The sequence below is a fragment of the Mesorhizobium sp. M0663 genome (assembly GCF_040320585.1).
GTDB lineage: Bacteria > Pseudomonadota > Alphaproteobacteria > Rhizobiales > Rhizobiaceae > Mesorhizobium.
Map to the genome: position 1 here is coordinate 389,562 of NZ_JAMYPX010000004.1, position 56,978 is coordinate 446,539.

52 protein-coding genes (1 of these 52 only partly in view) are annotated in these 56,978 nt (G+C 62.9%); 28 read left to right on the plus strand and 24 right to left on the minus strand.

Annotated features, from left to right (window positions below; translation table 11 throughout):
- Positions 1-2: 2 nt before the first annotated feature.
- The 9 genes from NKI54_RS11290 to puuE all read right to left on the minus strand — a co-directional run bounded on the left by NKI54_RS11290 (position 3) and on the right by puuE (position 10,749).
- Positions 3-1,688, minus strand: a complete 1,686-nt coding sequence (locus NKI54_RS11290; protein ID WP_023676216.1) for an ABC transporter ATP-binding protein — start codon at positions 1,686-1,688, stop codon at positions 3-5.
- Entirely contained in the window at positions 1,688-2,512 is an 825-nt protein-coding gene (locus tag NKI54_RS11295; protein WP_352590907.1) for an ABC transporter permease, read from the minus strand. Before NKI54_RS11295 ends, NKI54_RS11290 begins: the two co-directional genes overlap by 1 nt.
- A 10-nt stretch (positions 2,513-2,522) precedes the next feature.
- Positions 2,523-3,482: an ABC transporter permease gene (locus NKI54_RS11300; RefSeq protein WP_352590910.1), complete on the minus strand. Its 960-nt coding sequence runs from the start codon at positions 3,480-3,482 to the stop codon at positions 2,523-2,525.
- Positions 3,483-3,498: 16 nt separating this feature from the next.
- A complete protein-coding gene (locus tag NKI54_RS11305; protein ID WP_352590913.1) occupies positions 3,499-5,088 on the minus strand; it encodes an ABC transporter substrate-binding protein in 1,590 nt (529 codons plus the stop codon).
- Between the two features lie 154 nt (positions 5,089-5,242).
- Positions 5,243-7,225 carry a CocE/NonD family hydrolase gene (locus NKI54_RS11310; protein ID WP_352634914.1) on the minus strand — a complete coding sequence of 661 codons (1,983 nt, stop codon included), beginning with the start codon at positions 7,223-7,225 and terminating at the stop codon, positions 5,243-5,245.
- A gap of 85 nt (positions 7,226-7,310) precedes the next feature.
- A complete protein-coding gene (locus NKI54_RS11315; protein WP_352634916.1) occupies positions 7,311-7,904 on the minus strand; it encodes a nucleoside deaminase in 594 nt (197 codons plus the stop codon).
- Complete coding sequence (locus NKI54_RS11320; protein ID WP_352634918.1) at positions 7,904-8,407, minus strand: ureidoglycolate lyase; 504 nt, start codon at positions 8,405-8,407, stop codon at positions 7,904-7,906. Before NKI54_RS11320 ends, NKI54_RS11315 begins: the two co-directional genes overlap by 1 nt.
- Entirely contained in the window at positions 8,404-9,252 is an 849-nt protein-coding gene (locus NKI54_RS11325; protein ID WP_023676221.1) for a bifunctional allantoicase/(S)-ureidoglycine aminohydrolase, read from the minus strand. Before NKI54_RS11325 ends, NKI54_RS11320 begins: the two co-directional genes overlap by 4 nt.
- Positions 9,253-9,315: 63 nt before the next feature.
- On the minus strand, positions 9,316-10,749 hold the full coding sequence (puuE, locus tag NKI54_RS11330) for an allantoinase PuuE (protein WP_352634920.1): 1,434 nt from the start codon (positions 10,747-10,749) through the stop codon (positions 9,316-9,318).
- Between the two features lie 172 nt (positions 10,750-10,921).
- Between puuE and uraH the strand changes: the two genes are divergently transcribed.
- From uraH to NKI54_RS11355, 5 genes are all read left to right on the plus strand, one after another.
- Positions 10,922-11,296, plus strand: a complete 375-nt coding sequence (gene uraH / locus NKI54_RS11335; protein ID WP_352620696.1) for a hydroxyisourate hydrolase — start codon at positions 10,922-10,924, stop codon at positions 11,294-11,296.
- A 1-nt stretch (position 11,297) separates the two neighbouring features.
- Positions 11,298-12,779, plus strand: coding sequence for a xanthine dehydrogenase small subunit (xdhA, locus tag NKI54_RS11340; RefSeq protein ID WP_352634922.1), 1,482 nt, complete (start codon positions 11,298-11,300; stop codon positions 12,777-12,779).
- Positions 12,779-15,130 (plus strand): xanthine dehydrogenase molybdopterin binding subunit, encoded by a 2,352-nt coding sequence (gene xdhB, locus NKI54_RS11345; RefSeq protein ID WP_352691496.1) that lies wholly within the window; start codon positions 12,779-12,781, stop codon positions 15,128-15,130. The genes xdhA and xdhB overlap by 1 nt, the downstream gene beginning before the upstream one ends.
- A gap of 62 nt (positions 15,131-15,192) precedes the next feature.
- Positions 15,193-16,197, plus strand: a complete 1,005-nt coding sequence (xdhC, locus tag NKI54_RS11350; RefSeq protein WP_352635052.1) for a xanthine dehydrogenase accessory protein XdhC — start codon at positions 15,193-15,195, stop codon at positions 16,195-16,197.
- 66 nt (positions 16,198-16,263) lie between these two features.
- Positions 16,264-16,761: a hypothetical protein gene (locus tag NKI54_RS11355; protein ID WP_352634926.1), complete on the plus strand. Its 498-nt coding sequence runs from the start codon at positions 16,264-16,266 to the stop codon at positions 16,759-16,761.
- Between the two features lie 43 nt (positions 16,762-16,804).
- On the opposite strand, the gene dps is transcribed toward NKI54_RS11355, so the two are convergent.
- The 4 genes from dps to NKI54_RS11375 form a co-directional block, all read right to left on the minus strand.
- Positions 16,805-17,293 carry a DNA starvation/stationary phase protection protein Dps gene (dps, locus tag NKI54_RS11360; RefSeq protein ID WP_023676226.1) on the minus strand — a complete coding sequence of 163 codons (489 nt, stop codon included), beginning with the start codon at positions 17,291-17,293 and terminating at the stop codon, positions 16,805-16,807.
- Positions 17,294-17,439: 146 nt separating this feature from the next.
- A complete protein-coding gene (locus NKI54_RS11365; RefSeq protein WP_352590945.1) occupies positions 17,440-18,693 on the minus strand; it encodes an LLM class flavin-dependent oxidoreductase in 1,254 nt (417 codons plus the stop codon).
- On the minus strand, positions 18,690-19,703 hold the full coding sequence (locus NKI54_RS11370; RefSeq protein WP_352691497.1) for an LLM class flavin-dependent oxidoreductase: 1,014 nt from the start codon (positions 19,701-19,703) through the stop codon (positions 18,690-18,692). The genes NKI54_RS11365 and NKI54_RS11370 overlap by 4 nt, the downstream gene beginning before the upstream one ends.
- 75 nt (positions 19,704-19,778) lie before the next feature.
- Positions 19,779-20,699, minus strand: a complete 921-nt coding sequence (locus NKI54_RS11375) for a LysR family transcriptional regulator (protein WP_352590951.1) — start codon at positions 20,697-20,699, stop codon at positions 19,779-19,781.
- 141 nt (positions 20,700-20,840) lie between these two features.
- On the opposite strand from NKI54_RS11375, the gene NKI54_RS11380 reads away from it, so the two are divergent.
- From NKI54_RS11380 to NKI54_RS11395, 4 genes are all read left to right on the plus strand, one after another.
- Positions 20,841-22,058, plus strand: a complete 1,218-nt coding sequence (locus NKI54_RS11380; RefSeq protein ID WP_352590954.1) for a urate hydroxylase PuuD — start codon at positions 20,841-20,843, stop codon at positions 22,056-22,058.
- Positions 22,055-23,368: a guanine deaminase gene (gene guaD / locus NKI54_RS11385; protein WP_352590957.1), complete on the plus strand. Its 1,314-nt coding sequence runs from the start codon at positions 22,055-22,057 to the stop codon at positions 23,366-23,368. Before NKI54_RS11380 ends, guaD begins: the two co-directional genes overlap by 4 nt.
- A gap of 74 nt (positions 23,369-23,442) precedes the next feature.
- Positions 23,443-23,949, plus strand: a complete 507-nt coding sequence (locus NKI54_RS11390; RefSeq protein WP_352590960.1) for a heme-degrading domain-containing protein — start codon at positions 23,443-23,445, stop codon at positions 23,947-23,949.
- 175 nt (positions 23,950-24,124) lie between these two features.
- Positions 24,125-25,390, plus strand: coding sequence for a glycerate kinase type-2 family protein (locus tag NKI54_RS11395; RefSeq protein WP_352590963.1), 1,266 nt, complete (start codon positions 24,125-24,127; stop codon positions 25,388-25,390).
- A gap of 1 nt (position 25,391) precedes the next feature.
- Here NKI54_RS11395 and NKI54_RS11400 read toward each other — a convergent pair whose 3' ends face one another.
- The 3 genes from NKI54_RS11400 to NKI54_RS11410 all read right to left on the minus strand — a co-directional run bounded on the left by NKI54_RS11400 (position 25,392) and on the right by NKI54_RS11410 (position 29,019).
- On the minus strand, positions 25,392-26,114 hold the full coding sequence (locus NKI54_RS11400) for a UdgX family uracil-DNA binding protein (protein ID WP_352635054.1): 723 nt from the start codon (positions 26,112-26,114) through the stop codon (positions 25,392-25,394).
- Positions 26,115-26,200: 86 nt separating this feature from the next.
- Positions 26,201-27,622 carry a glutamine synthetase family protein gene (locus NKI54_RS11405; RefSeq protein WP_352691499.1) on the minus strand — a complete coding sequence of 474 codons (1,422 nt, stop codon included), beginning with the start codon at positions 27,620-27,622 and terminating at the stop codon, positions 26,201-26,203.
- Positions 27,623-27,636: 14 nt separating this feature from the next.
- Positions 27,637-29,019 carry an aspartate aminotransferase family protein gene (locus NKI54_RS11410; RefSeq protein ID WP_352568393.1) on the minus strand — a complete coding sequence of 461 codons (1,383 nt, stop codon included), beginning with the start codon at positions 29,017-29,019 and terminating at the stop codon, positions 27,637-27,639.
- A gap of 157 nt (positions 29,020-29,176) precedes the next feature.
- Between NKI54_RS11410 and NKI54_RS11415 the strand changes: the two genes are divergently transcribed.
- Positions 29,177-29,632 (plus strand): hypothetical protein, encoded by a 456-nt coding sequence (locus NKI54_RS11415; protein ID WP_352634934.1) that lies wholly within the window; start codon positions 29,177-29,179, stop codon positions 29,630-29,632.
- An 8-nt stretch (positions 29,633-29,640) separates the two neighbouring features.
- On the opposite strand, the gene NKI54_RS11420 is transcribed toward NKI54_RS11415, so the two are convergent.
- Complete coding sequence (locus NKI54_RS11420) at positions 29,641-30,615, minus strand: WD40 repeat domain-containing protein (RefSeq protein ID WP_352634937.1); 975 nt, start codon at positions 30,613-30,615, stop codon at positions 29,641-29,643.
- A 254-nt stretch (positions 30,616-30,869) separates the two neighbouring features.
- The gene (locus tag NKI54_RS11425; RefSeq protein WP_352590975.1) at positions 30,870-31,937 is read right to left on the minus strand and encodes a CobW family GTP-binding protein; all 1,068 of its coding nucleotides are present in this window, start codon (positions 31,935-31,937) and stop codon (positions 30,870-30,872) included.
- Positions 31,938-32,134: 197 nt separating this feature from the next.
- Here NKI54_RS11425 and NKI54_RS11430 point away from each other — a divergent pair, with 197 nt between their 5' ends.
- Positions 32,135-32,857 carry an intradiol ring-cleavage dioxygenase gene (locus tag NKI54_RS11430; protein ID WP_352620710.1) on the plus strand — a complete coding sequence of 241 codons (723 nt, stop codon included), beginning with the start codon at positions 32,135-32,137 and terminating at the stop codon, positions 32,855-32,857.
- 203 nt (positions 32,858-33,060) lie between these two features.
- Complete coding sequence (locus NKI54_RS11435) at positions 33,061-33,543, plus strand: MarR family winged helix-turn-helix transcriptional regulator (RefSeq protein ID WP_254816029.1); 483 nt, start codon at positions 33,061-33,063, stop codon at positions 33,541-33,543.
- A gap of 1 nt (position 33,544) precedes the next feature.
- Here NKI54_RS11435 and NKI54_RS11440 read toward each other — a convergent pair whose 3' ends face one another.
- Positions 33,545-34,417 carry an AraC family transcriptional regulator gene (locus tag NKI54_RS11440; protein ID WP_352691501.1) on the minus strand — a complete coding sequence of 291 codons (873 nt, stop codon included), beginning with the start codon at positions 34,415-34,417 and terminating at the stop codon, positions 33,545-33,547.
- Positions 34,418-34,469: 52 nt separating this feature from the next.
- On the opposite strand from NKI54_RS11440, the gene NKI54_RS11445 reads away from it, so the two are divergent.
- The 5 genes from NKI54_RS11445 to NKI54_RS11465 all read left to right on the plus strand — a co-directional run bounded on the left by NKI54_RS11445 (position 34,470) and on the right by NKI54_RS11465 (position 38,577).
- On the plus strand, positions 34,470-34,877 hold the full coding sequence (locus NKI54_RS11445) for a DUF2000 family protein (protein ID WP_352568386.1): 408 nt from the start codon (positions 34,470-34,472) through the stop codon (positions 34,875-34,877).
- A gap of 197 nt (positions 34,878-35,074) precedes the next feature.
- Positions 35,075-35,959, plus strand: a complete 885-nt coding sequence (locus NKI54_RS11450) for a DMT family transporter (protein ID WP_036238364.1) — start codon at positions 35,075-35,077, stop codon at positions 35,957-35,959.
- A gap of 68 nt (positions 35,960-36,027) precedes the next feature.
- Positions 36,028-37,050: a LacI family DNA-binding transcriptional regulator gene (locus NKI54_RS11455; RefSeq protein ID WP_023676245.1), complete on the plus strand. Its 1,023-nt coding sequence runs from the start codon at positions 36,028-36,030 to the stop codon at positions 37,048-37,050.
- Positions 37,047-38,027 carry a 2-hydroxyacid dehydrogenase gene (locus NKI54_RS11460; RefSeq protein WP_023676246.1) on the plus strand — a complete coding sequence of 327 codons (981 nt, stop codon included), beginning with the start codon at positions 37,047-37,049 and terminating at the stop codon, positions 38,025-38,027. Before NKI54_RS11455 ends, NKI54_RS11460 begins: the two co-directional genes overlap by 4 nt.
- A 154-nt stretch (positions 38,028-38,181) precedes the next feature.
- A complete protein-coding gene (locus tag NKI54_RS11465; protein WP_031211664.1) occupies positions 38,182-38,577 on the plus strand; it encodes a hypothetical protein in 396 nt (131 codons plus the stop codon).
- Positions 38,578-38,591: 14 nt separating this feature from the next.
- On the opposite strand, the gene NKI54_RS11470 is transcribed toward NKI54_RS11465, so the two are convergent.
- On the minus strand, positions 38,592-39,365 hold the full coding sequence (locus NKI54_RS11470; RefSeq protein WP_023676247.1) for a gamma-glutamyl-gamma-aminobutyrate hydrolase family protein: 774 nt from the start codon (positions 39,363-39,365) through the stop codon (positions 38,592-38,594).
- Positions 39,366-39,649: 284 nt separating this feature from the next.
- Here NKI54_RS11470 and NKI54_RS11475 point away from each other — a divergent pair, with 284 nt between their 5' ends.
- On the plus strand, positions 39,650-40,759 hold the full coding sequence (locus NKI54_RS11475) for a TRAP transporter substrate-binding protein (RefSeq protein ID WP_023676249.1): 1,110 nt from the start codon (positions 39,650-39,652) through the stop codon (positions 40,757-40,759).
- A 387-nt stretch (positions 40,760-41,146) separates the two neighbouring features.
- Here the strand turns inward: NKI54_RS11475 and NKI54_RS11480 are convergent, their stop codons facing one another.
- The 4 genes from NKI54_RS11480 to NKI54_RS11495 form a co-directional block, all read right to left on the minus strand.
- Positions 41,147-42,172, minus strand: coding sequence for a zinc-dependent alcohol dehydrogenase family protein (locus NKI54_RS11480; protein WP_352691502.1), 1,026 nt, complete (start codon positions 42,170-42,172; stop codon positions 41,147-41,149).
- 16 nt (positions 42,173-42,188) lie between these two features.
- On the minus strand, positions 42,189-43,967 hold the full coding sequence (locus tag NKI54_RS11485) for a TRAP transporter large permease (RefSeq protein ID WP_352635057.1): 1,779 nt from the start codon (positions 43,965-43,967) through the stop codon (positions 42,189-42,191).
- Entirely contained in the window at positions 43,967-44,551 is a 585-nt protein-coding gene (locus NKI54_RS11490) for a TRAP transporter small permease subunit (protein ID WP_352691503.1), read from the minus strand. The genes NKI54_RS11485 and NKI54_RS11490 overlap by 1 nt, the downstream gene beginning before the upstream one ends.
- Positions 44,552-44,755: 204 nt before the next feature.
- Complete coding sequence (locus NKI54_RS11495; protein WP_023676253.1) at positions 44,756-45,661, minus strand: branched-chain amino acid ABC transporter permease; 906 nt, start codon at positions 45,659-45,661, stop codon at positions 44,756-44,758.
- A gap of 140 nt (positions 45,662-45,801) precedes the next feature.
- Between NKI54_RS11495 and NKI54_RS11500 the strand changes: the two genes are divergently transcribed.
- The 10 genes from NKI54_RS11500 to NKI54_RS11545 all read left to right on the plus strand — a co-directional run.
- Entirely contained in the window at positions 45,802-46,410 is a 609-nt protein-coding gene (locus NKI54_RS11500; RefSeq protein ID WP_352454730.1) for a CGNR zinc finger domain-containing protein, read from the plus strand.
- Entirely contained in the window at positions 46,403-46,933 is a 531-nt protein-coding gene (locus tag NKI54_RS11505; RefSeq protein WP_352452209.1) for a hypothetical protein, read from the plus strand. Before NKI54_RS11500 ends, NKI54_RS11505 begins: the two co-directional genes overlap by 8 nt.
- A 225-nt stretch (positions 46,934-47,158) precedes the next feature.
- A complete protein-coding gene (locus NKI54_RS11510; RefSeq protein ID WP_352634943.1) occupies positions 47,159-50,638 on the plus strand; it encodes an indolepyruvate ferredoxin oxidoreductase family protein in 3,480 nt (1,159 codons plus the stop codon).
- Positions 50,639-50,790: 152 nt separating this feature from the next.
- Positions 50,791-53,112 (plus strand): putative bifunctional diguanylate cyclase/phosphodiesterase, encoded by a 2,322-nt coding sequence (locus tag NKI54_RS11515; protein ID WP_352452207.1) that lies wholly within the window; start codon positions 50,791-50,793, stop codon positions 53,110-53,112.
- 150 nt (positions 53,113-53,262) lie between these two features.
- The gene (locus tag NKI54_RS11520; protein ID WP_023676258.1) at positions 53,263-54,045 is read left to right on the plus strand and encodes an N-acyl amino acid synthase FeeM domain-containing protein; all 783 of its coding nucleotides are present in this window, start codon (positions 53,263-53,265) and stop codon (positions 54,043-54,045) included.
- A gap of 119 nt (positions 54,046-54,164) precedes the next feature.
- Positions 54,165-54,314 carry a DUF3096 domain-containing protein gene (locus NKI54_RS11525; protein ID WP_013528205.1) on the plus strand — a complete coding sequence of 50 codons (150 nt, stop codon included), beginning with the start codon at positions 54,165-54,167 and terminating at the stop codon, positions 54,312-54,314.
- 173 nt (positions 54,315-54,487) lie between these two features.
- Complete coding sequence (locus tag NKI54_RS11530; protein WP_352522521.1) at positions 54,488-54,712, plus strand: aa3-type cytochrome c oxidase subunit IV; 225 nt, start codon at positions 54,488-54,490, stop codon at positions 54,710-54,712.
- 81 nt (positions 54,713-54,793) lie between these two features.
- A complete protein-coding gene (locus NKI54_RS11535; protein WP_352578573.1) occupies positions 54,794-56,068 on the plus strand; it encodes a Re/Si-specific NAD(P)(+) transhydrogenase subunit alpha in 1,275 nt (424 codons plus the stop codon).
- Positions 56,068-56,490, plus strand: a complete 423-nt coding sequence (locus NKI54_RS11540; protein WP_502898217.1) for an NAD(P) transhydrogenase subunit alpha part 2 — start codon at positions 56,068-56,070, stop codon at positions 56,488-56,490. Before NKI54_RS11535 ends, NKI54_RS11540 begins: the two co-directional genes overlap by 1 nt.
- 6 nt (positions 56,491-56,496) lie before the next feature.
- Positions 56,497-56,978 carry the 5' end (the start) of an NAD(P)(+) transhydrogenase (Re/Si-specific) subunit beta gene (locus NKI54_RS11545; RefSeq protein ID WP_352454727.1) on the plus strand. 916 nt of this gene lie beyond the right edge of the window, so the window shows 482 of its 1,398 coding nt (coding positions 1-482); it begins with the start codon at positions 56,497-56,499; its stop codon lies beyond the right edge, outside the window.

Consider the following 56,978-nt stretch of genomic DNA (forward strand, 5'->3'; position numbering starts at 1 on the left):
CGCTAGTTCCCCGCGCTGGCCATGCGCCGTCCCTTGATCGCTTTCTCTAGCCAGCCGATCTCCATTTCTGGCACCGACGATAGCAAAAGATCGGTGTAGGCATCGAAGGGTGGCGTCAGCACGGTGCTCTTGGCGCCGTAGCGCACCACTTCGCCGCGATACATCACGGCGATTGAATCGGCGATCGACTTGACCGTGGCCAGGTCGTGGGTGATGAACAGATAGGCGACGTTTTCCTCTTTCTGCAGCCCGAGGAGCAGCTCCAGTATGCCGTGGGCGACCAGCGGATCGAGCGCCGAGGTCACCTCGTCGCAGATGATCAGCTTCGGCTTTGCGGCGAGCGAGCGGGCGATGCAGACGCGCTGCTTCTGGCCGCCCGAAAGCTCGGCCGGATAGCGGTCGACATAGCCTTTGCCCATTTCGATCTTGTCGAGCAGTTCCGCGACACGGGCGTCACGTTGCCTTCCGCGCAGACCGAAATAGAATTCCAGCGGCCGGCCGATGATGGTGCCGACCGTCTGGCGCGGGTTCATCGCCACGTCGGCCATCTGGTAGATCATCTGCAGTTGGCGAAGATCCTCTTTCGGCCGGTCGGCAAGCCGGTTGGCGAGCGGCCGTCCGTCGAAGGTGACGGTGCCTTGTTCGGGCGGCAAGAGGCCGGTGATGGCGCGCGCCAGTGTCGATTTGCCGGAGCCGGACTCGCCGACCACCGCCAGCGTCTGGCCGGGGAAAATATCGATCGAGACGTTCTTCAGCACCTTGATGTGACTGCGGCCATAGGCGGCGGTGATGTTCTTGACCGACAGGAACGGGCTCGTGCCAGGCTTCTGCTCCTGGTGTTCGATCTCATGCACCGAAACCAGCGCGTTGGTGTATTCCTGGCGCGGCTCCTTGATGATCTGGCGGGTGCCGCCCCATTCGACCAGCCGGCCGTGGCGCAGCACCATGATCTCGTCCGAGACCTGGGCGACGACGGCAAGGTCGTGAGTGATGTAGAGCGCCGCGACATGCGTGTCGCGGATGGCATCCTTGATCGCCGCCAAGACGTCGATCTGCGTCGTCACGTCGAGCGCCGTGGTCGGCTCGTCGAAGACGATCAGGTCGGGTTCCGAGCACAGCGCCATTGCCGTCATCACGCGCTGCAGCTGACCGCCCGAGACCTGGTGGGGGAAGCGCTCGCCGATGCTTTCGGGGTTCGGCAGGCTGAGCTTCTTGAACAGCGCCACGGCGCGCTTTTCGGCTTCGGCCCGCGTCGCCGTGCCGTGCAGGAGTGCTGCCTCGACCACCTGGTCCATCAGCCTGTGCGCCGGATTGAAAGCGGCTGCCGCCGATTGCGCGACATAGCAGACCTCGCGGCCGCGCAATTTGCGAAACCCTTCGTTGCCGCCCTTCAGGATGTCGCGGCCATTGAGGATGACCTCGCCGCCGGTGATGCGCACGCCGCCGCGGCCGTAGCCCATCGACGACAGGCCGATGGTCGATTTGCCGGCGCCGGACTCGCCGATCAGGCCAAGCACCTTGCCCTTCTCCAGCGTCAGCGAGACATCGTGCACCAGCACGATGTTCTTCGGCGCCTCACCCGGCGGATATACCGTGGCCTCGATGCGCAGATTGCGAATGTCGAGCAGCACGCCGGACTTCGGTTGCCCGGGCTTCGGTTGCCCGGGCTTCGGTTGCTTGTCAGCCATTACCCGCGTCCTCCCTTCAGGCTTGTCGTGCGGTTGAGCACCCAGTCGGCGACCAGATTGACGGAAATCGCCAGTGCGGCGATCGCCGCCGCCGGAATGAGGGCGGCGGCTATGCCGAAGACGATGCCGTCCTTGTTTTCCTTGACCATGCCGCCCCAATCGGCGCTAGGCGGCTGCACGCCAAGGCCGAGGAAGGAGAGCGTCGACAGGAACAGTACGGCATAGATGAAACGCAGGCCGAGTTCAGAAACCAGCGGCGACAGCGCATTGGGCAGGATCTCGCGGAAGATGATCCAACCGCTGCCTTCGCCGCGCAGCTTGGCCGCCTCGACATAATCCATGACGTTGATGTCGACGGCGACCGCCCTCGACAGGCGGTAGACGCGGGTCGAATCCAGAACGCCCATGACCAAGATCAGCGTCACCAAATTGGATGGCAGCACCGACAGCACGACAAGCGCCATAATCAATGTCGGGATCGACATCAGGAGATCGACGAGACGCGACAGAAGCGTGTCGAACCAGCCGCCGAACACCGCGGCCGAGAAGCCGAGGATGGCACCGAGCGAGAACGACAGCGCCGTCGCCAGCACCGCGATGAACAGGGTGATGCGGGCGCCGTAAATCATGCGCGACAACAGATCACGGCCGAGATTGTCGGTGCCCAGCCAATGCGTCGCCGACATTGGTTCCCAGACATCGCCGATGATCTCGCCATTTCCATGCGGCGCGATCCATGGCGCGAAGATCGCCGCCAGCACGAACAATGCCGTCAGCACTAGCCCGATCAGCGCCGGGATGGGGATGCGTTTTATGACGAGCATACCCGCCCCCTCATTTCGGATGTCTGAGGCGCGGGTTGGCGACGATCGCCGCTATGTCCGCGATGATGTTCAGGCTGATGTAAACGGCGGCAAAGATCAGCCCCACCGCCTGCACCACCGGCACGTCGCGCTTGGTGACGTGGTCGACGAGATACTGCCCCATGCCTGGATAGACGAAGATCACTTCGACGACGACAACGCCGACGATCAGGTAGGCGAGGTTGAGCATGACGACGTTGATGATAGGTGCAATCGCATTGGGAAAGGCATGCCTGCGAATGACGGCGAAGGCCGACAGCCCCTTGAGCTCCGCCGTCTCGACATAGGCAGACTGCATGACGTTGAGGATCGCGGCGCGCGTCATGCGCATCATATGGGCGAGCACCACCAGGGTCAGCGCCGCCGCCGGCAGCGTGATCGCCAGAATGCGTTCGCCGAAAGGCATTCCGTCATAGACGGTCGAGATGCCCGGGAAGATCTGGTACTTCACGGCGAAGAAATAGACGAGCACATAACCGATGAAGAATTCGGGAAAGGACGTCGAGGCGAGCGCCAATCCGGAAATCAGTTTGTCGACCCAGCCATTGCGGTAGCGCACTGCGATCAGGCCGAGGATGATCGCCAGTGGCACCGCCACGATCGCCGCCCAGAAGGCGAGGAACAACGTATTCCACAGCCGCCCCTTGATCGAGGTCGCAATATCTTGCCCGCTCGACATCGCCGTGCCGAGATTGCCGGTGAGCACGCCGCCGAGCCAGCGGAAATAGCGGATATAGGCCGGATCGTTGAGACCGAGCTGCTCGCGCAGATTGGCGAGCGACTGCGGGGTCGCCGACTGTCCGAGGATAGCTTGCGCGACGTCGCCGGGCAGGATTTGGGTGCCGGCGAAGATCAGGACCGAAACGGCCAACAGCAGCAGAATGCCCAGCGCGATGCGCTGGGCCACAAGTTTCACGATGGGTGAGGACATATCCGCAAGGCCGGGCTCAGGCTTCGAGCCAGCACTTTGCCAGAGCGTATCCGTTCATCAGCTCCTGATGCGGATCGTCGACCCAGCCGGCAACCTTGGCGCCCGTCGCGTCGATGAACTGGTTGAACATCGGCAGGATGAGGCCGCCCTCGTCGCGAACGAGCATCGCCATGTCGCGATACATCGCCTTGCGCTTGGTGTTGTCGAGCTCGGCGCGTGCCGCCAGCACCATCTTGTCGAAATCCGGACGCAGGAAACGCGTATCGTTCCAGTCGGCCGTCGACAGGTAGGCAGTCGAATACATCTGGTCCTGCGTCGAGCGTCCGCCCCAGTAGGACGCGCAGAAGGGCTGCTTGTTCCAGACTTCGTTCCAGTAGCCGTCGCCCGGCTCGCGCTTGATCTCCAGCGTGATGCCGGCCTTGGCCGCGCTCTGCTGATAGAGCTGCGCGGCGTCGACAGCGCCCGGGAAGGCGACGTCCGATGTTCTGAGCAAGATTGAGCCGTCATGGCCCGACTTCTTGAAGTGGAACTTTGCCTTGTCGGGATCGTATTTGCGCTGCTCGATATCATCGGAAAACAGCGGGTATGCCGCATTGATCGGGAAGTCGTTGCCGAGCGAGCCGTAGCCTCTGAGGATCTTGTCGAGCATCTCCTCGCGGTCGATCGCCAGCTTCAGCGCCATACGCAGATCGTTATTGTCGAATGGCGCGGTGTTGCAGTGCATGATGAAGACGTAGTGGCCAGGGCCGGCATGGTTGCGGATGGTGACGCCGGGTAGACGCTTGATCAGGTCGACGATCTTCGGCTCGACGCGGTTGATCATGTTGACCTGTCCGCCCTGCAGGGCGGCCGTCCGCGCCGTGGCATCGTTAATGACGATGACCTCGACCTGGTCGGCATGGCCCATCTTGTCGCTCTGCCAGTAGTTGGCGAAACGCTCGCCGCCATGACGCACGCCAGGCTCGTTGGTAGTGACCTTGTAAGGCCCGGCCGAGATGCCGGCGTCGGCCTTGTCCTTGCCGCCGTTCGGCTGGATGATCAGGTGGTAGTCGCTGAGCAGATAAGGAAGGTCGGCATTGGCCTCCTTCAGCGTCAGAACGACTTCCTTGCCGCTGACCTTGATGCTCTCGATGCCCTTCATGTAACCGAGTGCGCCGGACTTCGACTTTTCGTCCGAATGACGTTCGAGCGTGGCGGCCACGTCCTCGGCGGTCACCGTCTTGCCATTGTGGAATTCGACGCCGTCACGGATTTTCAGCGTCCAGGTCTTGGCGTCGTCCGACGAGCCGATCTCCTCGGCGATGCGGTTCTCGAGAGTGCCTTCCGGGGAAAGCTCGACGATCAGTTCGCCCCACATCTTGCCGAAGGCGAACGGCACCTGGGTCAGGAACAGGGCCGGATCGAGGCTGTCGGCCGAAGAGCCGCCGACCAGGCCGGCCTTCAGCGTGCCGCCCTTGACCGGGCCTGCGGCACGCGCCGCGTTTGAAAGCAGCGAGTTGGCGAAGGTTGCGGTGACACCGAGCGCTGCCGCCCGGCCGAGAAAATCGCGACGGCTCAGCTTGCCGGACGCAACGCGCCGGCTCAGATATTCCAGTTCGTTCGACATGTTGAGTTCCTCACTCTGTTGGTCCGACCTTATGGTCGTTTTTCTCATTTCTATCGGGAGAATAATGACCGTAAGGGAAAGCCGTAAGCAAGACCGAATGCGACATGCCGTGGCGTAAATCGTGCGTCGCAATTGGACCAATCGCTATAAGCGCTCAAAGCAATGCGCGCGGGATTTTCTCCTCGAAGTTGCGCTCGAAGACCAGTTTTTCGCCTTCGTAGGCTTCGATTCTGGCGCTAACCATGAAGCTTTGCGCGTCGGAGCGCATTTCGGCGAAGGTTTCGGTGCGCACCGACCATTCATTTCGCGACAGCGTCTGGGTCCAATGCGTCTTGCCCGACGCTGACAGCGGATTGTCGGGATGGATCGCCCATGTCTCTCTGGCGACGCTGCCATTGGCGAGGCCATGCCCCAGGTCGCGCACCTCGCCAAAATCGTCGACGATGGAAAGCGTGGTCATTCCGGTCTTTTCGTGGCGATCGACATGACGCTCGGAATTGGCGGCGCGGACCGTTTCGGTTGCCCAGGGCGTGGCGCTTTCGGGGGCGGGGAAGGTGACCTCATCGCCTGTCGCCGGCGGGCGCAGCGGCAGCATCAATGTCGCGGCCGACAATTCCAGCCGGACCGGCTCCGGCGACGGCCAGATCATCGGCCAATAGCTGTTGGAGATGGCAACGCGCAAGCGGTGGCCGGCCGGCGCGCGATAGGCGCATTGGTCGAGCACCACCCGGGCGCTGACGGTTTCGCCGGGCACCAGCGCTTCGGGAAATTCGTGCGAGTTGCGATGCGTCAGGTTGAGCACGCCGTACGAGATCAGCTCCGATGCCCCGTCCGGATGGACGTCGCACAGCCGAACCGCGATGTTCGCCTGGCGCCGGTCCGACGAGACCCTGACCACAACTTCGGGAGCACCGACAATGTCGACCGTTTCGGTCAGCACCGGCTGGTCGAAACACACCGACAGCGCATCGTCGGGGCGCTGGTCACCCGGCAGTTCCGGTCCAAAGGTGAAGGGGAAATATTCGCCGCCGGCGAGGCCGCAGCTTTGCGGCGAAACGACGATAGCGTGGTTGCCTTCAGCGATAAGCTCAACCTCTTGCGTCTTGATGTTGGGTGACGGCCATTCCGATTCAGCGACCCAGCGGCCCGGCCGCTCGGGATGCCAGCGCGCCGGACGCACGCTGTCCATGACATAGGCGCGGTAGGCGGGGTCGGCCTCGACGCCGGTGTCGATGTCCTTCAGCCAGCGGTCCCACCAGCGCAAGGCCTCCTGCAGGAAGCCGATGCGCGGTTCGGGCGCGGCGTAATGCGGGTATTTGTGGATCCACGGGCCGACGATGCCCTTGACCGGCGCCTGGATGTTGGCGGCGAGATGGGAAATCGTATTGCGATAGCCGTCATGCCAGCCGCCGATCGACAGCACCGCGGCATGGATGGCGGAATAGTCCTCGCAGATCGAGCCGCGCTTCCAATAGGCATCGCGATGCTGGTGCTTCAGCCACAGCGGTGCCAGGAAGGGCTGGTTCTCCAGCCTGGTCAGCCACAGGTCGCGCCATCTGTTGTCGCCGGCCAGCAACGGATCCGGCGGCCTTGACGAATAGGACAGCATGGTCGAGGCCCAGCCGAAATTCTCGATCAGCAGGCAGCCGCCCTTGTAGTGGATGTCGTCGGCATAGCGGTCGACCGTCGAACAGAGACTGATGACCGCCTTCAGCGCCGGCGGCTGCTTAGACGCCACCTGCAGGCAGTTGAAGCCGCCCCACGAAATGCCCATCATGCCGACATTGCCGTTGCACCAGGGCTGGTCCGCCGCCCAGGCGATGACGTCCCAAGCGTCCTGCAATTCCTGCTCGGAATATTCGTCGTCCATCAGCCCTTCGGAATCGCCATTGCCGCGCATGTCGACGCGGATCGAGGCGTAGCCGTGGCCGGCAAAATAGGGATGCGTCAGCTGATCACGATAGATCGTGCCGTCGCGCTTGCGATAGGGCAGGTGTTCGAGGATTGCCGGCACTGGGTCGTCGGCAGCATCGGCCGGCATCCACACCCGCGCCGACAGCCGGCAGCCGTCCGGCATGATGATCCCCATATCCGGAAATTCGACGATCTTTCGGGGGAATTCAGTGACGATTTTCATGCGGGCGAACTCCAGGAGCGCCAGATGATGGAGCCCGTGGGAGCGCGTCATGGGCCAGTCAACGAATTCGGCTGGTCAATCCGCGTCAATTCAGCGGAATGTCGTTTTCGTCCTTGCCGGCCTGATAGGCGCCGGACAATTCGTCATAGCGCGTTGATATTGTGTGGATGCGCGCTTCCAGCCGACCGCGCTCGGGGTCCGGCAGCGAGCGCACCAATTTGCGGATCGAAAAGCTCTTCCAATAGGCATTCTCGGCATTGTAGCCGCCGGGATCGAGGGTGAAGACCTCTTTCAGGATCTTCAAATCGTGCGGGATGTCGAAGCTGTCGCGCGAGTCCTCGTGGCTGAACAGATAGAAGAAATTGTCGAAGCCGGTCCAGGTGATCGCCGACAGACAGAGCGAGCAGGGCTCGTGGGTGGCGAGGAAGATAGCCTCCCTGGTGTCGACGCGCTCGGCTTTCGGCAGTTCGTAGAAGCGCTTCAGGCAGTGCACCTCGCCGTGCCAGAGCGGGTTTTCGGTCTCGTTATTGGTTTCGGCAAGCACCAGCGAGCGGTCGTCCTTGCGCAGGATCGCCGCGCCGAACAGCTTGTTGCCATGCGCGACGCCTTCGGCGGTCTTCGGCACGATGTCGTGCTCTATGACATCGAGCAGGCGGTCGATCAGCGAAATGTCAGCCATCACCGGCTCCCATCGGGAAGATGAATCTCGTAGGCGTGCGAGAAGTGGCACTCTTCGAGGTTGGAGCCGTCACCGCCACGGTCGACGACCGCAAAATCCTGGACATCGCCGATCGGCGTCAGCACACCGTGCCACAAATTGCGCGGATAGTTGACGCCTTGTCCGGGCGCGGTGATGAAGGCATGCGGCTCGCCCGGGCCTTCCTCGCCGTCATGGCAGACGACGACCAGGAACGGCCGTGGTGACAGCGGGATGAAGGCCTGGCTGCCAAACGGATGGCGCTCCACCATGGTCAGCTTCAACGGCAGCTCATAGGGCGTGCCACGCACCATCGAGATCAGCACGCGCGCATTCGGCCCTCGTGCTTCCGCGGTGGCGAGGTCATGGTAGCGCTCGGCCTTGCCGCCATTGATCGAATAATGGTTGTCGCCGCCCATATCGATGACGTCGCCGAATTCGGCGAAATTCTCGCGGGTCAGCGGCCGCGCGACGATGCGGGTCATGGTGTAGGTCTCGCGACGCCGGCGCTGCCAAGCTTGGCGTGGCGGTTGACGTCCTTGTAGAGGAGGTAGCGGAACTTGCCTGGCCCGCCGGCATAGCAAGCCTGCGGGCAGAAGGCTCGCAGCCACATATAGTCGCCGGCCTCGACCTCGACCCAGTCCTGGTTGAGGCGGTAGACCGCCTTGCCCTCCAGCACATAGAGCCCGTGCTCCATGACATGCGTCTCGGCGAAAGGAATGACCGCGCCCGGCTCGAGCGTCACGATGGTGACATGCATATCATGGCGCATATCGGCCGGATCGACGAAGCGCGTTGTTGCCCATCGGCCTTCGGTACCCGGCATCGGCGTCGGCGCGATGTCCTGTTCGTTGACGAAGAACGCTTGCGGCGGCTCGATGCCGTCGACTGCATCATAAGTCTTGCGGATCCAGTGGAAGCGGACGGCGGCGCCGCTTTCATTGTGCACCGTCCACCCACTCGCCGGCGGCAGGAAGGCAAAGCCGCCCGGCCTTAAGCTATGTTTCTTGCCGGCAAGCGAAACGCTTAGCTCGCCTTCGACCACGAACAGCGCACCTTCGGCGGCGGCGTCAAGCTCAGGGTGGTCGCTGCCGCCGCCAGGCGCGAGCTCGACGATATATTGCGAAAACGTCTCGGCAAAACCCGACAGCGGCCGCGACAGCACCCAGACGCGTGTCCCATCCCAGAACGGCAAGGCGCTGGTGACGATGTCCTGCATCACGCCCTTGGGGATGACGGCATAGGCCTGTGTGAACACAGCGCGGCCGGTCAGCAATTCGCTCTGGCCGGGATGTCCGCCCTGCGGCGCATAATAGGTTCGCTCGGCCATTTTCATCATATCCATAAATTCAAGCCTGTTGCGGAAGCCAGGGCCTATCGCGGCAGCCAAAGCCTATTGCGGAAGCATGTCCTTGAGACGAAGCAGCGCGATGCGCTCGACCTGTCTGCAGGCGGTTTCGAATTCGACATCGTGGCTGTTGCCAATACGCGCCTCGAACTCGGCCAGGATCTCCCCCTTGGTCTTGCCTTTCACCGCAATAATGAAGGGGAAACCGAAACTGGTGACGTAGGCGGCATTGAGTTTTGCGAACAGCTCGCGCTCCTTGTCGGTCAGCGCGTCGAGGCCGGCCGAAGCCTGTTCCCTCGACGATTCCGCCGTCAGCCGCTTGGCCTGCGCCAGTTTTCCGGCAAGGTCGGGGTGCGCATTGAGCACGGAAAGCCGCTCGGCCTCGCTTGCCGCGCGAAAGACGCGGCAGAGCGCATTGTGCAGGCCGCCGGCACTGTCATGCGCCGGGCCGAGCTCCAGCTCATAAGCGCGCTCGGCAATCCACGGCGAATGCTCGAACACGCCGCCAAATGTATGGACGAAGGCCTCGAATTCCATTTTCGACGGGCGCAGCGCCGGCAACCGGAACGGATGCGTCTCCTGCCAATGTTTTGCGATGTCGATGCGCCGTGCCAGCCAGACCTTGTCGTGTGATTTGACGTAGTCGATGAAGCGCTTCAGTGCCGCGACCCGGCCCGGCCGGCCGACGAGGCGGCAGTGCAGGCCGATGTTCATCATGCGCGGCCGTCCTGCCTTGCCCTCGGCATAGAGCGTATCGAAACTATCCCTGAGATAGGCAAAGAACTGGTCGCCCGAGTTGAAGCCTTGCGGCGTGGCAAAGCGCATGTCGTTGGCGTCGAGCGTATAGGGGATGACCAGCTGCGGCTTCGCCGACCCGTCCGGTGACACATGCTCGAACCAGTAGGGCAGTTCGTCGTCATAGGTGTCCGACACATAGTCGAACCCGCCCTCTTCCGCCGCCAGCCGCACCGTGTTGATCGAGGTGCGCCCGGTGTACCAGCCGGTCGGCCGCGTGCCTGTGACCTCATAATGCAGCCGGATCGCCGCTTCCATGTCGCGGCGCTCGTCTTCTGGCGTATGGTCGCGGTAGTCGATCCATTTCAGCCCGTGCGAGGCGATCTCCCAGCCGGCCTCCTGCATCGCCGCAACCTGATCGGGCGAACGCGCCAGGGCCGTGGCGACGCCGTAGCAGGTGACCGGCACCTGTGCCTCGCTGAACAGGCGCAGCAATCGCCAGAAGCCGGCTCGGGCGCCGTATTCGTAGATCGATTCCATGTTCCAGTGGCGCTGGCCGGGCCAGGGCGCGGCGCCGACGATCTCCGACAGGAAAGCCTCCGAAGCCTTGTCGCCGTGGAGGACGCAATTCTCGCCGCCCTCTTCGTAATTGACGACGAACTGCACCGCGACATGCGCCCCGCCGGGCCATTTCGGATCCGGCGGATTGGCTCCATAGCCCCGCATGTCTCGTTCGTAACGCATTCTCGCTCCTGCCGGAATTGTGATCAGGATAGTCGAAAGGAGTGCCTGCGCATTCCCCCGAAATTTTTGAAAGTGTTTTTGTCGCGCTCCGCTCGACCGGGACTTATGCATCGCCTTTAATTGGCGCACAATTCATGAATAGTGTTCGACTGTGCAGGGAATGGAGCAGCCAGTGGCGGAAACGTCGAAAGCCGAAGGCGGGCGCCTGACGACCCACGTCCTCGACACTGCGGCCGGCAAACCGGCGGCCGGTCTGTCGATCGAGCTCTATCATCTTGACGGTCAGGCCCGGACGCATCTGAAAACGGTCGTCACCAATGATGACGGCCGTTGCGATGCTCCGCTGCTTGCCGGCGCGGAATTCCGTACCGGCGAATACGAGCTGGTCTTTGCGGCTGGCGATTATCTGCGCCGGCAAGGGACAAAACTGCCGGAACCGGCCTTCCTCGACCATGTGCCGATCCGCTTCGGTATGGCCGAGCCGGTGCACTATCATGTGCCGCTGCTCATGTCGCCTTACGGCTATTCGACTTACCGGGGAAGCTGAGATGGCCGGGATCAAGACACGCAACGAAATCCGGTTCATCCTCAATGGCGAGGACGTCGCGCTCGGCACGGTCGCGCCCGACCAGACACTGCTCGACTGGCTGCGGCTCGACCGCTCGCTGCGCGGCACCAAGGAAGGTTGCGCCGAGGGCGACTGTGGCGCCTGCACGGTGCTGGTCGGCAGGCTCTCCGGTGGAACACTGGTCTATGAAAGCGTCAATGCCTGCATCCGCTTCCTTGGCTCGCTAGACGGCACGCATGTCGTGACCGTCGAGCATCTGCGCGGCGACGCAGGAAAACTGCATCCCGTGCAGCAGGCGATGGTCGATTTCCACGGCTCGCAATGCGGCTTCTGCACACCGGGTTTCGTCATGTCGCTTTATGCTCTGTGGATGCGGGCGCCGGAGCCGTCGGACGCCGCCATCGAAAAGGCGCTGCAAGGCAATCTCTGCCGCTGCACCGGCTACGAGGCGATCATGCGCGCCGCACGTGCCATCTCCAGCTACGGCTCGGCGGCAAAGGATCCGTTGGCGGCGGAGCGCAAGGCAGTCACGACCAAGCTCGAAGCGATGAAGGACGGTTCGCGCATCGAGATCGGCTCCGGCAACAAGCGGCTGATCGTGCCGGCCAATGCCGACGATCTGGCCAGCGTGCTGGTCAAGGAGCCGGGCGCCACTATCGTCGCGGGTTCGACCGATGTCGGCCTTTGGGTGACCAAGCACATGCGCGATATCGCGCCGGCGATTTTCATCGGCAATCTCGATGGTCTGTGCGGGATTTCCGAGAACAAGGGCGTCATCTCGATCGGCGCCGGTGTCACCTATAGCGAAGCCTTCTCGACGCTGGCGAAACGCATCCCGGCGCTCGGCCCGCTGTTCGATCGCATCGGCGGCGATCAGGTGCGCAACATGGGCACCATCGGCGGCAATATCGCCAACGGTTCGCCGATCGGCGACACGCCGCCGCCGCTGATCGCACTCGGTGCCCGCCTGACGCTGCGCCGCGGCGACAAGCGGCGGACGATCCCGCTCGAGGAGTTTTTCATCGCCTATGGCCGACAGGACCGGCAGCCCGGCGAATTCGTCGAGGCCGTGCATGTCCCGGTGCCAGGTAGCGAGACGAAATTTGCCGTCTACAAGATCACCAAGCGCCGCGACGAAGACATCACAGCAGCGCTAGGGGCGTTTACCCTGAAGCTCGCCGCGGATGACACGGTGGCGGATGTGCGCATCGCCTACGGCGGCATGGCGGCAACGCCGAAGCGAGCCTTTGGCGTGGAAAAGGCATTGCTTGGCAAGCCGTGGACGGAAGCGACGGTCGAGGCGGCGATGGCCGCGTACGCCGGCGATTTCACGCCGCTGACCGACATGCGGGCAAGCGCCGAATACCGGGCGCTGGCGGCGCGCAACCTGCTGCTGCGCTTCTTTGCCGAAACCACCGGCACCCGGGCGCCGATCCAGGTATCACGGCACGAGGCGGCATGATGAACAAGCACGCCACCCCAAACCTGAAGGCGCAAAAAATCGCCGGCGGCGTCGCCACCGACCAGCGCCATGATTCCGCGCACAAGCATGTCAGTGGCACGGCCGTCTATATCGACGACATGCCGGAACCGGCCGGCACGCTGCACGGCTGCCTTGGGCTTTCGACGGCGACGCATGCCACCATCACCAGCATGGACCTGTCGGCGGTGCGCGCCGCACCCGGCGTCATCGACGTGCTGACGGCGAGCGACGTGCCAGGCGAGAACGACATTTCGCCGACCGGCCGTCACGACGAGCCGGTGCTGGCCGACGGCAAGGTACAATTCTTTGGCCAGCCGATCTTCTGCGTCATTGCCGAAACCCGCGAGCAGGCGCGCCGTGCAACGAGGCTGGCCAAGGTCGAATACAAGGAATTGCCGTTCGTCGCCGATGTCGGTGAGCTCGATCCACGGATGGATAAGCTGGTCACGCCGCCGCTGACGCTGAAGCGCGGTGATGCAGCGGCTGCGATCAAGGCGGCGCCGCGCCGGCTGAAGGGAAAAATGCGCATCGGCGGCCAGGAGCATTTCTATCTCGAAGGCCATATCGCCTTGGCCATTCCTGGCGAGGACCACGACGTCACCATCTATTCCTCGACCCAGCACCCGAGCGAAATCCAGCACATGGTCAGCCACGCGCTCGGTGTTCCGAGCCACGCGGTGACGGTGGAAATCCGCCGGATGGGCGGCGCTTTCGGCGGCAAGGAAACGCAAGGCAATCAGTTTGCGGCATTGGCCGCTATCGCCGCGAAGAAACATCATCGGGCCGTGAAAATCCGGCCCGACCGCGACGACGACATGATCGCCACCGGCAAACGCCACGATTTCCTCGTCGACTACGAGGTCGGCTTCGACGACGAGGGCAATATTCTGGGCGTAGATTTCATGTTCGCGGCGCGCTGCGGCTTCTCGGCCGACCTCTCCGGCCCGGTCACCGACCGCGCACTGTTCCATTGCGACAACACCTATTTCTGGCCGGCGGTGCACGCGCAATCGGCGCCGCTCTACACCAACACGGTATCGAACACCGCCTTTCGCGGCTTCGGCGGCCCGCAAGGCATGGTCGGCGCCGAGCGCGTCATCGACGAAGTCGCGTTTGCCGTCGGCAAGGACCCGCTCGAAATCCGCAAGAAGAATTTCTACGGCACCAGCGACCGCAACATCACGCCCTATCACCAGACGGTCGAGGACAACGTCATCCACCGCATCGTCGCCGAGCTGGAGGCGAGTTCCGACTATGCGAGGCGCCGCCGCACCATCGATGCTTTCAATGCCAACAGCCGCTTCATCAAGCGCGGACTGGCGCTGACGCCGGTCAAGTTCGGCATCTCGTTCACCGCCACCCATTACAACCAGGCCGGCGCGCTGGTGCATGTCTATACCGATGGTTCGGTGCATCTGAACCACGGCGGCACCGAGATGGGGCAGGGCCTCTATGTCAAGGTGGCGCAGGTTGTGGCGGAAGAGTTCCAGATCGACCTCGATCAGGTCAAGATCACCGCGACGACGACCGGCAAGGTGCCGAATACCTCGGCCACCGCCGCGTCTTCCGGCTCCGACCTCAACGGCATGGCGGCGCAGAATGCCGCCCGCCAGATCAAGGACCGGTTGATCAATTTTGCCGTCGAGAGATACCAGGTGCCGCGGGACCAGGTGCTGTTCTTGCCCAACCGCGTGCGCATCGGCAACCAGGAGATCGCCTTCGCCGATCTCGTCAGGCAGGCCTATATGGCGCGCATCCAGCTTTCGGCGGCGGGTTTCTACAAGACGCCGAAAATCCATTGGGACCGCGACAAGGGCGAGGGCCATCCCTTCTACTATTTCGCCTATGGCGCCGCGTGCTCGGAAGTCTCGGTCGATACGCTGACCGGCGAATATGTCGTCGAGCGCACCGACATCCTGCACGAAACCGGCCGCTCGCTGAACCGCGCCATCGACCTCGGCCAGATCGAGGGCGGCTTCATCCAAGGCATGGGGTGGCTGACAACGGAGGAACTGTGGTGGGACGACAAGGGGCGGCTGCGCACCCATGCGCCATCGACCTACAAGATCCCGCTCGCGTCGGACCGGCCGAAGATTTTTAATGTGACTTTGGCCGACTGGGCGCAAGCAGGCGAGCCGACGGTGCACCGCTCCAAGGCGGTCGGCGAGCCGCCCTTTCCGCTCGCAATGTCGGTGCTGCATGCGCTGTCGGACGCAGTGGCGAGCGTTGCCAGCCACAAGATCTGCCCGCGCCTCGACCCGCCGGCCACGCCGGAGCGTGTGCTGATGGCGATCGAACGGCTGAAGCGGGAAGCCAGGACCGGCACTTGAATCCCGGAAAACGTGCAATTCAGGCTGAAAAACTCTATATTTCCCGATAGGGAACGCGAATGATGAACGCGAAAGTGCAGAGCCTGAAAGCCTTTCTTGCCGGTGCCGGCCGGGTCGCCTTGGTTGAGGTGGCCGGGACAAAAGGTTCGACGCCGCGCGAGACGGGTGCCCTCATGCTCGTCTCGGGATCGGCCACTTTCGGCACGATCGGCGGCGGCCAGCTCGAATACATGGCGATCGACAAAGCGCGGCAGATGCTTTTCTCCCCCCTTGAGGGGGAGATGGCCGCGAAGCGGCCAGAGGGAGTCGTCTCAGAAGGCACCGCCAGCGCGTCGAGCACTGCCGCGGCGACCCCACCCGGCGGCTTCGCCGCCACCCTCCCCTCAAGGGGGAGGGATACCCTCGACATCGCGCTCGGCCCGGAGATCGGGCAGTGCTGCGGCGGCAGGGTCGAGCTGCTGATCCGGCTGGTCGACCCCGCGCTTGAAGCCAAGCTGGTTGCGGCGGCGGAAGCCGAGGAAGCGCAGCTACCGCATGTCTACATCTTCGGCGGCGGCCATGTCGGCCAAGCGCTGGCCTCCGCGATGGCCTTGCTGCCGGTGCATGTCGTCGTTGTCGAGACGCGAGCCGAGGCGCTGGAGGGCATGCCGGAAGCGGTAGAAACAAGCCTGACGCCGATGCCTGAGGCAATGGTGCGCGAAGCCCCGGCTGGATCCGCCTTCGTCGTCCTCACCCATGACCATGCGCTGGACTTCCTGATCGTCGCCGAGGCGCTGAAACGCCGGGATGCCGCCTATGTCGGCATGATCGGCTCCAGAACCAAGAAGGCGACCTTCCGGAACTGGTTCCTTAAGTCGGCGGACGGAAGCGAGGCGGAATTTGCCCGCCTCGTCTCGCCGATCGGCGGCGATACGGTGAAAGACAAGCGCCCGCAGGTGATCGCCGCACTCGCCGCAGCCGAAATCATGACGGCATTGGCGAGGTATTATTTACCCGTCGACGGGCCAAAATATTCCCAATCACCGGGCGGTGGTCGGTCGACCGCATCATCGTCGCAGACTTTTTGATGCTATGAACGAAAGACTGGAGCAGTTGGCGCGTAAGGCCGAGAAAAACACGAGCAGCACATATTGATGAAACAGCTTGTCATAGCTCTTCTGGCTGCTTTTGCAGTTTTCTTGGCGTCTACAATAGGATCGCGAACGCCCGCTGCGCGACACGCCGGCGGGCAAACACTCCGCGCCACCTGGTTTGTGCATGTGTTTGCGGTCCTGCTTGCGGGCTTTATCGCGGTCGTTGTGGTTGCCGGACACAGCGAAACACCGAGCGAGCAACTTCCCTGGATTTTTGGTCTACTGGTTGGCTTTGGTCTGAGCCTGATCGGGTGGATTTGGTTCTTTTATGTTCGCGTAGTCTTTTGGAATGTCGAGGGAATAGGAATCCGGCAGCCATTCATGCCGCCTCGATTTATTCGGTGGGAAGACATCGAATGGGCTGGTCGCAAATGGACAGGAGATTTCCAGCTTCGTTCCAAGAAAACCAGCATTGGCTACACCGCGTTCCAGGGCGGACACGATGAGCTAAATCGCCGGGTGAAGCTTGAGGTGCCGAAGTTCGAGAGGAATTTCTAATCGAACCCCGGCGCGCCGAGCAAATAGCGCCGTCCAAAAAGAGCTATTCCTTCTCCTGCGTGTGCGCCTCAAGGAACCACAGCAATTTGTCGAGCGAGCGCGAATAGGCGGTGAAGATGTCGGCGGTATCGGCGTCGCCCGCGCCAGCCGCTTCGTCGATCGCGGCGCGTGCCCGCTTGGCGGTCGCGGCATAGCGGTCGATCAGCGCCGCCAGATGGTCTCGGGTCTTGTGGATGTCGGTCGGATAGGCCTCCAGCATAGTCGCCTTCGACACCTCCTGCGAGGTGCCGAGCGCCGTGCCGCCGAGCTGTACGGCGCGCTCGGCAATGGTGTCGACATGGCCGTCGATCTCCTCGCGGAACGTGTCGAGCATCTCGTGGATGGCGATGAATTGCGGTCCCTTGACGTTCCAGTGCGCCTGCTTGGTGATCAAGGCCAGATCGATGGCGTCGGCGAGGCGGGCATTGAGAAGATCGATACACTCTTTCTTGGCATTGGATTGCAGGTCATTGCGGGTGGCGATGGCATCCATGATCGGCTCCTGTGGCGGTTGCGTCCGCGTGGTTTGAAAAGAGGGCGAAGTTTGGGATGGTCAATCGAATATGCGCGCAGACGCCCTCATCGCCGCGGCACAGCATCCCAAAACGGCGATCTCCGACTTTCGTTCCGCTCGTCGTTTTACGCCGGCGTTTTCAAGCCCAGATGGTCGCGCAGCGTGCTACCTTCATAATCCTTCCGGAAAAGCCCGCGCCGCTGCAGCTCCGGCACGACAAGCGTGGCAAAGGCTTCGAGTTCGCCGGGAAAATAGGATGGCATGACGTTGAAACCGTCTGCCGCGCCGCCCTCGAAGCGTGCCTCGAGCTGGTCGGCGATCTGGGCCGGAGTTCCGACGACGCGCCAATGACCGCGCGCGCCGGCGAAATGACGGGCAAGCTGGCGAATGGACAGCTTGTCGCGGCGGGATTGCTCGATGACGAGCGCCTGCCGGCTCTGCATGCCTTCGCTGGCCGGCAGCTCGGGCAGCGGTCCGTCGATGGGATAGCGCGCGAGATCGGATATGCTGAGATAGCTGGAAAGCAGCGCGACGCCGACATCGTCCGGTATCAGCTCCTGCAGTTCATCATGTTTTGCCCGGGCTTCCGCTTCGCTTGCCGCGACGACCGGCGCGACGCCGGGCATGATCTTGACGTCCTCCGGCTCGCGCCCATGGGGCGCCAGCCGTCCCTTGAGGTCGTCGTAGAAGGCCTTTGCCTCCTCGAATGTTTGCGCCGCAGTGAACACCACATCGGCGGTCCGGGCGGCGAGATCGCGGCCCTCGTCCGACGCTCCTGCCTGAACCATGACCGGCGCACCTTGTGGCGAGCGCGGCAGATCGAGCGGGTCGCGCACCGAAAAACTTCTGCCTTCGTGTCCACCCTGGCCTCGCCAAAGGCCGGTAACCACGGCAGCGAATTCGCGCGCGCGTTCGTAGCGGTCCGCATGTGGGCGCAGTCCGGTCGAGCCGAAATTGGCGGCCTCGATCTGGCTCGCCGAAGTGACGAGGTTCCAGCCGGCTCGGCCACCGCTCAGATGGTCGAGCGACAGGAAGGTCCGCGCCAGTCCGTAAGGCTCGTTATAGCTCGTCGACGCCGTGGAGACGAGGCCGATGCGCTCCGTCTGGACGGCGAGCGCGGCAAGCAGGCTTATCGGCTCGAAGCCGATCGAGCGCGACGTTTGGCTGGCGATGTTGACATTGGCCTCGCGCACGCCGGCGGCGTCCTCGCAGAAGATCATGTCGAACTTGGCTGCTTCCGCCGTCCGCGCCAACTGGACGTAATGGTCGATGTCGATGCCGGCCGTGACATGCGCCTGCGGATGGCGCCAGGCGGCGATGTGGTGGCCTGTCGCCCACAGGAAGGCGCCGAGCTTCATCTGGCCTCGACCGGCGCTCATTGCCGATCCTCCCCTGCAAGCCCGAGATGGGCGCGCAGTGTCGCCGCGCTGTAGCCGGACCGGACAAGGCCGCGGCGGCGAAGCTCCGGCAGCACGAGACCGACGAAATCGTCGAGCGCCGATGTGAAGGGCATGGCGATGTTGAAACCGTCGCAGGCTTTCGAGCGAAAGCACTCTTCGAGCCTGTCCGCAAACAGGTCCGGCGCGGCGGTTATTTCGGCGCTGACGGTAACGTTCATCAGCACTTTCAGCGCCTCCGGACTGCGCCCGAAGGCAAGCACACGGCGCTTCAGATCGCCAGCCTTCGCCGGCTCGATCGATGGCTCATCCAGCAGGACGACATCGGCGGTGCGGGCGGCGATATCCGTGTCGGGCTCGGACAGGCCGGACATGACCAGCATCGGCGTGTCCTGCGGCGACCGCGCCACGTTGAGCGGCCCGCGCACGGAAAAACATTCGCCCTTGTGGTCGAGCAAATGCATCTTTTCAGGATCGAAGAAGCGGCCGCCACTTTTGTCGAACAGCAGCGCGTCTGCGTCCCAGCCTTTCCACAAGCCTTGCACGATGCCGATGAATTCCTCGGCGCGCAGGCGGAAATCGTCGCCGGAAAACCCTTCCGGCCGGCTGAAATTGGCCGCCTCGCGCGGATCGGGAAACATGCTCGCGTTCCAGCCGGCGCGGCCATGGCTGATAATATCGAGCGAGGCGAAACGGCGTGCGAGGTTGTAGGGCTGGTGGGCGACCGTCGACGCCGCGGCGGCAAGGCCGATCCTGCTTGTCACCGTCGCCAGCGCCGCCACCAAGGTCGTTGCTTCGAAGCGCATTTGCCGGTTCGGCCCGCCTGCAACCGGCGCGGAATCGCCCAGCAACACCATGTCCAGACCGGCCGCTTCGGCTTCTTGCACGAACCGCGTCAGCAGACTGAAGTCCGAGCCGGCGTCGGGCGGATGGGAAGGGGCGGCTTCCGGAGACAGTGAAACGGCGAGACACATTGTGGCGCCGTTGGCCATCGCTTTTCCCTGTTGAGCGAGATTCCTTGAGAATTATCTCGCCGGCTGGACGGAAAGCAACCGGCCAGCCGGCGATCATTTGCCGGCCAGAATATCCCTGATCAGCCGCTGGCAGCGCTCGGCCATGAAATCGAGCAGCAGCCGCACCTTCGGATCCTGCAGCTTCTTATGAGGGTAGACGGCGGCGAACTGCACCGGCGTCGGCGGCGTGTTGCTCAGGATCACCTTCAGCCGCTGGTCGCGGATAAACGGCTCGACCTCGAAGCGCGGCTTGTTGATGATGCCGCGGCCGGACAGCGCCCAGCCGGTCAGCACGTCGCCATCATCGGTATCGTAGGGGCCGTGCACCTCGAATTTTTGCGGTCCGTTCGGCGTCTGCAGCGTCCAGACATATTCGCGCGCGCCGGAATAGCGCAGCATCAGGCAATCGTGCTTCTTGCCGATCAACTCCTGCGGCTCGGTAGGCTCGCCGCGCGCTTCCAGATATTGCGGAGCCGCCACCAGAACGCGTTCGCATTCCATGATGCCGCGCATCCTGAGGCTGGAATCCTCGATGATGCCCAGCCGGAAGGCAACGTCGATGCCTTCCTTCATGATATCGACATTGTGATCGGAAAGCCGGAGCCGCACCTCGATATCGGGGTACCTGTCGTGGAAATCCGGGATTCCGGATGCTACCAGCCGCCGCCCGAGGCCGAGCGGCGCTGTCACCTTTATGGTGCCGCGCGGCTGCCCGGATAACGCGCTGACCGCAGCTTCGGCCTCGGTGACCGCCTCCAGCACCTGCTTGGCGCCGGAGTAGAACACCGTGCCGTGCTCGGTCGGCATCAACTGCCGCGTCGTGCGGTTGAACAGCCTGACGCCCAGGTGCTTCTCGAGCTCCTTGATCCGATTGGAAGCGACCGCCGGCGAAATGCGCATGTCGCGCCCAGCCGCCGATAAATTGCCGAGCTCGACGACGCGAACGAAAACGGCGATGTTGTCGAGATAGGCCATGCGGCTTCCGTGGCTCTCATGTGGCTGCGTATGATCAGCCTAGTATTTTCCAATTTTTTTTGAAAGTCATCGTGCAGCTCGGCCCTTTCCGTTTGCGCTCCAGTCCGTAAAGTCAGTGGATCGGCAGGGACGATTTCTTTCATGATGGATTTCGCGATATTCTGGGATTGGCTGAGTTTCGCCGTGCGCTGGCTGCACGTCGTCACCGGTATCGCTTGGATTGGATCGTCGTTTTATTTCGTCGCGCTCGATCTCGGGCTGCGCCAGCGTCCGGGCATGCCTGCCGGAGCCTTCGGCGAGGAATGGCAGGTGCATGGCGGCGGCTTCTACCATGTGCAGAAATATCTGGTGGCGCCGGCTGAGATGCCCGAGCATCTGACCTGGTTCAAGTGGGAATCCTACGCCACCTGGCTGTCGGGCTTCGCCATGCTGTGCGTCGTCTACTATGCCGGTGCGGACCTGTTCCTGATCGATCCGAATGTGCTTGCCATGTCGGTGCCTACAGGCATCTTGCTGTCGCTGGCGACGATCGGCGTCGGCTGGGTGGTCTACGATCTCTTGTGCCGTTCGCCGCTCGGCAACAGCGACACCGGCCTGATGCTGGTGCTGTATGGGGTGCTGGTATTCATGGCCTGGGGACTGACCCACCTGTTCACCGGCCGCGCCGCCTTCCTGCATCTCGGCGCCATCACCGCGACGATCATGTCGGCCAACGTTTTCATGGTCATCATCCCCAACCAGAAGATCGTCGTCGCCGACCTGATCGCCGGCCGTAAGCCCGATCCGAAATACGGCAAGATCGCCAAGCAGCGCTCGCTGCACAACAATTACCTGACGCTGCCGGTTTTGTTCCTGATGCTGTCGAACCATTATCCGCTGGCGTTCGGGACAGAGTTCAACTGGGTCATCGCCTCGCTGGTGTTCATCATCGGCGTGCTGATCCGGCACTATTTCAACACCAGGCATGCGCGCAAAGGCAATCCGACCTGGACCTGGCTGGCGGCCGCCGTCCTGTTCGTCGTCATCATCTGGCTGTCGACGGCACCGAAGCTGCTGACCGGCGAGGTGAAGGCCTCGTCGGCTGCACAGGTCTACGTCGCCTCGGCGCATTTTCCCGCCGTGCGCGATACGGTGCTTGGCCGCTGTTCGATGTGCCACGCGGCGGAGCCGTCCTACGCGGGCATTTACCACGCGCCTAAGGGCGTGATGCTCGATACCGATGCCGGCATCGCCGAGCACGCCGGCGAGATTTACCTGCAGGCTGGCCGCAGCCACGCCATGCCGCCCGCCAACGTCACCCAGATCACCGACGAGGAACGGGCACTGCTGGTGGCATGGTTCGAAGGCGCAAGGAAATGACCGGCACGCTCCTGCGCGGCCGTACGCTGTCGTTTTTGCGCTGGCCCGAAACCATCGACGACCATTCCGCCTGGCGTTACGAGCAAGATGGCGGCCTGCTGATGCGCGACGGCAGGATCGTTGCCGCGGGCGCCTATGCCGAGGTCGAGAAAAAGGCGGGCGAGGGAACAAAAAAAATCGACCACAGGCCGCATCTGCTGCTGCCCGGGTTCATCGATGCGCACGCGCATTTTCCGCAGATGCAGGTCATCGCTTCCTTCGGCGCCGAGCTGCTCGACTGGCTGAACACCTACACTTTTCCGGAAGAGACAAAATTCCAGAACGCCCAGCATGGCCGCCGTATCGCCAGGCTGTTCCTGGATGAAGTATTGCGGCATGGCACCACGACAGTCGCGGCATATTGCTCGGTACACAAGGAATCTGCCGAAGCGTTCTTCGCCGAGTCGCACGACCGCAACATGCTCAACATCGCCGGCAAGGTGATGATGGACCGCAACGCGCCGGACGGCGTGCTCGACACGCCGCAATCGGGCTATGACGACAGCAAGGCGTTGATCGATGAGTGGCACGGCAAGGGACGCCAGCACTATGCCATCACGCCGCGCTTCGCCATCACCTCGTCGCCCGAGCAATTGGAGATGGCGGGCGCGCTCTGCCGCGAATATCCTGATCTGCACATGCAGACGCATCTGTCGGAAAACCACGCCGAGATCGCCTTCACGCAGCAATTATACCCGCAGACGCGGGACTACACCGATATCTACGAACACTATGGGCTGCTCGGGCGCAGAAGCCTGTTCGGCCATTGCATCCACCTGTCGGAACGCGAGGCGGATGCGCTTTCGGATAGCGGCTCGGTGGCGGTGTTCTGCCCGACCTCCAACCTGTTTCTCGGCTCGGGCCTGTTCGATTATCAGCGCTATAGCCGCCGCGAGAAGCCGCTTCGCATCGCCGCCGCCACCGATGTCGGCGGTGGCACCAACTATTCGATGCTGCGCACCATGGACGAGGGCTACAAGGTGATCGCGCTGAACGGCGAGAAGCTCAATCCGTTCCAGTCGTTCTGGCAATTGACCCGCGGCAATGCCGAGGCGCTGTCGCTTGCGGAAAAGATCGGCACCCTGGAGGAAGGCAGCGACGCCGATATCATCGTACTCGACGCCCGCGCCACGCCGGCGATGCGGCTGCGGGTGGAGACGGCGGACACGCTCGCCGAGGAATTGTTTCTGCTGCAGACGCTCGGCGACGACCGCGCCGTGCGCGAGGTCTATGTCGCCGGCCGGGCGGCCAAGGCGGATATAGCGGTTTAGCCGTCGTATGCGGCCGGCTTGACCGGGCGGCAGCCATCCGCCAAAGCAACAGGCGAGATCGACAGGGGAACGACATGGCCGTTGCGGACGACATCGCTCTGATCAAGAAACAGGAAGCCACGCTTGTCTTTTCGGCCTTCGATGAAGCCGTCGCTTTCGAGATCGGCTCGGCGATCCGCGACCGGGCTCTCGAGGAAAACCTGCCGATCATCGTCGATATCAGAACTTTCGACCGGCCGTTGTTCTATGCGGCAATGCCCGGCTCGAACGCCTCCAATCCGGACTGGGCGCGGCGCAAGATCAACGTCGTGCGGCGGTTCCTGAAAAGCACCTACCGCATTGTGCTGGAGCAGCAGCGCCCCGACCGCAGCTTCAAGCCCGGCGAGGGGCTGGACGTTGCCGACTATGTGCTGGCCGGTGGCGGCTTTCCCATCACTGTCAAGGGCGCTGGCGTCATCGGCGTGATCGCCGTCTCCGGTCTACCGGAGCGCGAGGACCACGGAGTGGTCGTCGATACGCTGTGTAGCTACTTGGGCGTCGATAGCCAGGAGTTGGTCCTGCCGCCGGAAGCAACATCGTGACGTTGGCGCTGCCCCTCATCCGCCTGCCGGCACCTTCTCCCCGCGTAGTGATGGGGAGAAGGGAAACGCTCCAACGCTGGCGATCCCCTCTCCCCGTCTCTATACGGGGAGAGGGTAAGGGTGAGGGGCAGCGCAAACGCCGCAGAAGCTCGCACAGCGTCCGTGGTAGCTCAGTATGACCGCGCTCGATCCCAAGTCCTTTCTCATTTCGATCTTCAACGCCGCCGTTGCCGCCGCCGATCCCCAGAGGACGATCAAGGATCATTTGCCCGCAAGGCCGAAGGGACGGACGATCATCATCGGCGCGGGAAAAGGCTCGGCGCAGATGGCGGCGGCTTTCGAGAAAGTGTGGGACGGGCCGATCGAAGGGCTGGTCGTCACCCGCTACGGCTATGGAGCGGCCTGCCGGCGCATCGAGATCATCGAGGCGGCGCATCCGGTGCCGGATGCCGCAGGGCTCGAAGCTTCCCGGCGGCTGCTCGAAAAAGTCCAGGGACTGACTGCGGACGACCTCGTCGTGGCGCTCATTTCGGGCGGCGGCTCGGCGCTGCTGCCGTCACCTGCCGAAGGTCTGACGCTGGCCGACGAGATCGCCGTCAACGAGGCGCTGCTCGCCTCCGGCGCGCCGATCGCCGCGATGAACACCATCCGCAAACATGTTTCCACGATCAAGGGCGGCAGGCTGGCGGCCGCTGCCTATCCAGCCAAGGTGGTGTCGCTGGTGGTCTCCGACATTCCGGGCGATAACCCGGCGCTGGTCGCTTCCGGCCCGACCGTTCCCGATTCCGGCAGCCGCGAAGATGCATTAGCGTCGATCGCCGCCTATGACATGAAACTACCGGCTTCAGTGATGGCGCACATCAATTCGCCGGCCGCCGATGCACCGCGCGTCGATGATCCGCGTTTTTCGCGCAACGAGGTACATCTGATCGCCTCGGCCGGCGTATCGCTGGAAGCGGCTGCGGCCGAAGCCAGGTACCAAGGTATCGAAGCGGTCATTCTCTCCGATTCCATCGAGGGCGAGGCGCGTGAGGTCGGCGGCGTCCACGCTGCAATCGCGCGCGAAGTGGCGACGCGCAACCGGCCATTCGCAAAACCGGTGCTGATCCTGTCGGGCGGCGAGACGACCGTGACCTTGCGCGCGAAAGGCAAAGGCGGCCGCAACTCGGAATTCCTGCTCGCCTTCGCCATTGGGATCAGCGGCATGGCGGGCGTCCACGCACTGGCCGCCGACACCGACGGCATTGACGGTTCGGAAGACAATGCCGGCGCCTTCGCCGACGGCTCGACAGTGTCGCGGATGCATAAGGCGGGCGTCGATGCCAAGGCCATGCTTGCCGGCAACAACGCCTGGACGGCATTCAATGCCGTAGATGACCTTTTCGTACCCGGTCCGACCGGCACAAACGTCAACGATCTCCGGGCGATATTGATCAAATAGCTCAGGCGGCCATTAGCTTTTTCACCGCTCTCATATCCTGCAGGAACCGGTCGCGTTCTGCCTGCCTGTCCGCCGGCTCGCGAATGCGCAGGATGAAGGACGGGTGGATGGTGACGAAGACACGCAAGCCATCGTCACGCTCCACGACGGCCCCGCGCATCTTCATGATCGGCACCACCTTACCAAGCAGCGCCTGCGCCGCCGTTGCGCCGAGCGCCACCGCCAGATTGGGCTTGATCAGATCGATTTCCTTGTCGAGCCACCAGCGGCAAGCCTGCACCTCGCCGGCGTTCGGCTTGGAGTGGATGCGCCGCTTGCCGCGCGGCTCGAACTTGAAATGCTTGACCGCATTGGTGACATAGACTTTCAGCCGATCGACGCCGGCATCGTCCAGGATCGCGTCAAACACCTTGCCCGCCGGACCGACGAAGGGCTTGCCCGCCAGGTCCTCCTGGTCGCCCGGCTGTTCGCCGACGAAGATCACCTTGGCTTTATCAGGGCCTTCACCGAACACGGTCTGCGTGGCGTCGTGCCATAGCGGACAGCGGCGGCAGATCTTGGCCGTTTCGCGCAGTTCAGGAATCGTCCTGGCGTCGATTTCTGTCGTTTCCGGAGACTTGCTTGCAGGCAAGCGTCTTGCCTGCACCTTGGCATGGTGCGGCGTCGGGGTTGTCTGCATCCTGGCGATCATGACTAAGGCGGCCTTGTTCGCTCCTGCAATCAGACACGCAATGAGCAAAGCCCGCCGAAGGTTCCGTTGAAATTATTCCGCATGGGCCTTCGACGGCGGATGGCCGACGATGTGATGCCCTACACCTCGTGCAGATAGAGGTGATAATCCAGTTCGCTGACCGTGCGCGCCACGCGCAGATATTCCGATTGCTTGATCGCCACGAACGTCCGGTGCAGGTCTTCGCCCAATGCGCCCTTGAGGAAGGTCGACGCCCTTGCCGCCTCGATCGCGGCACGCCAGTCGACCGGCATCGTCGTGAGCGTGACGGCCGATTCGTAGCCATTGCCGGTGGTTTCGGGACCGGGATCGAGGCCTTCGTCGAGGCCTTTGACGACACCGGCCAGCACCGTTGCTGCCACTAGGTAAGGATTCGCGTCGACGCCCGATGGCCGGTGCTCGATGCGGCGGTTCTTGGCATCGCCGGCCGGCACACGCAGTGCCACCGAACGGTTGTTGACGCCCCAGGTCGGCGCCACCGGCGCATAGGATTGCGAGACGAAGCGCCGCCATGAATTGGCATGCGGCGCGAAGACCAGCATCGATTCCGCCATCGTCTGGATCAGTCCGCCGAGGCCGCGCAGCAGCGGCAGAGACCAGCTTTCGCCGCCGGTTTCGGCAAAGACATTCTTGCCGGCATCGTCCAACAGCGAGACATGAAAATGCATGCCCGAGCCGGCATATTTCTCGATCGGCTTGGCCATGAAGCAAGCGGTGACACCATGACGGCGCGCCTGCGCCCGCACCAGTCGCTTGAGCATCACGAGATCGTCGGCCGCCCGCATCACATCCTTGCGGTAGTTGAGCGTCAGCTCGTACTGGCCGGGCGCATATTCCGAGATGATCGTCTCGGCCGGGATGCCTTGCACCTTGGCTGCGGCGTAGATGTCGGAAAACAGCGGCTCCATGCCGTGCAGATGGTCGACGGAATAGACCTCCGTCTTGGCCGAGCGGCGTCCGTCAAGCACCGCGTGCGCCGGCTGCACCTTGCCTTCGGCATCGCGCTCGTTGGCGAGCAGGAAGAATTCGAGCTCGAAGGCGCCGGCCGGATGCAGGCCCTTGGCCGCGAGGATGTCTACCTGGCGGGCGAGTGCCAGCCGCGGGTCGGACGACATCGGCTGGCCATCGAGATGGTACATCGCCATCAGCACCTGGCCGCGCGGCGGCTGGGTGCCGAACAGCGGCACCAGTGTGCCGGGGATCGGCCACGCCCGCAGGTCGCCGTCGCCCGTCGTCCAGATCAGCCCGGTCTCGTGAACATCCTCGCCGGTGATGTCGAGGCCGAGGATCGAGATCGGCATGTGCCGGCCCCCCTCGAAGATGCTCATCAACTCATGCCGGCGCACGATCTTGCCGCGCCCGACGCCATTGGCGTCGGTCAGCACGATGTCGAACGCTTCGATCTCGGGATGAGCGTCGAGAAAGGCCTGCGCCTCGGCGGGCGTCGAGCCCGAAGGGGATGCCGTGACCAGGTTCAAACTTTGCTTGGGCGCTTGTTTCATGCCGAAAGCTTGTCTCACGCCGTAAGCTTTGCCGCAACCGCGCCGAAGGCAGTGATCAGCCGGTTCACCTGGGCGGCGCTGGTCGTAGGAGAGATCAGCATCATGTTGTGGAAGGGTGCGATCAGCACGCCGCGATTGACCAGCGCGACATGGATTGCCGCCTCGAGCTCCGGCACGTGCGCAGCTTCCGCTTCGCCGCCGTTCCTCAGCGGGCCCGGCGCGCAGATGAACTCGACACGGGCACCGACGCGAGCAACATGCCAGGGCAGACGATAGCGATCGATGACGGCGGTCAGCCCGGCGTCGAGCCGCTGCGCCAGATGGTCCATATGGCTGTAGTTCTCGTCGGTCATGACGTATTCGAGCGTGGCGCGCATCGCTGCGAATTGCAGCGGATTGGCCGACAGCGTTGTCCCCATGCCGGAGTAGCCGGGCTCTTTCCGGCTGATATAAGCGGCATAGCGGGCCGCAACGTCTTCGCTCATGCCCCAGACGCTCGCCGGTACGCCGCCGGCAATCGGCTTGCCCAGCACGAACAGGTCCGGCTCCAGCCCGTATTTGCTTGTATAGCCGCCGGGACCGGTCGAGATTGTATGCGTCTCGTCGATTAGAAGCAGCGTGCCGGTCGCACGGGTGAGACGCCGCAAGCCATCATGAAAGCCGGCTTCGGGCAGCACCATGCAGGAATTGGTCAGCACCGGCTCGGCGATGACGCAGGCGACATCGTTGCCCCGGAGTGCCGCGTCGAGCGCCGGCAGATCGTTGAACTCGACGACATCAGTCGCCCGCGTCAGGTCGCGGAACTCGCCGGCCAGTCCCGGTCGATTCACCGCTTTCCCGGCGACCAGCCGCACCATCGTCTCGTCGACCGAGCCATGATAGCAGCCGTTGAAGACCAGTATCTTCTCCCGGCCGGTAACGGCGCGGGCAACCCGCAGCGCGAAGCGGTTGGCATCGGTCGCCGTCGTCGCAATCTGCCACGACAGCAAACCGAAGCGCTGCTGCAGCAACGGCCCGATGGCGAGCGCGTTCTCGGCAGGCAGCATGTAGGTCAGGCCGCGTCCGGCCTGCCGGCGGATGGCGCGGGCGACGGGCGGCGGCGAATGACCGAACATCGAACCGGTGTCGCCAAGGCAGAAATCGTCGAGCCGGTTGCCGTCGATATCTCTGATGATGGCGCCCCTGGCACTATCGACGAGGATCGGGAATGGCGTCGGCCAGTCGTTCATCCAATGCATCGGCACGCCGCCGAAGAAGCCGGGCAGGCCATTGCCGATTTTCGCCATCGATTTTGGCCGCGCCCGGCGGAAGACTTCTGCCTCGGTCGCGCGCAACTCGACGATCCGGGCCGGGCCGATGCCGCCGATGCAAGTCTTTGAATGGTTCATGACGTTCATGGCGGCCCTCTCAGTCGCACTTTAGACAATCGGCATCCGCCACCGCAATTGGCCGGGCGGCTGCCCTGTGTTGGGTCAGCGGTCATTTGAATGAAAACAGGCGCTTGACCGCGAGCCGCCTTCGGGCGCCAATGGTACTTCGGCTGGAGGGCATAAGATGGTGCGGGCGATCGTCTGCGCAGCAACGCTGCTGTCGTCGGTTGGTGCGGCTCTGGCGTCCGGCGGCATCTGGTGTTCCGCCGAGGATGCAGCCGTCAAATTTCAGGTCGGTGCCGGGATCACCAGAGGCATGGGCGGGCCGACCTTCAATTTTAGCGGCGAGCTCGAGATTCTGGGCAGGCCGGCTGGCGACAGTCTGCGCGAGACATTGTTCGAGGATCAGAACCTCACGCAATATTGGCTCGACAACAAGGAATTGCGGCTGCTCGTCTACCACGAACGGCAGGTCGAAAACGCCTACGGCTATGTCGAACTGGCGATCCTGACCAAGGCCAGCGACGAAGGCGTCTATGACGGTCGCTATTTGCTCTCAATCCATGATGTAACGGCCGATGCCGAAAAGGACGGCAAACCGGCTGAATTGACCGGCAAAGTATCTTGCGGAGCCGAGTAAGTAACAGGCTACGCCGAAATATCGATGACGCCGCAGTCGCCCGCAGCGCTGCCAAAGGCGACGCGGCGCTCTTCCTTGTCCCACATCATCGAAGTGACGGCGCCCTTGCCCGGCCGGCGCAACAGCACTTCCTTGGCGTCGGCGAAGCGCACCGCCATCACCATCCCGTCATCATAGCCGATAGCAACGACGTCCTGGCTCGGGTGACAGGCGACGGAGGTGACCATCGCATTGCCGCGCGTGCCGAGTTCCAGCGGCGCCTTGCCCATCGGCCCGTCTTTGCCGGAAAACGGCCAGACGATCGCCGCCGGCGCGCCGGAACTCGCCAGCCATTTGCCCTTGGCGCTCCACGACAGGCTTTTCACCTTGCCGGGGTAGCCGGACATGCGCATGTGCTTGCCGTCGGCCAGCTTCCAGCCATGCAGCGCGTTTTCCTGCATGGTGGTGACGACGAAGCCGCCGTCCGGCGAGAAGGCGATGCCGGTGTGGGCGCCGGCCCATTCGAGCTCGACCGGCTTGCCGTCGGCAGCCGGGAAGTGCAGCGTCGCGCCATTGTAGCGGGCAACGCCGAAGCGCATGCCCTTGGGCGAGAAGGCCAGTCCCTCGACGGAGCGCGGATGCGCGAATTCTTTCGTCTTGCCGTCGGCAAAGCGCACATAGGCGGTCTTGCCCGACGCGAAGGCGATGGCGCCTTGCGGCCCTGCAGCGACGCTGGTGATCCATTTCTTGCCGGCGCTCGCCAATTCCCCGGCCTCGCCGCCAGCGGTGACGGCAAAGACCTTGCCGTCCTCGCCGCCGGTGATCAGCCGGTCGTTGGCCACGTCATGGAAGGCGGCGAGCAGCCCGTCATTGGCCTGCACCGTCTTGTGGCCATGGTCGAGCCGGTGGATCGCGCCGTCGGCCAGCGCGAAATGCGGCACGTCGCCGAGGAAGACGGCGGCAACGCAGTGGCCTTCGAGATCAAGCGGGGCGACGGTGGGCATGCGAACTGTTCCATTAGATTGTTTGGTCGCCTTGCCGCCATTGGAGGAAAGCGTGGCTAGGTTCGACGCGACCTTCTCCCCTTGTGGGAGAAGGTGGATTGGCGCGCAGCGCCAAGACGGATGAGGGGTGCTGGACGGAGTGCCGTCCTTGCCAAGCTGGAACACCCCTCATCCGACCGAGCTTTCGCTCGGCCACCTTCTCCCACAAGGGGAGAAGGAGAGAAGGGCAGCGCTAGCGCTATAAAGTCCGGAAATCAAGCCGCCTGGCAGGCCTCGAAGCTTGTCTTCAGTCGCTCGGCGTCGAGTTCGCGGCCGATGAACACCAGCCGGCTCTCGTGCTTCTCGTCGTCCTTCCAGGCGCGCTGGTGGTCGCCCTCGATGATCATGTGCACACCCTGGATGACATAGCGCTCGTCATCGCCTTTCAGCGCAATGATCCCTTTCAGCCGCAGGATGTTCGGGCCTTCCATCTGGGTGACCTTCTCGATCCACGGGAAGAACTTTTTCGGGTCCATCTCGCCGCCGCGCAGCGACACCGACTGCACAGTCACGTCATGGATGTCGGAAGGGTGCGCATGATGATGCCCGTCATGATCGTGGTGATCATGGCCGTCGTGATCATGGTGATGGTGGTCATGATCATGATCATGATGGTCGTGATCGTCATGCGCCTCGAGGAAGTGCGGATCGTTCTCCAGCGCCCGGGACAGGTCGAACGCACCGCGATCGAGCACCTCGGACAGCGCCACGCTGGCGCGTGTGGTGCGATGGATTCGTGCCGCCGGGTTGATGGCGCGGATCGTCGCCTCCACCTTGCTCAGCTCTTCGGGGGTGACCAGATCGGTCTTGTTGAGTACGACGACATCGGCAAAGGCGATCTGGTCCTCGGCCTCTCGGGAATCCTTCAGACGCAGCGGCAGGTGCTTGGCGTCGACCAGCGCCACCACCGCATCGAGCTTGGTCTTGGAACGCACGTCGTCGTCCATGAAGAAGGTCTGCGCCACCGGCACGGGATCGGCGAGGCCAGTGGTCTCGACGAGGATGGCGTCGAAGCGGCCAGGCCTGCGCATCAGGCCTTCGACGACGCGGATCAGGTCGCCGCGCACGGTGCAGCAGACGCAGCCATTGTTCATCTCGTAGATTTCCTCGTCGGATTCCACGATCAGCTCGTTGTCGATGCCGATCTCGCCGAATTCATTGACGATGACGGCGTAGCGCTTGCCATGGTTTTCCGAAAGGATGCGGTTGAGCAGTGTCGTCTTGCCGGCGCCGAGATAGCCGGTGAGGACGGTTACGGGGATCTGCGTCTGTGCGTCGCTCATATTGTGCCTCGAATAGGGATTGTCGGCTCCATATAGGATGTGTGCTCGGCTTTTGCACGAGGCAAACCGGTGGGCCAAAGAGGGGCTGGTATTGCCGAACTTTCCTCACATTACCGAACTTTCATTGGCGCCGCCTGACAGCGGGCCCTAGATAGGCGGGGTCATTTACGGAGCTGTTCGCGTTGAAGAGGCGCCAGATGTCCGACAAGTCGTTGCCACTAAGCCGTCGGCAGGCGCTCGGTCTCGTTGCGGTTACCGCTGGCGGCATATTCCTGCCCGCCGGTGCAAGGGCCGGGCAGGTTTCGCCCTATGCCGGGCTTGCTTTGTTCGAAGCCGGTGCCGGCGTCTGCGCCATCACGCCCGAGGTCACCGAAGGGCCGTTCTATTTCGACCCGAAGCTCGAACGCGCCGATATCACCGAGGGCAAGAAGGGCATCGGCCTCAATGTGCGGCTGCAAATCGTCGACGCCGCCTGCCAGCCGCTTCCCGGCGCACGCGTCGATATCTGGCATTGCGACGCCCAAGGCAGCTATTCCGGCTATCCCGGACAGGGCGACGGGCAGGATATCGACACGTCCGGCCAGAGCTTTCTCCGCGGCTGGCAGAGAACCGATGAAAGCGGCATCGCTTCTTTCGCCACCATCTATCCCGGCTGGTATCGCGGCCGCACCACCCACATCCATTTCAAGATCTTCCCCGACGACCGCTCGGTGATGACCGGCCAGATGTTCTTCCCCGACAGCCTCAGCGAGCAGATATTCGCCACCGTCGCGCCTTATAAAGATCGCCCCGGCAAACGCGATACATCGAACGCGCGGGACGGCATTGCGCGGCAGGCCGGGCCGCTGTCGCAGGCAGCGCTGCGGGAAATGGCGGACGCCTATCAGGCGTTGATGGTGGTCGCGGTGAAAGCCGGTTGAGAACACCTCGTCACGTCTTCATCCAGCCATTGCGGAAAGTCGTTTGTCATCTAACTGAAATAAACATCTGGCATTAGCCACGGCGAACACCGCGAAGCTTGCCGGCAAAGCTATTTTCCGAGCCGGAATGTTTTCGATCGTCATTGCCAATCGGCGGCCTGCTTCTATGCTGCCCGCTCCGGTTCGGCCGAGGAGGGATGAGCATGGCCAAGGCGGACAAGACTGCAACAATGAGCCGGCTGCATTCGGCGGCGCGGCTGGCGCGCACGGCGCTCGCCGCCCGGCTTCTGGCGCATGGTTTCTATGCCGGCCAGGACCAGATCATGCTGGCGCTCGACCGCGAGGACGGGCAGACGCCCGGCAACCTTGCCGGCCGCCTCGGCGTGCGTCCGCCGACCATCACCAAGACCATCAACCGGCTGCAGGCGCAGGGCTTTCTGGAGAAGCGGGCCTCGTCCGCCGATGCCCGCCAGGCGCATATTTTCCTCACCGACACCGGCCGCGAAATCATCCACGCCATCGAGAAGTCTGTGAAGAAGACCGAAAAGCAGGCATTGAAGGGTCTCGACAAGAAGGATCAGAAAGCGCTGTTCAAGCTGCTTGCCCGCGTCGAGGCGAACCTGTCGAACGGCGAAATGGTGCTCCCGGATGACGAACTCGATATCGAGGACAAGATGCTTGAATAGCTCACGCGTTCGCCGCTGACGGCTGCCGCGTCAGTGCCGACCAGCGTCCCGGTGTGACGCCGAACGCCTTCTTGAAATGCCGATTGAAATGGCTTTGATCACTGAAGCCGGCTGCGATGGCGATTTGCGCCAGCGGCTCGTCGGCTTCGATCATCCGACGGGCTCGTTGAAGCCGGCGCATCAACAGGAACCGGTGCGGGCTGGTGGAGAAGGTGGCGCGGAAATGCCGCGACAGGGCATAACGGTCCAATCCGGTTATCGCCTCCAATTCATCCGAACGTACAATCCGCGCGACATTTTCCTCCAGATAGTCGCGCGCCAGGCTGGCGGCGCGCCACGCAGTTTTCGCTACCGGTTTCGTCGGCTGACCGGCGTGCCGGGCCAAGCTTTGCATAAGCTGCGTCATGAAATCGACGACAAACAGCTCGTCCAGTTCCTGATTCAACGGCCCGAGCGCGGAAAGCAGCGTCGCCCGGAGATCGCGGTCTGTCACCACGGCATTCCCGACGAATGGTAGTGATCCGCCGCCGAGACAATCGAGCATCAGGGACGGCTCCAAATAGAGCATTCTGTATCGCAAGCCGTCTTCGGTGCCGGCACCGCCATCGTGCAGTTCGTCGGGATGAAGGATAATGATCTGGCCAGGCAGGCTCTGATGCGTTTGGCCGCGATAGCGGAAGCGCTGCACGCCATAAAACGTCACCCCGATCGCATAGGTGTCGTGGCGATGGAGATCGAAGGCATTGCCGTGGAACCGGGCCTCGATGCGTTCCATCCCGGCAGCACCGGGTGCCGGTACGATGCAGTTCTCGGCTGCATCCACGCACAAACGTCCAAGACCCTGAAAGGCTTCCCGGTCTAGATCGTGCGCCATCGCTTCACTCGCAGCCTCGGATTGGCCCCCTTTTCGGATTGGAAACTGTCGCATGTTCGATACGAAATTTGCAATCGTGCTCAAGGATGATCTTCCCGTCTGGCAAAAGCTCAATGTCACCGCCTTTCTGACCAGCGGCATCGTCGCGCAATTTCCCGACATTATCGGCGACCCCTACCGTGATCGCGCCGGCAATATCTACAACCCGCTGTCGATCCAGCCGGTCATCGTGCTTTCGGCGGACGGCCAGACGCTCGGCGCGATCCAGCGGCGGGCGCTGGAGCGTGGTGTGACGGTTTCGCTCTATGTCGAGGATATGTTTTCGACCGGGTATGATCTGGCCAACCGCGCCGTCTTTGCCGAATTTGCGCCGGAGGATGCCAAGGTGGTCGGCATCGCGCTTCGCGCCGAAAAGAAGCTCGTCGACAAGATCACCAAGGGCGCCCGCATGCACGCCTGAGTCGTCGGCCACTAGGTCGGCCACTGGGAAACAAACTGAGCCTGTCGGCGGCTGTCGTTGTGCCAGACTGTTTTGGCTTGCCCGCAGGCGACAATTGCCGCATTGGTGAGGGACCGCCTTGCTTCCCGTCCGGCCTGAAATTGAATGCTCCCCCAAGACAAGACGAAAGCGCGACATCGCCGGCGGCGATCCTGTGCATGCTTTCCGTCTATGTGTTTTTCACCTTCCTCGACACCAGCAGCAAGTACCTTGTGCTGGCCGGCGTCTCGGCGCTGATCGTCGCCTGGACCCGCTTCGCGGTCCATGTGCTGATCGTCGGCGTCTTTCTGCACGGATGGCGTGAGCCGCTGCGCTTTCGTCCCGCCAACCTGCCGGCGCATCTCACGCGCGGTCTGCTCCTGTTCGGATCGACGATATGCAACATTCTCGCGCTGCGGACGCTGCAGCTGGCGGAAACCACCTCGATCTACTTCTTCGGCCCGATGGTGATCACCGCGCTTGCCGGTCCGTTGCTAGGGGAATGGGCCGGCTGGCGGCGTTGGCTGGCGATCATGAGCGGCTTTGTCGGCGTCCTCATCATCACCCGGCCGGGCATCGGGGTTTTTGGCGTCGGCCATCTCTTTGCGCTCGGCTCGATGCTATCGAACAGTTTCTACGTCATCATGACGCGCCGCATGTCGGCGACGGAAACCTCGGAAAGCCTCATCCTGTTTTCGGCGCTGGCGCCGGCCGTGCTGCTGCTGCCGACACTGCCGTTTTCGCTTTCGTTGCCGCAGGATGGCTGGCACTGGTTCATATTGCTGATGCTGGGCGTCTTCGGCGCCATCGGCCATTGGCTTCTTGTGCAGGCCTATCGCCTTGCCACCACCACGGCCCTGGCCCCCTATCCCTATTCGCAGATGATCTGGATGATCATCTCCGGCCTGATCGTCTTCAACCAGTTTCCCGACCGCTGGACGCTGGCCGGTGCGACAGTCATCGTCGCCAGCGGCCTCTACATCGTCCACCGCGAGCACCGGCTTCGTGTGCGCAACCGCGCGACGCTGGACGCGGAGGCGGAAGCGCTGGCAAAAAAACTTTGATTTGCGCGGGATCGATGGCATAAGAGCCGGCCTTTAAACAGTTTAAATTGCTTCGGGAGCGCAGGGCGCTGGCACAGAAGATCAAGCTTTCCACCATCGCGGATGCGCTCGGCGTGTCCACGGCCACGGTCTCGCTGGCCTTGCGCGACAGCCCGCTGGTCGCCGGCGGCACCCGCGACCGCATCAAGGAACATGCCCGCGCCATCGGCTATATCTACAACCGCCGCGCCGCCAGCCTGCGCACCTCGCGCTCAGGCATAGTCGGCGTCGTCGTCCACGACATCATGAACCCGTTCTTTGCCGAGATATTGCGTTCGATCGAGAGCGAACTCGACCGCAGCCGGCAAACCTTCATCCTGTCGAACCACTACGACCAACTCGAGAAACAACGCACCTTCATCGACACGCTTCTGCAGCTCGGCGCTGACGGCGTCATCATGTCGCCGGCCATCGGCACACCGCCCGAAGACATAATCATGGCCGAGGAGAACGGTCTCCCGGCAGTGCTGATTGCACGCACCGTCGAAGGTGCCGACGTGCCGGTGTTTCGCGGCGACGATGCCTATGGCACCGGGCTTGCTACCAATCATCTGATCTCGCTTGGCCACAAGCGCATCGCAATGATCGGCGGTACCGACCAGACCTCGACCGGCCGCGACCGCTATCAGGGATATGTCAACGCCATGGAGGCGGCAGGGCTTGAGGTCAGGCCGTCCTGGCGCATCGCCGGCCCACGCACCAAGCAGGCCGGCTTCGAGGCCGCCGGGCAGTTCCTGGCGCTGAAGGACAGGCCGACCGCGGCCTGCTGCTGGAACGACCTCGTCGCCATCGGCCTGATGAACGGCATTGCGCGCGCCGGGCTGGTGCCGGGCATCGACATCTCTGTTACCGGCTATGACGACCTCGAGGAGGCGGCGATCGCGACGCCTGCGCTAACCACCGTCTGGAACGGCCAGCGCGAGGTTGGCCGCCGCGCCGCCAGCGCGCTGCTCGACAAACTCAACGGACAGACGGTGCGGCCGTCGCAGGAACTGATCAAGCCGGAACTGCATGTGCGCCAGTCGACCGGCAAACCGGTGGAACGTGCATGACAAAAACCAAACAGCAAGCTGTCGCCATTCTGGTGCCGGGCCAGTTCAACGATCATGCGGTCGGCCGCATCGACGGGGTGTTCAGCCGCGTCCGGATCGAACGCGCCGATCCGTCGCTGGTCACCGACGAGATGCGCCTTACGGTGCGCGGCATAGCCGCCTTTGGCGGCATAAGCGCCGCGTTGATGGACGCGCTGCCAAAGCTCGAGATTATCGCCAATTTCGGCGTCGGCTATGATTCGGTCGATGTCCGCCACGCCGCACGGCGCGGCATCATGGTCACCAACACACCGGATGTGCTGACCGAAGAGGTCGCCGATACGGCGCTCGGCCTGTTGATCAATACCATCCGCGAACTGCCGCGCGCCGAGGCCTGGCTACGCGACGGAAGCTGGCTGCGCAACGGCAACTATCCGCTGAGCCGGCTGACCTTGCGCGGGCGCCAAGTCGGTATCTTTGGCATGGGCCGCATCGGCCTCGCCATTGCCCGCCGGCTCGACGCTTTTGGGCTGCCCATTGCCTATCACAACCGGCGCCGCGTCGAAGGCCTGTCCTATGACTATCACCCGACGCTGAAAGGTCTCGCCGAGGCGGTCGACACACTGATCTCGGTGGCGCCCGGCGGGGCTTCGACGGAAAAGGCCGTCAATGCCGAAATTCTCTCGGCTCTTGGGCGGAACGGCGTCTTTGTCAACATCGGCCGGGGCAGCACGGTCGACGAACCAGCCCTTGCCGCCGCACTTGCCAGCGGCAGCATCGCCGCTGCCGGGCTAGACGTCTTTGCCGACGAGCCGAATGTGCCAGCGGCGTTGCTTGCCGCGCCCAACACCTCGCTTTTGCCACATGTCGGCTCGGCCTCGCAGCACACCCGCCGCGCCATGGCGGACCTGTGCGTCGAAAATCTGGTCTCGTGGTTTTCGCAGCGCAAGGCGCTGACGCCGGTGCCGGAGACGGCAAATGTCAAGGCAAGGCCGTAAGCGGGCTGCCATATCTATTAACTTCAGCTTAACCCTTCGGAATCATTCTGGTCCCTTCGCAGTGTCTGTCCGCCTGACAGGACATGACAGCAAGAGGAAGCGCGCCTCCCTGATCTCTTCGAACCGGCGCGCTTGAAATGCGCGGAGAACCAGGATGAAGACGCTTCCTGCATTGATGGCTGTCGCTGTACTGTTCGGCAGCGCCCAACTGTTTTACGCCGGTAGCGGTGAAAGCCGTGCGGCCAGTGAGTCACCGCCTTCATCCGGCAACTACAGGCTGGTAGCCCATGGCGACGAGGGGTCTTGTGCGGTCAGCCGCGGCGCCGAGATTTCGCAAGGCCTGTCGCTGTTGACGGTCGCAGCAAATTGCCGCCGGGTGTTGCCCGGCGTGGAGCAGGCGAAGTTCTGGCGAGAGCAGGATGACGGCACGGTCACCCTCAGCGCCAACGGCACCGATCCGATCGTCATGTTCTCAGTCGCCGACGGCGATGGTTACGAATCCTACGCGCCGGCGCTGCCGCTGCTGACGCTGGCGTCGGCCGGCAACTAGCGAGCGCGGCAGGACTATTCCGCGGCTGCGCGCGCACCCGATTTCGCCGCCTGATGCAGACGTACAGCATCGCCGAAGGCGCGAAATATCTTTACCGAGATACTGTCCGATTTGACCCAGTATTCGGGATGCCACTGGACGCCGACGGCGAAAGCCCGTGCATCGCGCACCGAAACCGCCTCGACGGTGCCGTCGGCGGCGACCGCTTCGACCTGCAGCTTTGGGCCAAGTCGGCCGATGGCCTGGCGATGCACCGAATTGACCATGATGTCGCCGGCGCCGAAGACCCCGGCCAAGCAGCTGCCGGGTTTTATCGCCACGCTCTGGCGGATGGCGAAGCGTTCGTCCTGATTGTCGCTTGCCGGCGCACGATGATCGAGCGAACCGGCGCGTTCCTGGATTTCGGTGGCCAGCGTGCCACCCAGCGCCACATTCATCTCCTGGATGCCGCGGCAGATGGCGAGCAATGGCACCCCGCGCTCCACCGCCCGGCGGATCAGCGGCAACGTCGTCGCGTCGCGGGCGGAGTCGTAAGGACCATTGGCTTCGCTGGCGTCACCGCCATAGAGCGAGGGATGAACGTTCGATTTGGAACCGGTGACCATGACGCCGTCGACGGCGGAAAGCAGTTCGTCGAAGTCGAGCCGGTCGCCGAAGGACGGTACCAGCAGCGGGAACACGCCTGCACCCGAAAGCGCCGCTTCGAGATATTGCTGTGGCGCGGCATGCCAGGTGTAATTGTCGAACTGGCGGACATCGGTCGATACGGCGACGAGCGGCTGGTGCATTTGGTCCGGATCCCATCGGGTGCAACGAATTATCTGCCTGCAAAATAGGCGATCCGAAGGCGCATTTCCATGGCAAGTTTCGGCGTGTCGCGTAGGCCAGTTAATCGACCTTAGACTATAGTTGCAAGATCTGCCCCAACGCCGTGAATTTCCCCGAAATGCGCCGCTCAAACCGGGCTGCCGTGCTGGACTCGACTCCTTGCCTGTGTATTGTCGGCTCGAAGCCGATCCGGGCGCCGAAGTGTCCCGAATGTCGGTCAGTGGATCCAAAAGGGAGGAACTTCATGGATCGTCGTTCGTTCATCCGCAAGGCCGGCACCGCCGGCGTTGGCGCCGCGGCCGCTGCCGCGACACTTGCCGCGCCGGCCATCGCCCAGTCCAATCCGAAAGTGACCTGGCGGCTGGCGTCGTCCTTCCCGAAGTCGCTCGATACGATCTATGGCGGCGCCGAAGTGTTTTCCAAGATGCTGTCGGAGGCGACCGACGGCAACTTCCAGGTCCAGGTCTTCGCCGCCGGCGAACTCGTTCCCGGCCTGCAGGCCGCCGATGCCACCACTGCCGGCACCGTCGAGGCCTGCCACACCGTGGCATACTATTACTGGGGCAAGGACCCGACCTGGGCGCTGGGAGCGGCGGTTCCGTTTTCGCTCAACGCGCGCGGCATAAACGCCTGGCACTATCATGGCGGCGGCATCGATCTGTTCAACGAGTTCCTGGCGACGCAGGGTCTGTTTGGGCTGCCGGGCGGCAATACCGGCGTGCAGATGGGCGGCTGGTTCCGCAAGGAGATCAAAACGGTCGCCGACCTTTCCGGCCTCAAGATGCGTATCGGTGGTTTTGCCGGCAAAGTGGTGCAAAGGCTCGGCGTGGTTCCTCAGCAGATCGCCGGTGGCGACATTTATCCGGCGCTGGAAAAAGGCACGATCGATGCCGCCGAATGGGTCGGCCCCTATGACGACGAGAAGCTCGGCTTCTACAAGGTTGCGCCCTATTACTACTATCCCGGCTGGTGGGAAGGTGGACCGACTGTCCATCTGATGTTCAACAAGGCGAAGTACGACGAACTTTCGCCGGCTTACAAGTCGCTGGTGCATACTGCCGCTCAAGCGGCCGACGCCAACATGCTGCAGAAATACGACTATCTCAATCCGGCGGCGGTTAAGCGGCTGGTTGCCGGCGGTGCCAAGTTGAGCCCGTTCAGCCAGGAGATCATGGCCGCCTGTTTCGAAAAGGCCAACGAAGTCTATGCCGAGATGGAAGCCTCGAACGCGCCGTTCAAGAAGATCTGGGATTCGATCAAGGCGTTCCGCAAGGAGCATTATCTCTGGGCGCAGGTGGCCGAGTACAACTATGACACCTTCATGATGGTCCAGCAGCGCAATGCCAAGCTCTAGAACATTCTGCGACGCCGAGTGGCTCCACTCGGCGTCGCAGAAATGGGCTAAAACAAAGCGGATGCCCGGTTTTATTTGAATGCATTCCGCTCCAGGAAGACGTGGTTCTTGTCAAAGGACCCTGAGCACGCCCCGTGTTCCTTCCTGTCAGCCTCGGACGCACTGACTTCCACCGGTATTCCCGCCCGGAGCATGGCAATAGAACACTGTCGACTTGATGCGGCCACGCATCAGTTGCTGGACCTCACCCGGTTGTAAGCCGGCGTCGCCATAGGTGGCGGGGTCGCCTTTCCCCGGCTTCATCAGCCCGGCTTTATCAGATTGAGGATGAAGCCATCGATGCGACGCAGAACCGCGAAGCCTGCCGGTGGCAACTGGCCCGATGGATCAGCTCTGAGGCACTGCCAGGACTTTGACCTCACCTGGCGCCGGCGGGTTGGCAATGATCGCCACCGCCTCGTCGAGGCTGACTTGTCGTGATATCAGCCGATCTACTTCGATCGCCCCCGAGGCGATAAGATCGGCGGCCCGGCGATGGGTAAAGGGGTTGAGGAAGGAACCCAGGACCTTCAACTCACGGAACAGCAGATCGAACGGTTCGAACGCCACTTTCATGCCTTGCGGCATCACGCCGACGACGACGACGGTGCCGCCCGCTTTGGCCAGCCGCATCGCCTGCTCAACAGTGTCTTTCACGCCGGCGCATTCGAACACCACGTCGACGCCGCCCGGCATCAAACCCGACCGGCCGACGATCGCATCGGTGACATCGAAGGCGCTGGGATCGAGCGTCGCCGTTGCGCCAAATTGCTCGGCAAGAGCCCGCCGCGAGGCCTGACGGGTCGACAAGATAATGGTCGTCGCACCGGCGAGCTTTGCCAGCTGAACGGTGAGCAGGCCGATCACGCCGCCGCCGAGCACCGCGACCGACGAGCCTGGTTTGATCGCGGCAAGGTCCACGCCATGCAGGCAGCAGCCGAGCGGCTCGCAGAAAGCACCATGCGTAGGCTTCAGATCGCCTGGCAAGACGAAGGCCTGTTTCTGCGGCAGGACAAGATATTCGGCAAAGCCGCCATCGCGATGGATGCCGATGGCGCGTAGATTGCCGCAGAGATTGACCCGGCCGGCCTGACAATGCTCGCATCGGCCACAGGCAATGTTGGGATCGCCGGTGACGCGGTCGCCGACCGAAAAGCCGGATACGGCAGGTCCGACCGCCTCGACGATGCCGGAGAATTCATGCCCGGGCGTCACCGGCGGCGTGCACGGGAATTCACCATGGAAAAGATGCCTGTCGGTGCCGCAGACGCCGCACGCCTCGATGCGCACCAGCAGATCGTTCGGCCCGGCGGTCGGTTTCTCGACCTCGCACACGGCGAGGCTGCCCATTCGCTCCAACCGAACCGCCTTCATGGCTGCCGGGCCTTCCTCAGTTGAAACTCGGTGGTTGCGACAGATCAATTGCCGGCGCCGCCGGTTTCGCGGGCGGCTTTTCGTCGAAGCTCGGCGGCTGCGACAAATCCGGTGTGGAAGGTGAGGCCGGGGCAGTGCCGCCGTTGGCTGGCGGCGTGCCAAGCGGCGACAAGCCGATGCCAGGCGTTTCCGGCACCTGGTAGTTGATGGTGCCAGGATCGACGACAGTGCCTTTGTAGTGCATCACCATCTGCGGGAAGGCGATGGTCAGGCCGATCATGATCACCTGGATGCAGACGAAGGGCACTGCGCCCCAATAGATCTGCCCTGTGGTGACCGGCGCGATCTGCTTGCCGGTGAGTCGGTCGAGATAGGGCACGCGCGCGGCGACCGAGCGCAGATAAAACAGCGCGAAGCCGAAGGGCGGATGCATGAAGGAGGTCTGCATGTTGACGCCCAAAAGCACGCCAAACCAGATCAGGTCGATGCCGAGTTTGTCAGCCGCTGGCGCCAAAAGCGGCACGATGATGAAGGCAAGCTCGAAAAAGTCGAGGAAGAAGGCGAGCACGAAGACGAGGATGTTGACGCCAATCAGGAAACCGACTTCACCGCCCGGCAGCGACGTCAACAGGTGCTCGACCCAGATGTGGCCATTGACGCCGTAGAAGGTCAGCGAGAACACCCGCGCGCCGATCAGGATGAACAGAACGAAGGACGACAGCCTGGTCGTCGACGCCAGCGCCTGCTTGACCACGTCGAGCGACAGCCGCCCCTTCATCGCCGCCATTGCCAGCGCGCCGACGGCGCCCATGGCGCCGCCTTCCGTCGGCGTGGCGATGCCAAGGAAGATCGTGCCCAGCACCAGGAAGATCAGCGCCAGCGGCGGGATCAGCACGATGATCACCTGCTGTGCCAGTCTGGACATCAGGTTGATCTTCAGGCGCTGGTCGACGATCGCGACGACATAGATGAAGATGACGCCGATGGTGGCGCCGAGGATATCGGCGTTGCCGCCATGGTTCGGCGCAAGGTAGCGATACGCCGCATAGGAAACCACCACCGCCGCCAGCAGCGCCGCCAGCAGCGACAGCGCGCCGTGGCCGAGCGTGCGGGCCTCCAGCGGCAGGGCCGGCATCGACTTCGGCCGGAAGATCGACATGAGCAGGATGTAGAGCATGTAGATGCCGGTCAAAATGAGCCCGGGGATCAGCGCTCCCTTATACATATCGCCGACCGAGCGGCCGAGCTGGTCGGCCAGGACGATCAGCACCAGTGACGGCGGGATGATCTGGGCGAGCGTCCCGGACGCGGCAATGACGCCGGATGCCAGCCGCCGGTCGTAGCCGTAGCGCAGCATGATCGGCAGCGAAATCAGACCCATGGCAATGACGGAGGCCGCCACCACGCCGGTCGTCGCGGCGAGCAGCGCGCCGACGAAAATCACGGCATAGGCGAGGCCACCACGGACAGGTCCGAACAACTGGCCGATCGTGTCGAGCAGGTCTTCGGCCATGCCGGATCGTTCGAGCACGATGCCCATGAAGGTGAAGAACGGGATCGCCAGCAGCGTATCGTTCGACATCACCCGGCTGCCATAGAAATTATCCGGCAACGCGTGCAGCAACGGCCAGGCGAGATTGATCGAGCCGCCCGAATAGGGCGACAGAAGCACGCCGATGAAGAAGAACATCAGGCCGTTGGCGGCGAGCGAGAAGGCGACGGGGTAGCCGATCAGCAGGAAGACGACCAGCGAGGCGAACATGATCGGCGCCATGTTCTGGGCGATGAACTCGATCACGAGCGCACCTCTTCGACGAGCGCCTTGGCTTCGAGTTCGGCCTGCTCATGCACCGATATGAACGGAGTGGGATCGTCCATCTGACCGCGCATGATGGCGATTTTCTTGATGATTTCGGAAATGCCCTGCAGCGCGAGCAGAAGAAAGCCGACCAGCAGGATCGCCTTCGCCGGCCAGATGATCAGCCCGCCGGAATTGTTCGACATCTCCCCGCTGCGATACGACAGCGACACATAGGGAACGAAATAGACCACCATCAACGTCACGAACGGCATCAGGAAGAAGACGTGACCGAAAAGGTCGATCCAGTGCTGCACGCGGCGCGAGAACATGCCGTAGACGATATCGATGCGGATATGGTCGTTCTGCTTCAGCGTGTAGGCGGCGGCCAGCATGAAGGCGGCGCCGAACAGATACCATTGCAATTCCAGCCAGGCGTTCGAGGACATGTCGAACACCTTGCGGATGACGGCGTTGGCGGCGCTTACCAGGATCGCCAGCAGGATCAGCCACGAAACCCATTTGCCGATGAATTCGTTCAAACGGTCAATGGTTCTGGAAAGAGCGAGAAGCCCTGCCATGCATTCCTCCCTTGTGTCAGAGCGCGGCGGTTCCCTGTCCGTCGCGTCGCTGTGGACCAACGGTATGCAGTGCGTGGTCCGGCGGGTCAACACGGGACAGCCCGCATAAACACAGTTGTGAGATGACGGGCGGCAAAATGCTGCCGCGTCCTTTGCATGTCCAAGGACATGCGGCGCTTTCACTCAAGCAAAGTCGGGTGCGGCTCAGGCGATCTTCTGTTGGTCGCGGCCGGCGCCGATCAGCACAAGCATGGCGACGAGGAACAGGTACATCCAGCCGTCCCGCCATTCGAGCGGAAAATAGCCGGCCCATAGCGATTCGGCCATGCCGAAAGCGGCGGCGCCCAGTGCCGCCCGCAAAGGCGAAAGATAGCCGCCCACTGCGGTCACGAACAGGATTTTCAACCCGTAGACCAACCCTGTGCCGAAGCTGATGTTACCGTAGTAGAAGGCGGCGAGCACGCCGGCCAGTGCCGCGCAAAGGCCGCCGAAAAGCACCGCACGCCGAAACACCGCACGGACATCGACGCCGCACATCGCAGCCGCCTTGGGATCGTCGGATACGGCGCGCCAGCTCCGGCCGAAGCTCGAATATGCGAAGCCCCAAGCAGCCAGCGCTATGGCCGCCAGTACGGCGGCGCAATCGAGCAATTGGATCAGCGTCAACGTCGCCTTGAAGCTGGCATTCTGCGCGAAGACGATGGTCTGGGCCAGCATTGGCGGCAACCATAGGTCATGGGTATCGGCGGCGATGCGGCTGGCTTCCGACAAGACCAGCAATATGCCGAGCGTCGTCACCACGATGGCGTTGGGCGAGCGGTCGGCCAGCGGTTCGAAGATACTTCGCGACAGGACATGGCTGAGCAGCGCCGCATAAAGGAATGCCGCAGCTACGCCGAGCGCGACCGATGCAAACAGCGTCAGCCACAGCGCCTGATAGCCGAACGCCGCGGTGAGGATCATCGTATGCCCGCAAAAGGCGAACAGCGCGCCATAGGCAAGATTGGTACGGTGCAGGATGCCATTGGTCAGCACGTAGCCGAAGGCAAGCAATGCGTAGAGCGCGCCCGAATGCAGCCCGTTCAGAACCTGCTGGAAGAAATAGAGCATGCAAGACCCTCTATGCATGCCCCGCAATCGGGGCAGAGGTTTGGGACGAACGATATTCTCAGTACGGCGATCGCCTCAGTGACGAGCGTTGCACCCGGAATCTAACTTGTCAAACGCGAGTTATCAGTTAGATTCGCCATATGACAGTATCCTGGACTCCGCACCGCTTTACCGGTGGCATGCTGGCGCTCGATACGGCGAACACCGTCGTTTTGCGGAACGATCCGAAGAAAACTTTCGACCGTTTCGACGATCCGGCCGAGATCGCCCGCTTTGCCGAAGCCGCGAGTGCCTTTCGCGCCGCCGAGCTCGGCGGCAGGCGGCTCGTAGCGCCGGCGCCTGAAAAGATCGCACCGGTGGTGCTGTCGATCCGGGAGACGACCGATCGGCTGTTTCGCGGCGCGGTATCGAAAGGTGCGATCGCGACCGGCGATATGCCGAAATTCTTGGAAGCCTGCGCCGATGGCCTTGCTCATAGCCGCACCGAAATCGGCACGCCTGGAAAACCGTTCGGTGATCCGGCGACGCCGATTGCCTTCGAGGCCGCGCTTGCGGTCTCGGCGCTGTCGCTGCTGCGTAGCGACACCATCGCCAGGCTGCGGATATGTCCGAACTGCAGCTGGCTGTTTGTCGACAAAAGCCGCAATTCCAGCCGCCTCTGGTGCGACATGGCGGTGTGCGGCAACCGCCAGAAGGCAAACCGACACTATCGCCGCCGGACCGCGGCCAGGGAGGTCACCAATGTCTAGAAGATTCTCACGCGCGATGATTGTCGTCGCGGCGTTGTTCGCGGCGGCCGCGCTCGGCGCCTGCCGTGATTCCGGCAAGGACCAGCTGTTCGCCATTTCCGGGAAGCTGTTCGAGTTCAACTACCGGCTGGGTATCGCCACCTATGTCATCACCCTCAATCCGCTGCGGCCGGTGGGTGAGGGGCAGGTCGCTGTGGTCTCCTTCCAGAACCCGGCCGGTGGTGATCCGATCATCGTCACCCAGAAAATATGGCCGAAGCTGCCGCATGTGACGCTCACCAGCCCGCCGCTTACCTGCGTTGTCAAGGACAAGCCCTATGCGGTGTCGATCCGCATCGAGGATTCCAGCGGCAAGTTGCTGCAGAGTTTCGCGACCACTCTGACGTCCTCGCTCGACCAGTCGGTCCTGCCCGACCGGCCTCTGGTGGTCGGGCCAGTCTACGAGCTCAACAAGGACTTGGCCGGCCATGTCGACGGCAAGCTGCCCGGTGAACCGAAGCCCAGTTGCCCAAAGGCTGCATGATGCATCACCAGCGGCACTGACCGCCGCCGGAATTTTTCATGCTCGGCCATCCTCCCCGACAGGCGTTTCGTGGCGCTACACGGCCGCGCACGGATCGTTTGTTGCGGACCGCCTGGCACCTTCGATTTTGTTTGACCTCCCCGGCAAGGGAAGAAAGACTGTGGGCACTCGACTCCGACGTTGGCCGCGCACCACCAGGCGCGGCCTCCGCACAGGAAATGCCTGATGACGCTGCACAATGTCGCGCTCGACGACAAGTTCGACCTGGCAAAGGAGCGCATCTTCCTGTCGGGTGCCCAGGCAGTCATCCGCATGCTTCTGATGCAGCGCGAGCGCGACCGCCGGGCTGGCCTGAACACCGCCGGTTTCGTCTCCGGCTATCGCGGCTCGCCGCTCGGCGGCCTCGACATGCAGCTGTGGAAGGCCAGGAACCAGCTCGCGCAGTCGGACATCGTCTTCCAGCCCGGTCTCAACGAGGAGCTCGCCGCCACCGCCTGCTGGGGCTCGCAGCAGGCCGAATTGCTGGGCGAGGGTACCCATGACGGCGTTTTTTCGGTCTGGTACGGCAAGGGTCCGGGCGTCGACCGCTCCGGCGACGTGTTCCGCCACGCCAATCTCGCCGGGTCGTCGAAACATGGCGGCGTGCTGGCCCTGATGGGTGACGACCACATGGCCGAATCCTCGACCAACGCGCATGCCACCGAGTTCCTGTTCGTCGACACCATGGTGCCGATCCTTAATCCGGCCGGCGTCCAGGAGATCATCGACTACGGCCTCTACGGCTTTGCCATGTCGCGTTTTGCCGGCACCTGGGCGGCGATCAAATGCGTCAAGGACAACATCGAATCGACGGCCTCGGTCGATGCCGCGCTCGAACGGCTGAACATCATCGTGCCGGACTTCGACATGCCGCCCGGCGGCCTCAATATCCGTAACGAGATCGACATGCTCGGCCAGGAGGAGCGGCTGCATGAACACAAGCGCGCCGCCGCTTCGGCCTTCATCCACGCCAATGGGCTGAACCGGATCGTCTATTCGGGCGGCAGCAGCGCCAAGCTTGGCATCGTCACCATCGGCAAGAGTTATCTCGATGTTCGCCAGGCGCTGGAGGATATCGGCATCGACGAAGCGGCCGCCAGTCGCATCGGTATCAGGCTGTTCAAGGTCGGCTGCCCGTGGCCGCTCGACCTGCAGCACATCGCCGACTTTGCTCGCGGCCTCGATACCATCGTCGTCGTCGAGGAGAAACGCTCGCTGATCGAGGTGCAACTGCGCGAGAACCTTTACGGCACCGCGACGCAGCCGATCATCGTCGGCAAGAAGGACGAGCGCGGCGACTGGCTGTTCCCGGCCAAGGGCGCGCTCGACCCCAACGATATTGCCATCGCGCTCGGCGAGAGGATTTTGCGAACGATCGGCCCGTCGGAAGAAATCGCCGCGCGGGTGGCGAAGTTGCGCCAGTTCCAGGCGATGCTGGCCGACACGTCAGACATCGCCTCGCGCACGCCCTTCTTCTGCTCCGGCTGCCCACACAATTCCTCGACCAAGGTGCCGGACGGCTCGCTCGCCGCCGCCGGAATCGGCTGTCATTTCATGGCGCTGTGGATGGACCGCAACACCGTCGGCTTCACCGCCATGGGCGGCGAGGGCGCGCAGTGGGTCGGCCAGGCGCCGTTCTCGAAGCGCGAGCACATCTTCCAGAATCTGGGCGATGGCACTTACAACCACTCGGGTGTGCTGGCGATCCGCTTCGCGCTGTCGACCGACGCCAACATCACCTACAAGATCCTCTACAATGACGCCGTCGCGATGACCGGCGGGCAACCGCACGAGGGCGGCCTGACGGTGGACATGATCGCAAGGCAGGTGCGCGCCGAGGGCGTGGAGCGCATCGCCATCGTCACCGACGAGCCGGACAAATATACCGGCAAGGTGGAATTTCCCGCCGGCGCCACCATCCATCACCGCGACGACCTCGATCTCGTCCAGCGCGAGTTGCGTTCGGTCAAAGGCGTCTCGGTGCTGCTCTACGACCAGACCTGCGCCGCCGAGAAGCGTCGCCGCCGCAAGCGCGGCACCTTCCCCGATCCCGACAAGCGTATCTTCATCAACGAGCTGGTCTGCGAAGGCTGCGGCGATTGCGGCGTGCAGTCGAATTGCGTCTCGATCCAGCCGGTCGAGACCGAATTCGGCCGCAAGCGCAAGATCGACCAGTCGAGTTGCAACAAGGACTTCTCGTGCGTCAACGGTTTCTGCCCCTCCTTCGTCACCGTCCACGGCGCCAAAATCAGGAAAGCCGAAGGCATAGCCGGCGCGGCCGACCCGCTCGCGGGGGTGCCGGCGCCGGCGCAATTTACGCTCGGTGAACAAGGCTGGGCGGCGATCATCGACGGTGTCGGCGGCACCGGCGTCGTCACAATAGGCGCGGTGCTCGGCATGGCCGCGCACTTGGAAGGCAAGGGCTGCGGCATGATCGACATGGCCGGCCTCGCCCAGAAGGGCGGCTCGGTGTTCACCCATGTCCGCATCGCCCGCACGCCGGACGACATCCACGCCATTCGGGTATCGGCCGGCAAGGCCGATCTCGTGCTCGGCTGCGATCTCGTCGTTTCGGGTGCCAAGAAGGTGTTGGCCGCGGTGCGCGAAGGCCATACCATCTTCCTCGCCAACACTGCCGAGATCATGCCGGGCGAGTTCGCCCGTTCGGCCGATTTCTCGCTGCCCGTCGAGCGGCTGAAGAAAGCGATAAGAACGGCCGCGGGCGACGACAGGACGCATTTCTTCGACGCCACCCGCACCGCCACCGCGCTGTTCGGCAGCTCGCTTGGTGCCAACATGTTCATGCTCGGATTCGCCTTCCAGCATGGCGGCTTGCCGCTGTCGGCGGAGGCGGTCGAAAAGGCGATCGAGCTCAACGGCGAGGCGGTAGCGATGAATATCGCGGCATTTCGCTGGGGCCGCCGCGCCGCCCACCAGCCGGATTTCGTGCGCAGCCTTCTCGCCCAGCCGGGCAAGGCCACGCAGCATGCCGCCATTGCCGAGACGCTGGACGATATAATTGCTCGCCGCGTCGCCTTCCTGACCGCCTATCAGAACGCCGCCTATGGCAAGCGCTATGCCGACAGACTGGCGGCGCTGCGCAAGGCCGAAACCAATGCTGTGCGCGGTTCGACCGTGGTGACCGAGGCTGCCGCAAAGAACCTGTTCAAGCTGATGGCGATCAAGGACGAATACGAGGTGGCGCGGCTTTATACGGACGGCTCCTTTGCCGCAGAGCTCGCAAAGCAGTTCCAGAGCTACGGCAAGCTTGAATTCCATCTCGCACCGCCGATCATGGGCAGGCGCGGCAGTGACGGCAAGCCGAAGAAATCGAGCTTTGGCCCGTGGATGATGAACGGGTTCCGCCTGCTGGCGGCGATGAAGGGGCTGCGCGGTACCGCTTTCGACCTGTTCGGCTACAGCGCCGAGAGGCGTATGGAGCGGCAGCTTCTTGCCCTCTATGAAGCCGACCTGGAGCTTGTCGCCGGCGCGCTGGCGCCGGGCAAGATCGAGGTTGCTGCCGCGCTTGTTTCGGTACCGGCGCTCATCCGCGGCTTTGGCCACGTCAAGCAGGCCAGTGCCGAAAAAGCCGCCGGCGAACGCCAGCGTCTGCTCGACCGCCTCTCGACGGCGCCGCTGCGGCCGCAACTTCAAGCCGCCGAATAATTCAGCGCTGTGATACTCCTTGTTTACCTGAACTGTAGTTTCCCTGCTTCCGCTGCGTCACCAATGGATGCCAATAGAGCCCGAACCGCTGCTCTAAACCTTTCTTAAGGCCAATGTGACACTGCTGGGTTCCCCAGGGTTGGGATCCAGGCGTGAATCTGAGACGAAAAAACGAGATTCCGGTCGACGTTTACATTCCGTTCGTGGAAACGCTGTTTCGCGACGGGTTCACGCTGTCGATCGGCCTTGTTGCGCAGACACTCCTCGTCATTCTGGTCTATTGGAAGACCATGGACTTGGCGTATCTTCTAGTTGCCGCTGGGCTCATCATTGTCGGTACTCTGCGCCTTCGCAACATCCGAAAATACGGGCGACTTCCTTCCCCGACGACGTGGGAAGAAGCCCATGATCGCGAAAACGATTACATAATTTTCGGTTCGATGCATGGTTTCATGCTTGGCGCGTTCTGTTTCGTCAGTATCTATCTGGCAAATGACAGCCACGACAACTATGCCGAAATAGCCTCTGTCTGCGTCACTCTGGCATCGGTCACGTCGATTGCCGGCCGCAATTATGGGTCGCCGCGCATGGTTATGATTTTTATCATAACCACCACATGGCCCATATCGCTTGGCTTTATCCTGCGCGGCGATATCTACCACATCATCCTCGGTCTGATGTCGGCCCCTTTTCTGTTTGCGATCAAGCGGTTCGCCGACATCGTCCGCGAAGTCCTGTTTACCGCCCTGTCGGAGGAAAAGAAGGCGAACCGCATCGCGCAGCGTTTCAACCGCGCGCTCAACACCATGTCGCATGGCCTTGTCATGCTGGGTCCCGACGGCCGGGTGGCGGTGGCCAATGCCGAAGCCGCGCACCTGATGTCGCTCAAATCGGCCGATGCGCTGCTAGGCCGCTCGATCCACGGTCTGCTGATGCGCGGCGCTGCAGGCGGCATGCTGGCGCCGAAAGATTGCCGTTACATCGAAGCCCAGCTGACGCGTGCGTTGCGCGAGGGCCGCGACCGCAAGGTCCTGGTCTCGCTCACCAACGGCCAGCACTATGAATTTTCGGCGCGCGAAGGCAGCCAGGAACTGGGCGTCGTCACTTTCGAGGATGTGACCGCCCGGGTCGAGGCGGAAGACAAGATCCGCTTCATGGCGCGCTACGACAGTCTCACCGGCCTGCCCAACCGCGCCTACTTCCACGAGTTGGTGGTGGAAGCCATGGCCTCAGGGGATCCCGAGCGTCTCTGCGGGCTGGTGGTGCTCGATCTCGATGATTTCAAGAGCGTCAACGACACGCTCGGCCATCCGGTCGGCGACGGATTGATCTACGCCGTTGCCGAGCGGCTGGCGGCAGTCGCTGGGCCAGGCATCACCGTCAGCCGCTTCGGCGGCGACGAGTTCATGATCTTCTTCGAGCGCATCGAGGATGAAAGCCACCTGACCGGCCAGGTTGATGAGATCTTTGTCAATCTACAGGGCGAGGTCGATGTCGCCGGCCACGGATTACGCATCCAGGCCAGCGGCGGCGCGGTGCTGTCGCGGGTCAAGGATACCGACGTTGACGCCATGATCGTCAAAGCCGACCTTGCACTCTACAAGGCCAAGGAGCTTGGCAAGAACGGTTGGCGGCTGTTCGAGGCCTCCATGGATGCTGCCTTCCGCAGCCGTCAGCTGATGAAGGCGGACCTGCGCAGCGCCGTGGAAAACAACGAATTGCGGGTGGTCTATCAGCCGATCGTGGCGATGAGCACGATGCGTATCGCCAGTTGCGAAGCGCTGTGCCGCTGGGATCATCCCGATCTCGGGCCGATTTCCCCCGGTATCTTTATTCCGCTGGCGGAGGAAATGGGGATTATTTCCGACATCAGCACCTTCGTCCTGCATGCGGCCTGCACGGAATGCGCCAAATGGCCGGCCCAGACCAGCGTGTCGGTCAATCTCTCGGCCAAGGATTTCCGCAACCGTGATGTCATCCAGAAGGTTCGCGACGCGCTGGCTGAATCCGGTCTCTCCGCCGGACGTCTGGAGATCGAGGTCACCGAGACGGCGCTGCTCGACGACAAGTCGCTGACACGCCAATATATCGAGGAGTTGAAGCGGCTCGGCGTGCGCATTGCGCTCGACGATTTCGGTACCGGATATTCGAGCCTCAGCTATCTCCACAAACTGCCGCTCGACAAAATCAAGATCGACCGCTCGTTCCTGATGGATGTCACTCAGAACAGCCGGTCGCTCGAATTGCTCAAGGGCATCGTCAACCTGTCACGGCCGCTGGGACTTTCGGTTACCGTCGAAGGTGTCGAGACCTTCGAACAGCTCAAGATCCTGGCATTGCAGGTCAAGCCGGACCTGGTCCAGGGCTTTCTGTTCGGGTCGGCACTCAGCGCGTCCGGCATCGAGACGATGTCGAGCACCGTCTGGCCCTTCGCCAAGGACATCCAGACGGCAAGGAAGGCGCCGCGGCGCTGACTTCGCGCTGAAAAACCGCGTATTTTAGTATAATTTTATTAATTGTTAACCCTAACGAGCGGTAAACGAGCTCCTATTTATTTTCATCTTTACATCTCATGACCCGTCCGTAGTGTCGGCTGGTGGCGGTAATCGCGGGGAATAGAGTTCATGTGTGCCCAGTTGAGTTCGCTCGGCCATGCGGCGGGCGCTGGTGGGAAAGATGCGTCCGAGACCATGTCCAGCTTCGCGCAACATGTTTATGCGCTGCTTGACCGGACGGAGTACCGACGCTGTGAAAGCGGCGAGGACTTCGAAAGCATTTACAGGCTGCGCTACAATTCCTATCGGATGAACGATCTGGTGCCCGAGAATGCGTCCCGTCAGGTCCATGACGAATTTGACGAACTGCCCAATTGCCATACGTTCGGAATCTACATCGAGGGGCGGCTGGTCAGCACAATGCGCCTGCATAACGTGTCTGCTGATAACGCCACATCACCAGCGCTCAGCGTCTACAAGGACTTGTTGATGCCGCGTCTGGCGGCCGGCGAAGTCTTTATCGACCCGAGCCGTTTTGCCGTGGACGCCGAATGGTCACGGCTTTACCCGCAGATCCCGTATGTGACGCTGCGCCTTGCGGGCATGGCTTGCTTCCATTTCGGCGCGCCTTATTGCATATCCATGATCCGCGAGGACCATGCGGCTTTCTACAAGCGCATCTATCGGGCGCGACCGATTGGCGATGCGCGGCCCTATGCCGGCGTGATCAACTGTTTCGCGCTGCTTTATCAAGCCGATGTCCTGGCGATCAAGAATGAAACCTACGCTCGCTTTCCGTTCTTCCGTTCGACGCCAATGGAGCAGCGCATGTTGTTCGATACGCCCGGTGCCGGCGAACTCGCCCCGCTGACCATCCTGCCCACCGCCAAGTATTTTCGCGAAGCCGCCTGAACGAGCCCATGGAGCCTTCCGGTCGCTTCGGCGTTCTGGGCAAGGGTGCTGGTGGTAGGTCGGCATTGCCGGCATCCGCCAAGCATCGCTTCGATAGCGATCCGATCAAAGGAACCGATATGACCATTTCCACGCTCGCCCTTACCCCGCTTATCTCGCTGATTGCAGGCGTGCTGATCCTGGTGATGCCGCGGCTGCTCAATTATATCGTCGCCCTTTATCTGATCGTTGTCGGCCTGCTCGGTCTGTTCCCGCATCTCGCCGGCTAACGACATCGGCAATAGCGGACCTGCCATCCATTGGGATTGGTATCGCCGCGCTTCGCGCAGCGATTTCAAGTTTTGCTTGAGATTGTTGGCTGCGGCGATGCGGCAATAGCGCCATTGCCCTTAACGCGGCTTTTCGCTATGTGCCTGAAAGATGTCTTCGAAGGGGTATTCCTATGGCTGAACACACGCCGACCGGTCCTGTCGAACTGGGCGCGAAGATGGACTATGCCGAGCACGACCGCACCTATGCCGGCTTTGTGATGCTGGCCAAATATGGGTCGCTATTTTGCGCCGCCGTGCTTCTGGCCATGGCGTTCGGCTTCTTTGTGGGCGGCTTCTTCTCGGGGACTATCCTGTTCGTGCTGATCCTGGCCGTCGGCGCCTTTATTCTCCGATAGACTCCTCCAACCTTTGTCGAGGGCGCCGCCGGTGGCCGGCCGGCGTCTTGGGTAACGGGTTCCGGCCGAAAGGATCATGCGGTGGGACAGACGGTTTTCATCCCTCGTGAGCTCGACGCGAACGAGCCGCGCGTCGCGGCCTCGCCCGACACGGTGAAACGGCTGGCGGCGCTGGGTTTCGGCGTGGTCGTCGAAGCCGGCGCAGGCACTGCTTCGCGCATTCCCGACGAGGAGTTTGCCAAGGCCGGCGCCGCGATCGGCAAGGCCGGCGATGTTTCCAGGGCTGATGTCGTGCTGAAGGTGCGCCGGCCGAGCGATGCCGAGCTGAAAGCCTATCGGCCGGGCACTGCCGTCATTGCCATCATGGATCCATATGGCAACGATGCTGCCGTCGCCGCGCTGGCCAAGGTTGGTGTTACTGCCTTTTCCATGGAGTTCATGCCGCGCATCACCCGTGCCCAGTCGATGGACGTCCTGTCCAGCCAGGCGAACCTCGCCGGCTATCAGGCAGTGGTCGACGCGGCTGCCGAATATGACCGGGCACTGCCGATGATGATGACGGCCGCCGGCACGGTACCGGCGGCGAAGGCCTTCATCATGGGCGTCGGCGTCGCCGGTCTGCAGGCCATCGCCACCGCGCGCCGCCTCGGCGCCGTGGTCACCGCCACCGATGTGCGCCCGGCCGCCAAGGAGCAGGTTGCCTCGCTCGGCGCAAAATTCCTGGCGGTCGAGGACGAGGAGTTCAAGGCGGCCGAGACGGCCGGCGGCTACGCCAAGGAAATGTCAAAGGAGTATCAGGCCAAGCAGGCGGCGTTGACCGCCGAGCACATCGCCAAGCAGGACATCGTCATCACCACCGCGCTGATCCCCGGCCGTCCGGCGCCGAAGCTGGTCTCGGCGGCGATGGTCGCCTCGATGAAACCCGGCTCTGTGATCGTCGACCTCGCGGTCGAGCGCGGCGGCAATGTCGAGGGCGCCGAAGCCGGCAAGGTGGTGACCACGGCCAACGGGGTAAAGATCGTCGGCCATCTCAACGTTCCCGGTCGCGTCGCCGCCTCCGCTTCGCTTCTCTATGCCAGGAACCTCTATGCCTTCCTCGAGACGCTGGTCGACAAGGCGGCGAAGACGCTTGCCATCAACCACGACGACGAACTGGTCAAGGCGACGATGCTGACCGATGCTGGCAAGATCGTGCATCCGGCTTTCGCAAAGGCTGAGCAGGAGCCGCCAAAGGGCCAATATGTCGAACCACCGGCCATTCCGGCCAGGACGATGGTTGCCGAGGCTTCGGCGAAGCCGGCTGCGAAGAAAACGGCCGCTTCGAGGAAGCCCAAGACCACCGGAGGGATCGCGTGATGGACCAGACCCTGCAGAAAGCCCTCGACCAGCTCGACGAGGCGACAGCTGCCGTGCGGCTCGCGGTGCAGAACCTGGCGGCCGCGCCCGGCACCGAGGCGGCGGGTGACGCCGCTCACGCGCTGTCCGGCGGTGCCATCGATCCCTTCGTCTTTCGCTTCGCCATCTTTGTCCTGGCGATCTTCGTCGGCTACTACGTCGTGTGGTCCGTCACGCCGGCACTGCACACGCCGCTGATGGCGGTCACCAACGCCATTTCCTCCGTCATCGTCGTCGGTGCGTTGCTGGCCGTCGGCATCTCGGCCTCGGGCATCGCCACCGGCTTCGGCTTCGTTGCGCTGATGCTGGTATCGGTCAACATCTTCGGCGGTTTCCTCGTCACCCAGCGCATGCTGGCCATGTACAAGAAGAAGGAAAAGTAGGCCGCTATGAACGCCAACTTCGCCTCCTTTCTCTATCTGGTCTCCGGCATACTGTTCATCCTGGCATTGCGCGGCCTGTCGCATCCGACCACCAGCCGCCAGGGCAACATGTACGGCATGATCGGCATGGGCATCGCCATCGCCACGACGCTGGCGCTGGCGACCCCTTCGGCCGGGCGCTTCGGCCTCATAGTGCTCGGGCTGCTGATAGGCGGCTCGGCCGGTGCGGTCACGGCACGGCGCATTGCCATGACCTCGATGCCGCAGCTGGTCGCCGCCTTCCACTCGCTGGTCGGTCTTGCCGCGGTCATGGTGGCGGCCGCCGCCATCTATGCACCGGAAAGCTTCGGCATCGGCACCGTCGCCGATATTCATGCCCAGGCACTGATCGAGATGAGCCTCGGCGTTGCCATAGGTGCCATCACCTTCACCGGCTCGGTCATCGCCTTTTTGAAGCTCGACGGCCGCATGTCGGGCAAGCCGATCAT

What these genes read in the sequence shown, in the direction of transcription:
- NKI54_RS11295 (WP_352590907.1), bottom strand. Translation starts at nt 2,512, where the DNA reads ATGCTCGTCATAAAACGCATCCCCATCCCGGCGCTGATCGGGCTAGTG.
- NKI54_RS11355 (WP_352634926.1), top strand. Translation starts at nt 16,264, where the DNA reads ATGAAACAGCTTGTCATAGCTCTTCTGGCTGCTTTTGCAGTTTTCTTG.
- NKI54_RS11490 (WP_352691503.1), bottom strand. Translation starts at nt 44,551, where the DNA reads ATGGCAGGGCTTCTCGCTCTTTCCAGAACCATTGACCGTTTGAACGAA.
- NKI54_RS11290 (WP_023676216.1), bottom strand. Translation starts at nt 1,688, where the DNA reads ATGGCTGACAAGCAACCGAAGCCCGGGCAACCGAAGCCCGGGCAACCG.
- NKI54_RS11415 (WP_352634934.1), top strand. Translation starts at nt 29,177, where the DNA reads ATGGTGCGGGCGATCGTCTGCGCAGCAACGCTGCTGTCGTCGGTTGGT.
- NKI54_RS11460 (WP_023676246.1), top strand. Translation starts at nt 37,047, where the DNA reads ATGACAAAAACCAAACAGCAAGCTGTCGCCATTCTGGTGCCGGGCCAG.
- NKI54_RS11445 (WP_352568386.1), top strand. Translation starts at nt 34,470, where the DNA reads ATGTTCGATACGAAATTTGCAATCGTGCTCAAGGATGATCTTCCCGTC.
- NKI54_RS11325 (WP_023676221.1), bottom strand. Translation starts at nt 9,252, where the DNA reads ATGGCCGAGCGAACCTATTATGCGCCGCAGGGCGGACATCCCGGCCAG.
- xdhA (WP_352634922.1), top strand. Translation starts at nt 11,298, where the DNA reads ATGGCCGGGATCAAGACACGCAACGAAATCCGGTTCATCCTCAATGGC.
- NKI54_RS11500 (WP_352454730.1), top strand. Translation starts at nt 45,802, where the DNA reads ATGACAGTATCCTGGACTCCGCACCGCTTTACCGGTGGCATGCTGGCG.
- dps (WP_023676226.1), bottom strand. Translation starts at nt 17,293, where the DNA reads ATGGATGCCATCGCCACCCGCAATGACCTGCAATCCAATGCCAAGAAA.
- NKI54_RS11450 (WP_036238364.1), top strand. Translation starts at nt 35,075, where the DNA reads ATGCTTTCCGTCTATGTGTTTTTCACCTTCCTCGACACCAGCAGCAAG.
- NKI54_RS11375 (WP_352590951.1), bottom strand. Translation starts at nt 20,699, where the DNA reads ATGGCCTATCTCGACAACATCGCCGTTTTCGTTCGCGTCGTCGAGCTC.
- NKI54_RS11300 (WP_352590910.1), bottom strand. Translation starts at nt 3,482, where the DNA reads ATGTCCTCACCCATCGTGAAACTTGTGGCCCAGCGCATCGCGCTGGGC.
- NKI54_RS11480 (WP_352691502.1), bottom strand. Translation starts at nt 42,172, where the DNA reads ATGAAGGCGGTTCGGTTGGAGCGAATGGGCAGCCTCGCCGTGTGCGAG.
- xdhC (WP_352635052.1), top strand. Translation starts at nt 15,193, where the DNA reads ATGAACGCGAAAGTGCAGAGCCTGAAAGCCTTTCTTGCCGGTGCCGGC.
- NKI54_RS11505 (WP_352452209.1), top strand. Translation starts at nt 46,403, where the DNA reads ATGTCTAGAAGATTCTCACGCGCGATGATTGTCGTCGCGGCGTTGTTC.
- NKI54_RS11520 (WP_023676258.1), top strand. Translation starts at nt 53,263, where the DNA reads ATGTGTGCCCAGTTGAGTTCGCTCGGCCATGCGGCGGGCGCTGGTGGG.
- NKI54_RS11540 (WP_502898217.1), top strand. Translation starts at nt 56,068, where the DNA reads ATGGACCAGACCCTGCAGAAAGCCCTCGACCAGCTCGACGAGGCGACA.
- NKI54_RS11440 (WP_352691501.1), bottom strand. Translation starts at nt 34,417, where the DNA reads ATGGCGCACGATCTAGACCGGGAAGCCTTTCAGGGTCTTGGACGTTTG.
- NKI54_RS11310 (WP_352634914.1), bottom strand. Translation starts at nt 7,225, where the DNA reads ATGAAAATCGTCACTGAATTCCCCCGAAAGATCGTCGAATTTCCGGAT.
- NKI54_RS11475 (WP_023676249.1), top strand. Translation starts at nt 39,650, where the DNA reads ATGGATCGTCGTTCGTTCATCCGCAAGGCCGGCACCGCCGGCGTTGGC.
- NKI54_RS11405 (WP_352691499.1), bottom strand. Translation starts at nt 27,622, where the DNA reads ATGAAACAAGCGCCCAAGCAAAGTTTGAACCTGGTCACGGCATCCCCT.
- NKI54_RS11365 (WP_352590945.1), bottom strand. Translation starts at nt 18,693, where the DNA reads ATGAGCGCCGGTCGAGGCCAGATGAAGCTCGGCGCCTTCCTGTGGGCG.
- NKI54_RS11510 (WP_352634943.1), top strand. Translation starts at nt 47,159, where the DNA reads ATGACGCTGCACAATGTCGCGCTCGACGACAAGTTCGACCTGGCAAAG.
- NKI54_RS11495 (WP_023676253.1), bottom strand. Translation starts at nt 45,661, where the DNA reads ATGCTCTATTTCTTCCAGCAGGTTCTGAACGGGCTGCATTCGGGCGCG.
- NKI54_RS11530 (WP_352522521.1), top strand. Translation starts at nt 54,488, where the DNA reads ATGGCTGAACACACGCCGACCGGTCCTGTCGAACTGGGCGCGAAGATG.
- NKI54_RS11395 (WP_352590963.1), top strand. Translation starts at nt 24,125, where the DNA reads ATGACCGCGCTCGATCCCAAGTCCTTTCTCATTTCGATCTTCAACGCC.
- NKI54_RS11430 (WP_352620710.1), top strand. Translation starts at nt 32,135, where the DNA reads ATGTCCGACAAGTCGTTGCCACTAAGCCGTCGGCAGGCGCTCGGTCTC.
- NKI54_RS11315 (WP_352634916.1), bottom strand. Translation starts at nt 7,904, where the DNA reads ATGGCTGACATTTCGCTGATCGACCGCCTGCTCGATGTCATAGAGCAC.
- NKI54_RS11470 (WP_023676247.1), bottom strand. Translation starts at nt 39,365, where the DNA reads ATGCACCAGCCGCTCGTCGCCGTATCGACCGATGTCCGCCAGTTCGAC.
- NKI54_RS11420 (WP_352634937.1), bottom strand. Translation starts at nt 30,615, where the DNA reads ATGCCCACCGTCGCCCCGCTTGATCTCGAAGGCCACTGCGTTGCCGCC.
- NKI54_RS11435 (WP_254816029.1), top strand. Translation starts at nt 33,061, where the DNA reads ATGGCCAAGGCGGACAAGACTGCAACAATGAGCCGGCTGCATTCGGCG.
- NKI54_RS11370 (WP_352691497.1), bottom strand. Translation starts at nt 19,703, where the DNA reads ATGGCCAACGGCGCCACAATGTGTCTCGCCGTTTCACTGTCTCCGGAA.
- NKI54_RS11410 (WP_352568393.1), bottom strand. Translation starts at nt 29,019, where the DNA reads ATGAACGTCATGAACCATTCAAAGACTTGCATCGGCGGCATCGGCCCG.
- NKI54_RS11320 (WP_352634918.1), bottom strand. Translation starts at nt 8,407, where the DNA reads ATGACCCGCATCGTCGCGCGGCCGCTGACCCGCGAGAATTTCGCCGAA.
- NKI54_RS11305 (WP_352590913.1), bottom strand. Translation starts at nt 5,088, where the DNA reads ATGTCGAACGAACTGGAATATCTGAGCCGGCGCGTTGCGTCCGGCAAG.
- xdhB (WP_352691496.1), top strand. Translation starts at nt 12,779, where the DNA reads ATGAACAAGCACGCCACCCCAAACCTGAAGGCGCAAAAAATCGCCGGC.
- guaD (WP_352590957.1), top strand. Translation starts at nt 22,055, where the DNA reads ATGACCGGCACGCTCCTGCGCGGCCGTACGCTGTCGTTTTTGCGCTGG.
- NKI54_RS11390 (WP_352590960.1), top strand. Translation starts at nt 23,443, where the DNA reads ATGGCCGTTGCGGACGACATCGCTCTGATCAAGAAACAGGAAGCCACG.
- NKI54_RS11425 (WP_352590975.1), bottom strand. Translation starts at nt 31,937, where the DNA reads ATGAGCGACGCACAGACGCAGATCCCCGTAACCGTCCTCACCGGCTAT.
- NKI54_RS11525 (WP_013528205.1), top strand. Translation starts at nt 54,165, where the DNA reads ATGACCATTTCCACGCTCGCCCTTACCCCGCTTATCTCGCTGATTGCA.
- NKI54_RS11465 (WP_031211664.1), top strand. Translation starts at nt 38,182, where the DNA reads ATGAAGACGCTTCCTGCATTGATGGCTGTCGCTGTACTGTTCGGCAGC.
- puuE (WP_352634920.1), bottom strand. Translation starts at nt 10,749, where the DNA reads ATGCGTTACGAACGAGACATGCGGGGCTATGGAGCCAATCCGCCGGAT.
- NKI54_RS11380 (WP_352590954.1), top strand. Translation starts at nt 20,841, where the DNA reads ATGATGGATTTCGCGATATTCTGGGATTGGCTGAGTTTCGCCGTGCGC.